At 39.8% G+C, this 44646-nt stretch carries 51 protein-coding genes; 27 read left to right on the top strand and 24 right to left on the bottom strand.

Going from position 1 to position 44646, the window contains the following annotated elements; all coding sequences use genetic code 11:
- Positions 1-1740, top strand: a 1740-nt coding sequence (locus COV52_09850) for a transposase (protein ID PIR10252.1), incomplete at its 5' end; no start/stop codon positions are given.
- Here COV52_09850 and COV52_09845 read toward each other — a convergent pair.
- Both COV52_09845 and COV52_09840 read right to left on the bottom strand, forming a co-directional pair.
- Positions 1723-2217 (bottom strand): hypothetical protein, encoded by a 495-nt coding sequence (locus COV52_09845; protein PIR10251.1) that lies wholly within the window; start codon positions 2215-2217, stop codon positions 1723-1725. The two genes, COV52_09850 and COV52_09845, sit on opposite strands and share 18 nt — an antisense overlap.
- Positions 2218-2393: 176 nt before the next feature.
- The gene (locus COV52_09840) at positions 2394-2633 is read right to left on the bottom strand and encodes a transcriptional regulator (GenBank protein ID PIR10253.1); all 240 of its coding nucleotides are present in this window, start codon (positions 2631-2633) and stop codon (positions 2394-2396) included.
- A 746-nt stretch (positions 2634-3379) separates the two neighbouring features.
- Here COV52_09840 and COV52_09835 point away from each other — a divergent pair.
- Positions 3380-3661 carry a DNA-binding protein gene (locus tag COV52_09835; GenBank protein PIR10250.1) on the top strand — a complete coding sequence of 94 codons (282 nt, stop codon included), beginning with the start codon at positions 3380-3382 and terminating at the stop codon, positions 3659-3661.
- Positions 3662-3798: 137 nt separating this feature from the next.
- Here the strand turns inward: COV52_09835 and COV52_09830 are convergent, their stop codons facing one another.
- On the bottom strand, positions 3799-5055 hold the full coding sequence (locus tag COV52_09830; protein ID PIR10249.1) for a hypothetical protein: 1257 nt from the start codon (positions 5053-5055) through the stop codon (positions 3799-3801).
- Positions 5056-5233: 178 nt separating this feature from the next.
- Between COV52_09830 and COV52_09825 the strand changes: the two genes are divergently transcribed.
- Both COV52_09825 and COV52_09820 read left to right on the top strand, forming a co-directional pair.
- Positions 5234-5938 carry a cobyrinic acid a,c-diamide synthase gene (locus COV52_09825; protein ID PIR10248.1) on the top strand — a complete coding sequence of 235 codons (705 nt, stop codon included), beginning with the start codon at positions 5234-5236 and terminating at the stop codon, positions 5936-5938.
- A complete protein-coding gene (locus COV52_09820) occupies positions 5931-6296 on the top strand; it encodes a hypothetical protein (GenBank protein PIR10247.1) in 366 nt (121 codons plus the stop codon). The genes COV52_09825 and COV52_09820 overlap by 8 nt, the downstream gene beginning before the upstream one ends.
- Before the next feature lie 32 nt (positions 6297-6328).
- Here COV52_09820 and COV52_09815 read toward each other — a convergent pair whose 3' ends face one another.
- From COV52_09815 to COV52_09800, 4 genes are read right to left on the bottom strand one after another with little or no spacing between them, the layout of a single operon-like run.
- Positions 6329-7840: a malonyl-CoA synthase gene (locus COV52_09815; GenBank protein PIR10246.1), complete on the bottom strand. Its 1512-nt coding sequence runs from the start codon at positions 7838-7840 to the stop codon at positions 6329-6331.
- A gap of 11 nt (positions 7841-7851) precedes the next feature.
- Positions 7852-8529, bottom strand: a complete 678-nt coding sequence (locus COV52_09810; protein ID PIR10245.1) for a hypothetical protein — start codon at positions 8527-8529, stop codon at positions 7852-7854.
- A 12-nt stretch (positions 8530-8541) separates the two neighbouring features.
- Positions 8542-8928, bottom strand: a complete 387-nt coding sequence (locus tag COV52_09805; protein ID PIR10244.1) for a hypothetical protein — start codon at positions 8926-8928, stop codon at positions 8542-8544.
- 21 nt (positions 8929-8949) lie between these two features.
- Positions 8950-9603, bottom strand: coding sequence for a hypothetical protein (locus tag COV52_09800; GenBank protein PIR10243.1), 654 nt, complete (start codon positions 9601-9603; stop codon positions 8950-8952).
- 408 nt (positions 9604-10011) lie between these two features.
- On the opposite strand from COV52_09800, the gene COV52_09795 reads away from it, so the two are divergent.
- From COV52_09795 to COV52_09710, 18 genes are read left to right on the top strand one after another with little or no spacing between them, the layout of a single operon-like run.
- Entirely contained in the window at positions 10012-10218 is a 207-nt protein-coding gene (locus COV52_09795) for a hypothetical protein (protein PIR10242.1), read from the top strand.
- Positions 10219-10228: 10 nt separating this feature from the next.
- Complete coding sequence (locus tag COV52_09790; GenBank protein PIR10241.1) at positions 10229-10498, top strand: hypothetical protein; 270 nt, start codon at positions 10229-10231, stop codon at positions 10496-10498.
- Positions 10495-10677 (top strand): hypothetical protein, encoded by a 183-nt coding sequence (locus COV52_09785; GenBank protein PIR10240.1) that lies wholly within the window; start codon positions 10495-10497, stop codon positions 10675-10677. The genes COV52_09790 and COV52_09785 overlap by 4 nt, the downstream gene beginning before the upstream one ends.
- Positions 10674-11069 carry a hypothetical protein gene (locus COV52_09780; protein PIR10239.1) on the top strand — a complete coding sequence of 132 codons (396 nt, stop codon included), beginning with the start codon at positions 10674-10676 and terminating at the stop codon, positions 11067-11069. Before COV52_09785 ends, COV52_09780 begins: the two co-directional genes overlap by 4 nt.
- A gap of 5 nt (positions 11070-11074) precedes the next feature.
- Positions 11075-12037, top strand: a complete 963-nt coding sequence (gene trbB, locus COV52_09775; protein PIR10238.1) for a P-type conjugative transfer ATPase TrbB — start codon at positions 11075-11077, stop codon at positions 12035-12037.
- A 17-nt stretch (positions 12038-12054) separates the two neighbouring features.
- On the top strand, positions 12055-12366 hold the full coding sequence (locus COV52_09770; GenBank protein PIR10237.1) for a conjugal transfer protein TrbC: 312 nt from the start codon (positions 12055-12057) through the stop codon (positions 12364-12366).
- A 13-nt stretch (positions 12367-12379) separates the two neighbouring features.
- Positions 12380-12721, top strand: a complete 342-nt coding sequence (locus COV52_09765) for a hypothetical protein (GenBank protein PIR10236.1) — start codon at positions 12380-12382, stop codon at positions 12719-12721.
- Between the two features lie 4 nt (positions 12722-12725).
- A complete protein-coding gene (locus tag COV52_09760; protein ID PIR10235.1) occupies positions 12726-15239 on the top strand; it encodes a hypothetical protein in 2514 nt (837 codons plus the stop codon).
- On the top strand, positions 15232-16005 hold the full coding sequence (trbJ, locus tag COV52_09755; protein PIR10234.1) for a P-type conjugative transfer protein TrbJ: 774 nt from the start codon (positions 15232-15234) through the stop codon (positions 16003-16005). The genes COV52_09760 and trbJ overlap by 8 nt, the downstream gene beginning before the upstream one ends.
- Before the next feature lies 1 nt (position 16006).
- The gene (gene trbL / locus COV52_09750) at positions 16007-17191 is read left to right on the top strand and encodes a P-type conjugative transfer protein TrbL (GenBank protein ID PIR10233.1); all 1185 of its coding nucleotides are present in this window, start codon (positions 16007-16009) and stop codon (positions 17189-17191) included.
- 12 nt (positions 17192-17203) lie between these two features.
- Positions 17204-18025 (top strand): hypothetical protein, encoded by an 822-nt coding sequence (locus COV52_09745; GenBank protein PIR10232.1) that lies wholly within the window; start codon positions 17204-17206, stop codon positions 18023-18025.
- The gene (locus tag COV52_09740) at positions 18025-18984 is read left to right on the top strand and encodes a hypothetical protein (protein ID PIR10231.1); all 960 of its coding nucleotides are present in this window, start codon (positions 18025-18027) and stop codon (positions 18982-18984) included. Before COV52_09745 ends, COV52_09740 begins: the two co-directional genes overlap by 1 nt.
- Positions 18985-18994: 10 nt before the next feature.
- Positions 18995-20269, top strand: a complete 1275-nt coding sequence (locus COV52_09735) for a hypothetical protein (protein PIR10230.1) — start codon at positions 18995-18997, stop codon at positions 20267-20269.
- Between the two features lie 10 nt (positions 20270-20279).
- A complete protein-coding gene (locus COV52_09730) occupies positions 20280-20960 on the top strand; it encodes a hypothetical protein (protein ID PIR10229.1) in 681 nt (226 codons plus the stop codon).
- Positions 20961-20981: 21 nt separating this feature from the next.
- A complete protein-coding gene (locus tag COV52_09725) occupies positions 20982-21425 on the top strand; it encodes a hypothetical protein (GenBank protein ID PIR10228.1) in 444 nt (147 codons plus the stop codon).
- Entirely contained in the window at positions 21422-21763 is a 342-nt protein-coding gene (locus COV52_09720; GenBank protein PIR10227.1) for a hypothetical protein, read from the top strand. The genes COV52_09725 and COV52_09720 overlap by 4 nt, the downstream gene beginning before the upstream one ends.
- A gap of 45 nt (positions 21764-21808) precedes the next feature.
- Positions 21809-23758, top strand: coding sequence for a hypothetical protein (locus COV52_09715; protein ID PIR10226.1), 1950 nt, complete (start codon positions 21809-21811; stop codon positions 23756-23758).
- Positions 23759-23811: 53 nt separating this feature from the next.
- On the top strand, positions 23812-24171 hold the full coding sequence (locus COV52_09710) for a hypothetical protein (protein ID PIR10225.1): 360 nt from the start codon (positions 23812-23814) through the stop codon (positions 24169-24171).
- Positions 24172-24203: 32 nt separating this feature from the next.
- Here the strand turns inward: COV52_09710 and COV52_09705 are convergent, their stop codons facing one another.
- The 9 genes from COV52_09705 to COV52_09665 form a co-directional block, all read right to left on the bottom strand.
- Positions 24204-25430 carry an integrase gene (locus COV52_09705; GenBank protein ID PIR10224.1) on the bottom strand — a complete coding sequence of 409 codons (1227 nt, stop codon included), beginning with the start codon at positions 25428-25430 and terminating at the stop codon, positions 24204-24206.
- A gap of 10 nt (positions 25431-25440) precedes the next feature.
- Positions 25441-26040: a hypothetical protein gene (locus COV52_09700; GenBank protein ID PIR10223.1), complete on the bottom strand. Its 600-nt coding sequence runs from the start codon at positions 26038-26040 to the stop codon at positions 25441-25443.
- Positions 26041-26159: 119 nt separating this feature from the next.
- On the bottom strand, positions 26160-27080 hold the full coding sequence (locus tag COV52_09695; GenBank protein PIR10222.1) for a hypothetical protein: 921 nt from the start codon (positions 27078-27080) through the stop codon (positions 26160-26162).
- On the bottom strand, positions 27073-27873 hold the full coding sequence (locus COV52_09690) for a hypothetical protein (GenBank protein ID PIR10221.1): 801 nt from the start codon (positions 27871-27873) through the stop codon (positions 27073-27075). The genes COV52_09695 and COV52_09690 overlap by 8 nt, the downstream gene beginning before the upstream one ends.
- A 65-nt stretch (positions 27874-27938) precedes the next feature.
- On the bottom strand, positions 27939-28592 hold the full coding sequence (locus tag COV52_09685; GenBank protein PIR10220.1) for a hypothetical protein: 654 nt from the start codon (positions 28590-28592) through the stop codon (positions 27939-27941).
- On the bottom strand, positions 28585-28938 hold the full coding sequence (locus COV52_09680; protein PIR10219.1) for a hypothetical protein: 354 nt from the start codon (positions 28936-28938) through the stop codon (positions 28585-28587). The genes COV52_09685 and COV52_09680 overlap by 8 nt, the downstream gene beginning before the upstream one ends.
- Positions 28916-29191, bottom strand: a complete 276-nt coding sequence (locus COV52_09675) for a hypothetical protein (GenBank protein ID PIR10218.1) — start codon at positions 29189-29191, stop codon at positions 28916-28918. The genes COV52_09680 and COV52_09675 overlap by 23 nt, the downstream gene beginning before the upstream one ends.
- Positions 29192-29196: 5 nt before the next feature.
- On the bottom strand, positions 29197-29376 hold the full coding sequence (locus COV52_09670) for a hypothetical protein (GenBank protein PIR10217.1): 180 nt from the start codon (positions 29374-29376) through the stop codon (positions 29197-29199).
- A 19-nt stretch (positions 29377-29395) separates the two neighbouring features.
- On the bottom strand, positions 29396-36565 hold the full coding sequence (locus COV52_09665; protein ID PIR10216.1) for a hypothetical protein: 7170 nt from the start codon (positions 36563-36565) through the stop codon (positions 29396-29398).
- A 360-nt stretch (positions 36566-36925) separates the two neighbouring features.
- Between COV52_09665 and COV52_09660 the strand changes: the two genes are divergently transcribed.
- Both COV52_09660 and COV52_09655 read left to right on the top strand, forming a co-directional pair.
- The gene (locus COV52_09660; protein ID PIR10215.1) at positions 36926-37177 is read left to right on the top strand and encodes a hypothetical protein; all 252 of its coding nucleotides are present in this window, start codon (positions 36926-36928) and stop codon (positions 37175-37177) included.
- A 47-nt stretch (positions 37178-37224) separates the two neighbouring features.
- Positions 37225-37608, top strand: coding sequence for a hypothetical protein (locus tag COV52_09655; GenBank protein ID PIR10214.1), 384 nt, complete (start codon positions 37225-37227; stop codon positions 37606-37608).
- On the opposite strand, the gene COV52_09650 is transcribed toward COV52_09655, so the two are convergent.
- On the bottom strand, positions 37605-37829 hold the full coding sequence (locus COV52_09650; GenBank protein ID PIR10213.1) for a hypothetical protein: 225 nt from the start codon (positions 37827-37829) through the stop codon (positions 37605-37607). The genes COV52_09655 and COV52_09650 overlap by 4 nt on opposite strands.
- A gap of 71 nt (positions 37830-37900) precedes the next feature.
- The gene (locus tag COV52_09645) at positions 37901-38326 is read right to left on the bottom strand and encodes a hypothetical protein (GenBank protein PIR10212.1); all 426 of its coding nucleotides are present in this window, start codon (positions 38324-38326) and stop codon (positions 37901-37903) included.
- Positions 38327-38483: 157 nt separating this feature from the next.
- Here COV52_09645 and COV52_09640 point away from each other — a divergent pair, with 157 nt between their 5' ends.
- A complete protein-coding gene (locus COV52_09640; GenBank protein PIR10211.1) occupies positions 38484-38708 on the top strand; it encodes a hypothetical protein in 225 nt (74 codons plus the stop codon).
- A 40-nt stretch (positions 38709-38748) separates the two neighbouring features.
- Here COV52_09640 and traF read toward each other — a convergent pair whose 3' ends face one another.
- The 6 genes from traF to COV52_09610 all read right to left on the bottom strand — a co-directional run bounded on the left by traF (position 38749) and on the right by COV52_09610 (position 42419).
- Positions 38749-39345, bottom strand: coding sequence for a conjugative transfer signal peptidase TraF (gene traF, locus COV52_09635; protein ID PIR10210.1), 597 nt, complete (start codon positions 39343-39345; stop codon positions 38749-38751).
- Between the two features lie 18 nt (positions 39346-39363).
- Positions 39364-39936: a hypothetical protein gene (locus COV52_09630; GenBank protein PIR10209.1), complete on the bottom strand. Its 573-nt coding sequence runs from the start codon at positions 39934-39936 to the stop codon at positions 39364-39366.
- 299 nt (positions 39937-40235) lie between these two features.
- Positions 40236-40649, bottom strand: coding sequence for a hypothetical protein (locus COV52_09625; GenBank protein PIR10208.1), 414 nt, complete (start codon positions 40647-40649; stop codon positions 40236-40238).
- Between the two features lie 17 nt (positions 40650-40666).
- Entirely contained in the window at positions 40667-41782 is a 1116-nt protein-coding gene (locus COV52_09620; GenBank protein PIR10207.1) for a hypothetical protein, read from the bottom strand.
- Positions 41783-41956: 174 nt separating this feature from the next.
- Entirely contained in the window at positions 41957-42202 is a 246-nt protein-coding gene (locus COV52_09615; protein ID PIR10206.1) for a hypothetical protein, read from the bottom strand.
- A complete protein-coding gene (locus COV52_09610) occupies positions 42183-42419 on the bottom strand; it encodes a hypothetical protein (protein PIR10205.1) in 237 nt (78 codons plus the stop codon). The genes COV52_09615 and COV52_09610 overlap by 20 nt, the downstream gene beginning before the upstream one ends.
- A gap of 203 nt (positions 42420-42622) precedes the next feature.
- On the opposite strand from COV52_09610, the gene COV52_09605 reads away from it, so the two are divergent.
- Together COV52_09605 and COV52_09600 are read left to right on the top strand one after the other, a co-directional pair.
- Entirely contained in the window at positions 42623-43231 is a 609-nt protein-coding gene (locus tag COV52_09605; protein ID PIR10204.1) for a resolvase, read from the top strand.
- Between the two features lie 11 nt (positions 43232-43242).
- Positions 43243-44646: transposase (locus COV52_09600; GenBank protein ID PIR10203.1), on the top strand; the 1404-nt coding region annotated here is incomplete at its 3' end.

Below are 44646 nucleotides of genomic sequence, written 5' to 3'. Positions count from 1 at the left end.
CCCGATTTATCAAAATCATTGCCTGATGCGTTAATTAAGAAGCTCCCAAAAAGTGCATCTGAATTATTAAAATCCACTGATAACTCAGAAGAAATAAACACTGCGCGATTTGAATTTTATGTTTATGACAAAATGTATCACCAACTCGATAGAGGTCGTTTATTTTGTAATGACAGCGTTTCATATTGCGATTTAGATTATGATTTAGTACCAGATGAGTTTGTTGATAATGCGGTAGAAATTTGCGAAGAATATGGGTATAAAAAAATTCCTGTGTATTGTGATGAGCGTTTAGATCAAGCATTATCTGACTTAGAAAACGCATGGATTCAAGTCAATAAAAATATTGCAGATGGAACCAATAAAAGTATCGAGCTTGAAACTGACGATAAAGGAAATATCACGTGGAAATTAACATACGATACCGATGAAACTGAAAAATCCACATTTTTTGACGGGCTGCCAAAAAGAGATATTGCCGATGTTTTTAAATTCATGGGGGATTATCTTGATGTTTGGAAATTATTTGAAAGTCAAAAAGATCGCTATGTAAAACACAAACACCCAAGTCCATTAGCATTGATTGCGTGCATATTATCCGATGCGTTTGGTTTTGGCACAGAAAAAATGTCACAGATGTCAAATATCGGATACAACCACCTTCTCACAATTGATGAAAATTTTATGTACGTTGGAAATCTAAAATTAATCAACGATGCATTTAGTAATTTTATTCATGAGTTATCAGTATCACGTGCGTGGGATCTAATAGAAAACACTGTTGTTTCAGATGTAGATGGTCAAAAATACGCAACAAGTTATCACACCATTCAATCACGCTTTTCCTCCAAATACTTCGGATCGTGTAAGGGAATATCCATCTATTCACTCACCGCAAATCACATTTCAATCAATGCAAAAGTTATTGGTCCGAACGAACACGAAAGTCACCATCTGTACGACGTGATATACAACAATAAAACAAATATCCCTATTGATATGGTAACAGGTGATGGCCACTCCATTAATCAAACAAGTTTTGTGACACTTGATTCAATTGATGTTGAATTTATTCCAGGTATTAACAATATTCGTATGGAAGCTGAAAAACTTTTTTCCGTTAATGATCCGGATCAGTATCATGGATTAATAACACCGTCCGATAAAATTAACAAGGCCCTCATAAAATCAGAAAAACGCGGCATTATTCGAATTTTATTATCACTTTTACTGCAACAAAACACGCAAGCGGTTATTGTTAGAAAATTAGCATCACACAAACGCTACAGTCGATTGCAGGCAGCGTTTTGGGAGTACAATAAAATTTTTAAAAGCACACATGTGCTGAATTTAATTGATGATGAAGGTAAACGAAAGGTGATAAAAACTGCGCGTAATCGCACAGAATCCTATCACCAATTTCATCGCATGATTCGAAAAGTATTTCACGGTGCTTTCAAGGGAAGAAAAATTATTTCAAATGCTACCAGCGTCCAGGCATCAAGATTGGTGTCAAACTGCGTCATTGCATATAATGCAATGATTCTTGATAAATTGTATCAACGGTTGTGTGCAACCTTTGGTGAGAAAGAAGCAAAAACAATATTGAGCAAGATATCGCCAGTTGCTTGGCAGCACATCATTTTTACTGGTCGTTATCACTTTAAAGATCGGAGAAAGGGGGTTGATTTTAATAAGCTCATTAAGCTTTTAGAGAAAAAACTACGTAAGGCTGCGTGATTGCACGGGGTAAATTAAAAACCGGCCGGTTTTGGAGATTCTTCCATGCAACCCCGTATTGGTAAAAGCGCTATGATAAGCATCGTCAGAATCCATCAGCGCTTTTAATTCGTTTTGTTGTGCTTGGAAATTGGGATGCAGCAACCATTGATCCCATCGGACAATTTTACTGAGTATCGCGAGCTTTCCATAGTACATTGCATTACGCTCCAGCCATTGATCCCCAGCCTCTATCGAACCTCGATAAAAGCTATCGGCATCTTTTTCAGATTCCAACGCCATTGTATGACGCTGTAAACTGTCATCAATTAACATGATGCATGAATCAAAAGAAGCATTGACCAGTTCAATCGTTGCTTCAAAATGCTCGCGTTCGTGGACTTCCTGCCCTACACTAATCGTTAAGAGGCATCTTGATTGCTTAAACTGCTCCTTCTCAACATTCATGCACCTGAAAACGGGTTTCAATCGGCGCATGGCCCGTTCCTCCAAACGGTTTAATCTTAAAGGCTATCTAGCAGCAATAAGATACCACTTTGTTAACCCAACTGCCTCTCACTTTATTAGGCTAACGTATAAAATGCTAGCACAAATTTGTTAAACACGCCAAAAGAAGCCACGCTTTTCGTGACGTTAATTATCATAGCATAATTTCATTTGATCTTTTTTAATTCAGATAAATTTGGGAATAAGCAGCCAACCTCAATATTGAGCGATTTAGCTATTTTGATAAGATTCATCGCGGATACATTATGCTCACCTCGTTCTATTCGTCCATAAAAGGCCCTTGAGATATTCACAAAAGCTGCGAAACCTTCTTGAGAATAGCCCTGCTCTTTTCTGAGGTGGCGAATGTTCTTACCAATGGCGACAAGTTCTTTACGCTTATTCATGTTACATAGCGTAATAAGCCACGCTATTTGAAACCACGCCATGCATGGCGTATTTGTTTTATTTAAAAAAAATTTTGTTGCTGAGCTTATGCGTTTGTGTGTCAACCCGAAGGGTTGTCCACAAAAAGCGTAAGCTAACTATAGGTATATCTTAATTACAGGTTAATATAGGGAGTCGCTAAAATTATTTATTAATCATATAGATATAACTACTTTGGTCGACCAAAGGTACGCAAAATGTCGACTAAAGGTACGCAGATGTTGCTAGAAAAGGTCGACCAAAAGTACGTGGATAACTGCTTGAATTAACAGGTTTATCCACATATCTATATTTATATTACGTACTTTATGTATAATTGTTAACGTAATAACTTTATTTATTTTATGTTTTATTGGTCGACCAAAGATTCGCATTTATAAGCGAAATATACGGTTCTGCCTTGCTTTGTCATAAAAATAATTAAGCGCCGCACAGCTTTTTTAATTTGGCTAGAGTATTTCATACTTTATTTAACTTAAATAAAGTATGAAATATAAGTATTATTTTTTATAAAACGCCATTCTATCGTTAGAAATCTATGAAATGTCGACTAAATATACGTAGGTCACGCTGGTAAAGGTATGAATAGTATTTAACATTAATAACGTATTGTTTATTAATTATCTGTTTTACGATATTATTTGGTGAAGGAAAAACTTAATGAATACTTTAAATACTTTACTTAACTTTTTTTGGAAGAGAGGCTATGAATAAAAAGGAATTCATTGAAAATTTAGAAAAAGCCGGTGGCTTTAAGCAAGAGGTCGCGGAGGGGGTTTATAAGGTGTTTGTAGAAACGCTAATGGTTTCATTATTAAATGGCGGTGATAAGACGCTTTTACCGGAGATGGGAAAATTTGAAGTAAAAACAAGAAAGGCTAGATCGGGAATTAATCCTAATACGGGTGAAAAGCTACAAATACCTGAAAAGAAAATACTGACGTTTAAGGCGTCAAAACAATTTTTAGCTGAGCTTAATAAAGATTAAAGTATTTAAAGTTAATAAATTATTTACTTTAATATTCTTTGTTGCAGTTAAGCTAACCAAGGATTTATTAATTGGATCGATTGATACGTAGTTTTCTCTCGTTTAGTCGACTAAAGGTACGCAAGCACTTGGCGTACCTATACTGTTTCTTTTTCGGCGTCTTTTTTTACAAAATCAGCAAAAGAATCTATAGGGTCAAGAAGATGGTGCCATCGACTATTAATGAAATCATATAGATGCTGTTTTGCTTCCCTTGTTTGAAAGCCGGATTTTACTTCAGTATATAACCACTTCAATTGGCGCCTGGTAATGTATTCATTGAAATCAGCTAATAACTTCTTTTTGTCATTTCCGTTCAATTTTTGTTCAACTATATCAACCAAGGTGTTTAATCGATAACTGTCATATTTTTTTACATCTTTTGAGCTTGGTTCCGAATTATCCTTTTGAGCTGTTGATGTAGTCGTATTTAAAGCTTTTGCTGGTTGTTTTTTGATATGGGTTTTAGATGGGTATAGTGTCAGTCCTTTTTGTTCTTTCTTGACGTTAGCATCAGGGTACAGTGCTAATATTTTCACCATTTGATCGGTGAATCTTTTCTTAAAAGCATACCTACCAGACTTATCTTTCGCATAATTTGAGCCAAATTGGTTATGTAGTGATTCCCATGGTATTGGGGTCATTTTCCTTAGATAGCTCATTCGATAGGTGAGCCAACAGTAAATGTCGAGGGCCAGGCTGGAATTTTTTAGTTTTTTTATTACATTAAGATCAATAGGCACTGGTTTACTTAATATTTCATCAAAAAAGTCTTGGTCGAGCAGTAATATTGACTCGTGCGTTTTTGGATCATCTTCTTTTTGAGGGGCCCAAGTTAGACTTGCTCTTTTTACCGTTCTTACATTTTCGACTTGCCATGTATTGCCATCATCATAAGTGCATGATATAGCACAAGAAAATAATCTTTTTGTTTGATCTTTAAATCTTTCAATATATGCTCCAGTTCTTGGTATACCAAGCTCTGACATGAATGCGCTTAGGCTATGTCCTAATATAAGTTCTCTACTTTTCTTTTTAACAACCTCAGAGGTAATCCATATCATGATTAATCTAGGTATTGAGCCGTAAGGAAGCCCAATGTCAGGATTTGAGGTCATTACTAATGAGTAATGACCGTTTTTTCTCTTAAAATAAAACTCTTCTGGTTTCTTATGCGGCATACAAGCTTGTACCAAGGCTCTTGCCATATAACTAACCGCGCCATTGTTTTCAGCTTCTTCCTGCTCTAATGCTATGGATTCAGCAATAAGTTGAGATATTTTATGGTCAATTATTGGGGATTCTAGCTCTATGAGAGCTTTAGTGTCGGATTTTCCCTGTGTTTTCTCAGTCATTGTAAAAATCCTATTCATTATCTGCCTTACCAGGCAAGGCACAAAAAGCATAACCTAAAAATTATTATACATAAAGCTTAAGATAAATAAAGTAATAATTTTACGTAAAGTATTTACTTTACAAACCGTACAAGCCTATAATACACTTCATATGGTCAATACTTTAAGGAGACTAAATATGGCAGCAAAAATTATAGCCGTTGTCAACCAAAAGGGCGGGTCAGGCAAAACAACGGTTACTATGCAAAGCGGTGGGACGCTAGCCTTGAGGAAGAAGAAAGTTTTAATTATAGATGGAGATGATCAGAATTCCGCCGTTGAGTGGGCATCAATGGCACCTGAAGGGACACCATTTCCTGCCAGAGTCTTTAACTTAGCAGCCGCTGGTAGAAAAATTCACCAAGAAATCAAGAAATATTACGATGACTATGAATACATTTTTGTTGATTGCCCTCCAGCAGCAGATTCTCCTATATCAAAAAGCGTATTACTTGTTGCTGATTTAGCATTGGTACCGTTTATTCCAGACGGTTTAAACATGTCTGCCGCCGTTAGGATTCGAGACACAATCGAAGATGCTCAGGTTATGAATCCAAACCTACGAAGCTTGCTTGTGCTGAATAGAGTAGAGGCTAAAACAAACCTTACTAATGAGGTTTTGGACTTGTTGCCAGATTTTAATATGCCCCAGTCAAAAATTCGACTACACAAAAGAACATACTATCCTGAGACTTTTTTAACTGGTTCCACAGTTCATTCGCTAAGAAGCAAAGCTAAGGATGCTATCGATGAAGTAGAGTCTTTTACAGACGAATTGCTAGCGTTTTTGGATAAGCCGCTAGTTGATTCCCAGATCAAAGAAAAGGAAGAAATTAATGGGTAAGTATGATTTGAGCAATTTCAAGAAAAAGATAGCGCCGAGAGATAAGGAAGAGGTGGAAAGAGAGGCCGCCTCTCGATTCAATCAAGCCGACGAAGCTCTTGGCGTTAATGATTCCTCTGGGAAAACTGAACCAAAGTCCTTTGCTAGGGTAGTGCGCAAAACCTTTTCTATCCCTGAAACAGAGCTTGAGTTAATTGACAAGATCAAAGACAAGGCCCTTGACAGGAAGGTGGTTTTAGCGGAAAGCGAAGTTGTTAGATTGGGGTTTCTTGTTCTTTCTGAATTATCAGGAAATGAGCTAGAAAAGCTCTCGGACAAGCTAGAAAAAATGCCAATGGGCCGACCGCCAAAACGGTAATTAAAGTTAATAACTTATTAACTTTAATTACATTACGAAAACAAATCATTGTATTGGCTTCTGAGCACGTTTTTTTGTATTTTACCCATAGCATTTCTCGGTAAATCATCAATGAAAAGTACTTTTTTAGGGACTTTATAGTTGGCTAATGATTTCTTGATGCTAGAAATAACATCGCTAGCTTGAACTGTAGAGCCAGGTTTTAATACAATCATAGCAGTAACTGCCTCACCAAAATCAGAGTGAGGTAAGCCAACCACAGCCGATTCTTTAACACCGTCCATTTTATTAATTAGGGTTTCAATTTCTTTAGGATAAACGTTAATACCGCCTGTAATAATCATATCCTTAGCTCTGCCAACAATAGAAATGTAGTCATTGTTAGCTTTAGTCCCAACATCACCCGTGCGGAAATAACCGTCTTGAGTGAATGATTCCTTTATTTTGTCCTCTTTTTTCCAATAACCGCCAAAGACATTATCGCCTTTTACTTGTATATGCCCTGCATCATTACCTTTTGTCTCGTTATCTTCATCATCCACTATTCGTAGTTGAGTAATAGGTAATGGCAAGCCTACGGAACCAGGAATGCGATCTCCGTGTAATGCGTTTGACGTATTAATTCCTGTTTCTGTCATGCCATAACGCTCAAGTATTCGTTGGCCAAATTTTTCTTCAAATTCATAAAATGTTTTTTCAAGTAGCGGTGCTGAACCAGAAATAAATAATCGCACGTTCTTCGTTAGGGTAGGGGTAAATCGCCCATCGCCCAATAACCGCGTATAGTAAGTAGGAACACCCATTAAGACCGTACTATTAGGTAAATGTTTAATTGCAAGGTCAATATCAAGTTTTGGTAAGAAGATGGTGCTAGCACCACTTAGTAAAACGCAATGGCAAGAAAAAAACAAACCATGACAATGAAAAATAGGCAGCATATGGAGCAGGGTGTCGCTTTCCGTGAATCCCCAACAGTCTTTGAGTGCTCTGCCATTAGCAAGTAAGTTTTTATGGGAAAGCATCGCGCCTTTAGGTTGTCCGGTTGTGCCTGACGTATATAAAATACAAGCGATATCATTTTCGCATTGTTCTACAGTGTCAAAATGAATGCCAAAATTACTGACCTTTTTCTGTATTGAGCCGCTGCCGTTTTCTGCAAGCGTTTCTAAGATAAGGGGGATTCCTTTTGCTCTGATAAGTTCGACAACTGTTTTTTCTTTTTCAAGAGAGCAAACGAATAAAGATGGCTCCGCGTCTTCAATAAAATAAGTAAGTTCTTCGCTTTGAAATGATGGGTTTAAAGGGATATAAATAGCCCCAAACCGTAAGCTAGCCAAATAAACACATAATGCATCTAAGCATTTCTCGGTTTGTTGCACAATCCTATCGCCTAACTGTAATTCAATGCTTGAAAAGAAATTGCAGTATTGCGCTACTTTTTGATCGACATCTTCATAGGTAAATATTTTTCCATCGTCCAGCAGAATAAGGGGATTTTGTTTTTTTGTATCAAACATAAAGTGGCTATATAAGTTTGCGTTCATAGGGAATCCTCTTATAACTTGAATGGATTAAAATTGGTGTTTGTATCGTAAACATCACATTCTTTTTTCTTGAGCCAGCGAGAGACAAAAGCGGCAACAGGCGTTGCTATAATCTCAAAGGTCATTTTCCAGAGATACATATCTAAAATAAGCTTCAGCAAAGCTAAAGAGCCGATCTCATGCCAGTGAAAAATGATGACCCAGGTAGCTGAGAAAACAGCATGTCCAACCGAGGTAGACATAATTGATCTTAGCCAAAACAATTTACCGTCCATCTTTATTTTCAGCTTTGAAATAATGTAATTGTTAATAAAAAAGCTAAAAAATGTTGCAATGGCAACGCCCATGTATAATTTAGGGTAATTATCAAATACATTAACATACCCGTAATTCACAACGGCTGTCGGTATCATCATTGATATCCAGGCGAACAGAGTGAATATCCCCAGCGTTAATATGACGCACCAAATGAGAAATCGTGAGTATTTGTAGGAGTAAACTTCTGTGATGACATCCGACAATAAAAAGGTGAACGGAAATATGAGAATGCCGCCTGGCTCATATAAGTTAAAAATATGCAATATGCGCGGTGCCATTGTAAAATAGGTAAAATTGGTTGCCAGAAACAAAGTGGTTAATAATATCTGGGCTTTAGAAAATTTGAAGTCTATGGTTTTGGCTGTGCTCATAATGACACCTAGTTATTTTTCAGATTGCTCGGAACCAGATTCTTTGTCTTCCGGTTCTGGTTGATTATTTTCATCATCCGGCGGGAGCATCTGATCTTTAATATTTTTATAGCGATTTTCTCGCTGATCTTGTGGCAGAGAAAAAAGTACATCGCCTAGCGCAATAGCGCCAAATTTTGCTGTCTGACAAGGGTGAAATCGTTCCAGCAAGGCTTTATTGTCCATGAGTTCACTGATAGGCACGTCGTATAAATCACGTTTACCTAAAATGCTATACATGATTAATGTAATGCCGTCTTTTCGTTGGCGCTGACCAACTGCTTTGTGGCTGTATACATTTCGCATTTCTGCCGTTTTGTAACTGAGCCACAGCAAAAATAATTTAAGTTTTTTAAACATAGCTACCGCCTCCTAATAAAATTAAAGCACCGACCATTTCGCCTCCACCAGACAACCCAATACTTGATCCTCCTTGAGCAAAGGGAGTTGTTTGTACCCAGTTTCGTTATAGGCATATAACATCAATTGCCCATTTTCTTTGGTTAATCGTCTGAACACAAAATCATGCATTCGTTTGATATAGGCCACAACAAAGCAGGGTGGGGTAGGGGAGATGGTTGGATCGATCACTATCACTGTTTCTGAATCGAATCGAGGAAACATGGAATTATCTTTCAGTTTTAGAGCATAGGAGCTGTCACTCAATTTTTCATGTATAGTCGTCCAGTTAGCGAGTGTAAATTTATCCAGCTTATTGCTAAGCCAGGCATTAATTTGGTTCCAATCTAAAATTGGCACTACTTTTTGTTCTGATAGAAGGCGCTGTTCAGGGGATTCTTTTAACATCATTTCACCCTTGCTCGCGACCAACCAGTCCACGCTAATGCCCAGCGCCTCAGCGATGTCGTAAGCAAATTTTGACTTGTTCGTACCGCTCGTGCAGAGGTATTGCACGGCCTGCCGCTTCACTTTGATTCTTCTGGCAAGTTCTGCCTGTGAAATACCAAGCCTATCCAGAGCATACGATAGCCTCTCTGAAAGCGTATTGAGTTTTTCTGTACTCATTAATTCCATAACTCATTGATAATAGGAGCACTTTGCTCTGGTTGACCCATAATACTATTTAATTTAGCAAAAAATGTTGACAAGGACAAAGTAAAACTGCTATATGTAAAACAGTTTTGTCCTATTGACAAAATAATTTGTCACAGTATAATTAACGATAGATTAAAAGGCTTAGCAGTTTAAAAGGGGAACGAAGGGAATTTTAGGGCTTGCCAGGAAGCGACAACCTCCTAGCAAGCGAGAATTGCAGAAAGCAGCGTCTAAACTGATTTTGCAGGTGTGATAGTAGCACATGGCTTGTTATAAATCTCTATACACCTCATAAAATCACCGCGATTCTCAATCCTAATACCCAAAAAAATTTGACCATTGGAGACAGCTTTTTTGGTCTACATGACAATCAAATAGGAGCAGAGAATGTCAAAGAAGTCGCTGATAAATAGCAACTTAGAAAGCCGAGATAGCCGTATATTTGCGCGAGTACCCAAAGCGCTTAAGAAAAAATTACAAACAAGCTCGAAAAAATCAGGCAGAAACTTAACAGCGGAATTAATTGTAAGGCTTGCTCATAGCTTGGAAGAGCATGAGTTCATTGAATGTATTCCAGAATGGATAAACGAGTAGGGTGGATGTTATGCGTCGTAGGAAAATACAAAATTTCACAAACGTGCGTCACCTGGGGCACGCCGACGCCATGTGGCTTTCTCGTAAAAATGGGAACAAGAGCGTTGAAAGTCGCCTTATTTTGCGTGCCCCATTTTTTATTCAAAGCAGGACAACATTGCCACCCTGTGATGTTGGTAGCCGCGACCAATCCTCCAAACAGCGGGGGTTCTGGGTGCGTCTTGAGTGTGCTCGCATCAAGGCGCTATACCCAGCCCATTTTATAGGAGCAGGGATATGAGTGACAGCACAGTTTTTAATGAGTTAGTGGACAAGAGTATCAAGCATTATTGGTTACTAAATAATTCCGAACAATTCAGCCGTCGTAAATTGATTCGTGCTGATAACGCTTGGCTTTTATTAAATGAAATAAATAAAGAACAACCCGTTTTAACACAACCACCAGGAGTCAAAAAATGAAGACACGTAAAGGTACTGGCGCTGGCTTAGAAGTGATTGGCCGTTTAAAAGAAATACCAGTCATCCGAAAAACGAATAACGACAAATTGGTTGCCAATATCGTATTAGCTGTCGATGAAATACAAAAAAATGACGCGGGACAATCGGAAGAATATACCGAGTGGTTATCTGTAGTGGTTTGGGGTAATGCAGCACAATTTATTCAAGACTATGCGCGGCCAGGGCTACGTTTAAGGCTAACCGCCAAAGTTAAAACTGAAAAAGAAGAAGTAACAGACGCAGATGGTAAAAAATACGTTTATTCCATCCCAAAATTTCATACAGGCGACGTTGAGGCAATGGATAGCATTGAAAAAAATGAAAGCAACGCTGAAATAGAAAAACAGCAATAGAGATTATGATGGCTAAGAACCAAGAACAGGCTGAACTTAAAATTGACTTTCTCAAAAAAATGTTAGGGAGCCGTATCTGTGCAGCACTGCAAGATGATGACATTACCGAGATCATGGCAAATCCTGATGGTTCTGTCTGGTTTGAGTCAAGATCAAAAGGGATGTTTAAGGATTCTGAAATAGGGGAGTTTGAGGCACAAAACTTTTTATTGCAGCTTGCAAGACTACAAGATTTATTTCTGAATTTTGAAAATCCTTATCTTGAAACCTTGCTGCCCTTTAATCGCGAACGTTTAGAAGGGACGATTGCACCAATCAGTGATCGCGCCTCATTTACCATCAGAAAACCCGCAAAATTTGTTTATCCACTAGAAGACTATTTGAAGAAAAAAATCATTAATAAAGCACAATTTGATTTTATTTGTGACGCATTGCTAGCGCGTAAAAATATTATCGTATCTGGTGGCCCTGGTACGGGTAAAACGACACTTTCCAATGCGATTGTTAAAAAAATGAGTGAGATTTGTGATCGATCACAGCGCGTACTGGTATTAGAGGATACGGCTGAACTTAAATGCGAAATGCCTAATGTATTGTCTATGGTGACGAGCCAGAATGTATCGATGACCACGTTACTTAAAATAGCGATGCGCTCACGACCCGATCGTATTTTGGTGGGTGAAGTACGTGATGCGGCGGCGCTAGATTTATTAAAGTCTTGGAATACAGGGTGTCCTGGTGGTATTGCGACGATCCACGCTAATTCCGCAGAAAGTTCGGTGTTACGGCTCATTTCACTTGCGCAAGAGGCGAATGTGCCACCGCCGAATGATCTCGTCGCGGAAACAGTCGATGTTTTAATTAACGTGGTACGAAATTCCAAGCATAAAGCAGGTCGGGAAGTTAAATCCATTTCAGCGATTAAGGGATTTAACGGTAAAAAATTTGAGTTTACTCAAGTCGCTTAACAAATAGGAGAGTTCTTATGAAAAGACGTTTATATAAACTATCAGGCGCGTTGATGTGTTTGCTTTTTGCCGCATCAGCACAAGCCTCAACCGTTGCGCAATACCCTTGGGCGCAAACACTGACGAAAATCATGGATTCGCTTGATGGGCCAGTTGCTTATGCTTGCGCTGGTATTGCCATTGTTATTGCGGGTCTGTCAATGGCATTTCTGGATTTACAAGGTGGCGCTAAGAAATTTGTACAAGCCGCTTTGGGTATTTCTATTGCTTTTGGCGCGGTGACGCTGTTATCCACGTTCTTTAGTTTTAGTGGTGCATTAGTTATTTAAAGGGGGAAAAGCGATGCGTGGAACAGCAAGACAAACTAATCGGGCGCTATCGGACACCATTTTAATCATGGGTGCTGAGCGCAGTTTGGTGATTGTCTCTTGCTTTTTTTGGGGCTGGGCGTTGATGGGCGTATTACCGCATTGGCCTACGTTGATAGTCATAGCAGGGTTTATTGGCACTATCTACCTGCTGCGCTTTTCTGCAAAACGTGACCCACAAGGCGTCGCCGTATTTAGAAAAAACAGCCGTTTCTTAGTGCAAAACCGTTTTTATTTAGCACAAGGCTATGCGGGAAACCTACAAAAAACACGAAAAGTGCAAACAGTTCCGCTAAGTTTATTTGCAAGGTTTTAATGATATGAAAAACAGACACCATGAAAATTTCTTGAAATTACGGCGAAACCGAGAACTGCCAGAACTGTTAAGTTTTGGGTATTTATTTAATGAGAAGACGGTTATTCATAAGGATGCGGCATTTTCAGCCCATTTTAGCTATATCGCTCAAGACGTGGATTCTTCCACCGGTGCAATTTTAGATGCCAATGCCTATGCTGTGTTTCAGGCATTAGGATTACTTGATGATGGTTGGATGTTTGAAACCAATCTTTTAAGTGAGGAAGATAAAAAATATGCGGATGCACAAACGTTTCCAGATACCGTATCCGCTTTAATTGATGACGCAAGGCGATTTAATTTCGAGCAGGATCAAACGTTTTTTAAGTCCACTTGTTATTTGTCTATTAGTTATGTTCCCACCGATCAACTCGGGAAAAAATTATCTAAGCTTATTGTAGATTCAGAGGAAAAAACCAAAAGTATCGATGATGAATATGCCTATTTTGAAAATACGGTACAGCGATTTTTAACTCAGTTTCAAAAAATCACCAACGCAAGTTCTGGTGTTGACAATGATTCTATTAAAGGACTAGAAAACGTCGAATTAAATCATTTACAGCGGTTAAGAAAGGATGCATTGGTTACTTTTCTACATCAGACCATCACGGGGAAACAGCAACAATTAAAAGCACCTAAAATAGGCTATTTTCTGGATTCCTATCTCTCATCAGAACATTTTATTGGCGGCGTGATCCCGAAAATTGGTAAAAAATGGATTAAGGTGCTTTTTATTGATGATTTACCAGAGTACACGTATCCCGCCATTTTAGATGAACTTAATTATTTAGGTTTTGAGTATCGTTGGTCATCACGCTTTATCCCGTTATCAAAGTTAACGGCTGAGAAGTATTTAAAATCACTGAAAAGCCGATGGTCGAATAAAGCCATTGGATTAATTGGTTCAATCAAAATGGCGATGGGGATTGCGCCACAAATTGATGAAGCCGCAGAAGAACGCAAATATCAAACCTCCCAAGCGATTAAAGAGAATAGTTCAGGCGAGGCCCGCTATGGGTTTATGACATCGGTTGTTATTTTAATGAATGAAGATCGCACTACACTAGAAGCTGCTGCTAATCAAATTACCAAAACGATCGAGACACTGAATTTTAAAATCCGCGATGAAGCATTCAATGCCACTGAAGCTTATTTAGGATCAATACCAGGCCACGGTTGTTATAATATTCGTAAGCCTTTGGTGGATAGTATTTATGTGTCTCATGCTATTCCTACGTCTTCTGTGTGGCAGGGGAGTCGAACCGCGCCATGTCCTTTTTATCCTAAAGGTTCGCCCGCTTTAATTTATGTGCGTACCAAAGGTTCTCGCACGTTTCGTCTGAATTTGCACGTTGGTGATGTAGGGCACTTCATGATTATTGGCCCAACGGGTACGGGTAAATCAACGCTACTGGGATTAATTGGTTGTCAATTTAGAAAATATCCACGTTCTCGTATCGTTGTGTTTGATAAAGATTATTCAAATCGTGTTTGGCTTAAAGCGCTGGGCGGCGATTATTTTGATGTCTATGGTGGTGCTCAGTTTGCGCCGCTAGCGATGTTGGCGAGTCTACAAGAAGGCACAGCAGAGTTTGAAGCAGAAATGACATTTTTAGTGGAATGGCTATGTGAAATTTGCGAGTTACAAAAAGTGGACATTACGCCGGATAAAAAAGAAAAAGTCGATCAGTCTTTGCGGGCATTAGTAAAAAGCGGTAAAGAAAATCTTCGGCTTGATTTGCTCCATATTCAAGATCAAGAAATCCGACAAGCCATTGACAGTTTTAACAGTGGCGCTATTCAAAAAATGATGAATGGGTTAAATGATCGACTAGGCAATAATTCTGTGATCGGCATGGAAATGGGCGAGTTATTAAAATTACCGGAATCCATTTACATTCCGATTGTGCGCGCTATTTTTCATCGTCTGACACGATTATTTCAAGATCGAAAACCAACGATTTTAATTCTTGAAGAAGCGTGGTCGTTCTTACGACACAAAATATTTGAAAATATGTTGGAAGATTGGTTGTTGACGTTACGTAAGTTTAATGTGGCGGTAGGCTTTATTTCACAAAATATTGAACACGTTACCTCCTCACGAATTAGCGGCACGATTAAAGAATCGTGCCCCACAAAATTCTATTTACCCAATCATAATATTTATGACGAATCAGTGGCTAAAAAATATTTGGAATTTGGTTTAAACGAACAGCAAGTGGCCATGATTGGTTTGGCCGTTCCTAAACGCGATTATTACCTCACCTCACCCATTGGAAACCGTTTAATACAGCTTGATCTTGATCCCTTATCGTTGGCGTTTCTCGGGGTATCCAAAGAAAAAGACGTACAAAAATTTAAAGAAACACACCGAGATGATGATGAGCGTTGGATACTGGATTGGTTGGATTATAAAGGCTTAACGCAGTGGCGAGAATTTGCGGAGAAATGTTATTTCCAAGGAGATAATCATGCTTAAACTTCATAAGTTACGTAAAGTATTTATGGTTGTATCGTTATTAAGTTTGACTGTTTACCAGTCTGCTTTTGCGATGCTACCTGTGATAGATGCAGTGAATGCAAAACTGAATTTAGTGACCTCCCTAAAAACAGCCACCATGGTGATACAGCAAGTACAACAAATCAAAAACCAGCTTCAAGCCATACAGTATCAGGCCACGAACTTAAAAACCTTATCCGGTCAGAATTGGGATAATGCGAGGCAATCGTTAAACCAATTAGCGAGTGCGATGCAGCAGGGCAATGCATTAGCTTATTCTGCATCAAACGTCGATCAACAATTTAAAAAACAATTTCCAGGTTATACCGGCGAACAAGGGGGAACAACCGATTATTCTGGCCAGTATCAAAAATGGGTGCAAACGAATCAAGACACCATGAACGGTGTCATAGATCAAATCAACGCGAGTTATGAGCAGCAATCACAAGAAGAAGCACTGGATCAACTATTAGCGCAAAAAGCCAAGACACCACAAGGGCGTATGCAAGCATTGCAAGTCGGTAATGAAATTGCGGCAGAACAAATTGCGCAAATGCAAAAGCTTAAAGCGACGATGATGGCACAGGCAAATGCACAGGCGGAATACTATGCCTATCAAGCACAAAAAGACGCGGCTAAACAACAATCGGTGGATGCGGTGGTAAAAACGTCGGGTTCTGCTTATCCCCAGTATCAAGGTAAATCCCAATTCGGATTGATTCCGCAATTTGGAAACGGGGAATAATATGTTACACGCGGCGGTAAGCACAGGTGTTTTAGATCAAGTTCTGCAAGAATTTTTGCAGGCCTTGCAACACGATTACACGCGTATAGAAGAGCTAGCAAAAGGGCTTTTTTATTATTTGGCTGGCCTTCAGATTGTGATTAGTGCCGTTTGGCTGATGTTTAAAGGTGATCCCATTGAAGCAACGGTTAAAACCATCCAAATATTTTTTACCATTTCAGTTTTTTACACCTTAGTATTATTTGGCGGTTCATGGATGCCACAGTTAATTAATGGATTTATTTCCATTGGCACAACGTCATCGGGGATCACTTCGTTAACTCCATCCTCTGTGATGGGGCAGGGCGTTTCTATTGGCTTTGCCATCATGGATAACTTTAGCCATTGGGGTTGGATAACGCACCCCTTTGGTAGTTTGCTAGCTTGCGCGATTCTCATTGCCATCATCATTCTTTACGCATTACTAGCGGCTGAAATTGCCATTATTTTAATTAAAAGCTACGTCTTGATTTCGTTAAGTGGATTAATGTTTGCGTTTGGCGCGAATGAAGTCGTGCGCCCCATTGCAATGAATTATTTTAAAGCGGTGATCGGTATTGGACTTCAATTGTTGGTGTTTTATCTCATCATGGGTGTTGGCGTTCAGATCGGACAGGATTGGGCAAACCTTATTGGGCAGGCCGCACAGCAACACGAATTAAAACCATTCTTGGTGGTCATGGCAGCCGTGATCGTCTTTTACATGGTCGTTAAAAATGTACCGCCTTTTATTGCAGGATTATCCGGTGTCGGTGGCTTTAGAAGTTACGGTGACGCGGCTGTTGGTGCTGCAATGACAGCGGGTGGCGTTGGCGCAAGAGCCGCAATGACCGCAGCAACGATGGGTGCCGGTGGCGCACAAGCACTCGGTCAGGTGGGTAAAGGGGTGGCTCAGTCTGTTGGGTCAGTTGCTCAAGGCGTGCAAAGTGGTATGAGAGGGCATCATGCGGCAGGTCGTGCCGCAATGAATGTCGGCGCAGCAGCGGGCGGCTCTATCAAAGACAGCGTCATGAAAGCCAATCAACACATGAGTTTTGGTCAAAAATTCAACGCTAAGATGTCGCAGCGCATGTCGCAACAGGCAGCGCAAGCGAGCAAAGCCAGTAGCCCTGGTGGAGATTTTAAATCAAATCAGGTTAAAAAGTAATGAGGAAAACGTATGGCCATTAAATTTAAAAAAGTAAACTGGGATAAACTAAAGGCTTTGCCACTGATCTCAAAATTAAAATTTAAAAGATTGGGTGAATCGGATGAGGTGGAAAAAGCAGCGTCTTCAGAGTCGCAAAAAATCAGTGCAGCAGAGCGTTTTATAAAACAGCATTCGGGTGAAATTGAAAATAATCCTTATTTGCAGAGCAGGGCGCTTTGGTTGGATATTTACGGCAATGCGGAAGAGCGCTATGAAAAATCCAGGAAACTAAATTTTAGGCTGTTGCTATTAGTCGGCCTATGTATTCTCGGCATTATTTATATTGGCATCCAATCAAAATACATTCCTTATGTTGTGCAAGTGCAAAATGGGCAAGTGATTTATACGGGCGCAGCTAGTAGCAGTAATTTTGACACCATGAAGCCCGCGCTTGCCAAATTCTTCATACAAGATTTTGTAAAAAGCGCACGCGCCGTTAGTGTCGATGGGTATATTGAAAAAAACAATCAAAAGAAAGCCTACGCATTAACAAAAGGCGCAGCTACAACAGAACTTGATAACTTTTTTAAAGAGCGCGACCCCTACACGGTTGTTAATAAGCGAACGATTTCAATTAACGTTAACTATGTTAACCAATTACCGAATCAAGCATTCCAAGTGGGCTGGACAGAAATATCGAGAGACAGTCAATCCGGTCAAACGTTGTATCAGAAGCAATTTGTTGGCGAATTTGATTTTAAATGGGATGCGCCATCACAAAACGAATTTATTCTTCAAAACAATCCATTTGGGTTTTACGTCACTAATGTTTCTTGGACAGGAGTAAAATAATGAGTAAGCGTTTATTTTTATTAGTCACAGTGGGGCTTGGTGCTGCACTACTCGGCGGTTGTACCAACCAACCGATTGTCAAATATAACCCCGATGATTTTGTTAACCCGAATCAGGTGGTGAATAAAACGGTCAAGGTGCCGGTATTACCCAGCGTGAAAGCAACTTATGGCATTGGGAATGATCCTGCTATTGTGAAGGCTTATAAACAATATGAAAAAACCGGCAAGTTGGAAACCGTAAAAGGGAATGGTTGGATCAGTTATCCTTATAGTGAAGATTCTAAGCCGATTATTTCGTGTTCAATGTACCATTTTTGTATTGTGCAACTAGAATCAGGCGAAAAGCTCAATTCCTATGGATTAGGCAATACACAGGATTGGAAAACCAATGCGTTTGTGACGGGCGAAGGGAAAGGCGCTTCAATTTCAATTGAAGTCAAACCAACTCAAAATAACATGTCTACCGACATGACGATTAGTACCAACAAGCGCACCTATCTTATTGGTCTGGTTGCAAAAGCTGGGGCAGGCACTTCGGTACTCCGTTTTTATTATCCAGAAGAAACAATGATTGATAATATTGCGCGGGCAAACCAAATTCAACAAGGCGATGCAACGTCTCAAGTCATCGATTCAACATCGCTGTCTAGCGGAACCAATGTTGATTTAGACCATGTTAACTTTAATTACAAAATTAAAGGGGATTCTCCGCCATGGAGACCATTACGTGTGTTTGATGATGGCAACAAAACCTATATCGAGATGCCAGCCATTACAGCACGCTTTAGTTTGCCGGTATTGTATTTGGCGCGCAATAAAAAAATGCAAATGGTCAATTACCGTTACGAAAAACCTTATTTTGTGATTGATGGCTTATTTAGTCGTGCTTGGTTGATTTCTGGAAAAGGCAGCGACCAAGTCCGTGTTGAAATTCTCAACCAGAATATTCAAGGGTAGGAGACGCACCATGAGCGACAAACAAGATGAGATGAACAGCGCGGTTGATCAAAAGCCACCGAAAGGCGTTGGTATTTCACCCAAACTTTTTATAACGGTGGTGATGGGGCTTGCGATCCTTTTTTTGTTCGTGTTGATTATGATTTTTAGTTATCGCGGAAAAGGCCATACAGTCGAACCTCAAAAACAAAACACGTTGGTCAACCAGCAAAATGGGGTGTCAGCGGAAGCTGCCATTAATCAATTGAATCGTGATACAAGCGATGGGGTATTAGTGCATCAGAAACAGCAGGCACAAAAACAACCTGAACAACAAAATCAAAATGTACCGCAAACCATTGTCCAATCTCCTCCAAACGATCAAAACGCCTTGCAGGCGGCGCGATCTAACATTTCAGTGGTTAATAATTATCATGGCCCAACCGGACAAGCATTAATGGGGCAAGGTGGAACCGGCGCATATTCGGGTGGCATAAACGGATTAGCTAATCAAGAAAATCAATTGAACGCAATGGCACAATCTGCATTAAGCGGATTAGGGCAGAGTGGTAATTATAAACAACAAAATATGCAAAGTGAAAAAACAGCCTTTTTGCAATCAGCGAGTCAAAAAGATAATAAGTTTTATTTAAACTCGAAACTGACAAAACCTATATCGCCTTTTGAGGTAAAAGCGGGCACCATTATTCCGGCAACCCTATTAACCGGCATCGATTCTGATTTACCAGGAGAGATTACCGCACAGGTTTCTCAAAATGTTTATGATACGGTGACGGGCAATTATCTTTTAATACCACAAGGCACAAGAATTATCGGCGCGTATGACAGTAAGGTCGCTTACGGTCAGTCCCGCATATTAATTGCGTGGTCACGATTAATTTACCCCGATGGCGATAGCTTTGATTTAGAAGGACAGCCTGGTGTTGATTTAATGGGCATGGCTGGCTTGCATGACCTAGTTGACAATCACTACACCCGTATTTTTGGTTCCGCCCTCATGTTTTCTATGTTTGGCGCGCTAGGACAATTGTCTCAACCCCAACAAGCCAACGGCATTTTGACGAACCAACAAATTATTTACGGCGCGATTGGCCAGCAAATGAGTCAAACAGGGGCACAGTTAGTTGAAAAAAATATCAACATACAGCCCACATTAAAAATTAGACCAGGTGCTAACTTTAATATTTTGTTGACGAGGGACATGGTATTACCAGGGCCGTATCGTTCACAACATCATATCGGATTACCGTATCCCAGCACAACCTCTAATGAATATGTGAAATAGGAGCATTGCAATGATATTTAAACACAAACCAACCGTACCTGTTGCGATTATCTCTGGTATGCTCTTAATGGCACAAGCGTATGCTGATGTTCCCGATCCTTATCAAAATAGCGGCAGTAATAATATTTCTTATGATCTGCCATCAAAATTTTACGCAGGATTAAATTTAGGCTATAGCGTATTTACTGATAATACCGTAACCGTATCAGGCGATAGCGCAAACATTGATAGTGATTCAATGGATTTCGGTTTATTTGGTGGTTATAAATTCAATAATTACCTCAGTGTCGAGGCTAATTTTCAACGATTAGGAAAATTAAAAGATAACGGCGGTTCATCAACCTTACCTTTATCTTATAGCGCTTCCATTTATAACCTTAGCCTTGATGGCATAGTCAGCTACCCTGTTCTTTCGGGGTATCAATATACGGCAAGCCTTTATGGTAAAGCGGGGTATGGTTTTAATTTCACGAATTATAAATATAACGCTAATAATGGTGCGGATAGCCGATCTGGCAGCCTAAACAAAGGCGCGTATAATTTTGGATTAGGCGTGAACGTTGATTTGCGTTCTAATGTCAGTGCAAGAATAGGGTACACGTATTATCAAACGCATTACCCGTTACCAGGTAATGGTAATAGTCATGGCGCTAATGTGTTTACATTGGGTCTTTATTATAACTTTTCTTAAACCCTTCAGGGAGATATTGAAATGATGAAATCAGCGAGCTTTATAGGAATCGTATCAGTTTTTGCTTTGTTATGTGGTTGCCAACAGTTAAATACTGATCTGGGTAAAATAAACAATGGGCTTTCTAACATTAGTGGACAAAAACCAACAGCACCGGTCTCGACTGCAACAGGCTCTAAAAAAAGCATCAAAAATGCTTGGAATGTGAGTGATAGTGAGGCGTTAGCTTGGTTGGGACAGAGTCAGCCCACATGGGATGATAATGGTAAGCTAAAAGGCGTTAATTGGTACGATTTTTGGAAACAACAAATTAAAGCAAAAACGACACTCGCAAAAAATGCTTATCGTGCTTGCCATAATAACCCAACCAGTGGTGAAAACTGCCAAACCTATTGGCAAGCGTATTCCATGTCAAAATCGGAAGAAAGCCGTTATTGGGGTAAAAAGATGGATAATGACGCATGAAACAAAGTTTTTATCTGCAAGCTATCGTAAACGTTGACGACAATGGATTGTTCGTCAACGTTGATCTCGAAAAAACAAATGAGGCCATGAACAATTTACTGATTCATGTTCAAGACGATGGTTTTGTGGTGGAATCCGTTACGCCGATCACCTCTGGTGTTGGTCAATTTCAGTGTGGCCCAATTGAACAGAAGGGGACACATTTAACAAAATGGTTGAAACCGTCTGTTGGTAGCTATAGTTATGGCTTTGGTTACAGTTATACAAGCGGATTTATGATTTTAGCGAGTAAAAAATCGAGAAAATCCCGTGTTAATAAAAAAGAAGATAATGAATAATTTTTATCTCTATAACCGATATTTTTGGTCATATAGCTTTATAAAATGGGATGGGGCATGAGCAACCTATCATTAAGAAGCTGGGGCTTAGACTCAAGAAAATATAAGCACAAAGAGCGATTGATTGGCTTAAAAATAGGGCTTATTTATTTTCTTTTAGCAATCGCCGCGTTCGCATTAATCGATATTATTCGAGTCACTGATTTTGTTCATCATCGGCATATGCCAACCTATAATCCACATGCACTATTAGCTGTTTTATATTTTATAGTGGTTATTCTTGGATTGTTTACCCTTAATTATTACCGAATGAAACATAACACGGGAAATTTATATATCATCAATGTCTGCATGGCCGTGTTTTTTGGAACATTATTAGGGGGAATGGTTGAATTTTTAATTCAAATGTACTTTGCTAAAATGGTCACCCAACAAATGGGCTATAGTTTCCCGATTTATTTTAAAAGTTACTTATCTGGAGCTTGGCCGATTTATTTGATTATGGCTTTCTTGTTAACGATGGTTCTCATTATTCGATGGCGATTACGTGTTTATAAGCTGAGTGTGCAGCGTGACTCACAAGACACATCAAGCAATTTAGGATCTTCGCGTATGGCAAGCCCTAAAGATATTAGCCAATATGGACTTCGATCTGAGACAGGCAGTTTAATCGGAAAAGATCGTACTGGATACATTCGCATGAATAAACTGACAGATCGTTTGATTTTAGCGTATCGCGGCGGTGGAAAAACATCGAGTTTGTTAGTGCCATTTATCCTTGATAATTTACAAATTAATAAACTCATCACTGACATAAAAGGAGAGTTATGCGCAATTACTGCAAAGAAAGCCATCGATGCTGGCCGAGAAGTTTTTATTATTGACCCTTTTCAGGTGCTAAAAACGCTTGGGTTGGATATAAAAACACATAGCATTAATCCATTAGCTTATGTCAATAATAGTGATCCTTTGTTAAAAGATCGGTATATTTCTGCTTTGTCAGCAGCACTGTATGTGGTTGATAAAGAAGTCCGTAGTGAGACAGAAGCACATTTTAGTGAGAATGCACAAATTATTTTAGAAGGTGTTTTAGATTTTTATACTGACCAGTTTTACAGTAAGCCCGATAAAATGAATTTAGTTGATTTGCATGATTGGTGGATTGATTTGGCCAATGATACAGAAGATAACGTCATTAAAAGGATGAAGCAAGGTTCAAATAAGGCACGTGCGGCAGCGGCGCAAATGTTAGTTGCAGGTGGCGATGAATCAGGCAGTATGAAAACAACCGTGTATCGTCAATTGCAATGGCTTCGCAGTGATAATGTTCGGAACATTTTTACTAAAGATGAAATTGATTTAGAGTCTTTTGTTAGCGGTCAATGTGATATTTACGTGGTTCTACCTGAAGACATGATTAAAGCCTACTCTCGCATGGTTCGTGTTGTAATGGCGCTTATCAAAGTGAAATTGATTCAATCACCAACATCACAACTCAAGCAAGATTACTGCTTTGTGTTAGATGAATTGGGGCAGTTTGGTTATAGTCCTGACGTTGAGCAAGTGATCAATACTATGCGCTCTCGCGGCGTTAAAGTGTGGGCGTCTTTTCAAACCATTGGACAAGTGGAAGTGTATCGCGATGACGCGATTTTCAAAGGAATGCCAGTGAAACATTTCCTTGGAAGTGATGATATTAAAACACTTGAATGGATTCAAAAATTGGGTGATAAAACCACCGTGCTCACTGAAAATGTTTCTCGAAATACCAGCACAGCACATAAAGGGGCACGCCCATCGGTCTCTGAAAGTTATAGCGTTTCTGAAACGGCTACTGACCTGATTCATTTTAACGATATCCGTGAAATGCCAGAAGATGAACAATATGTTTTTATTAAAGGGATGCGGCCAATACGATGTAAAAAGGCTTATTACTTCAAAGAGCCTATTTACCAAGGGCGATTTGATCCCAATCCCTTAGAAGAGCGAGGCTAAGATTCTGCTCAAATCAAAATCGGCATTACCGCAATATCAGAAGGAATAGAATCATGTCACAGCATCACTTTTACACATTACATGAAGGCAAAAAAACGCATGTTCTGATGGGATGGGATAGACCACTTCAAGGATTTTTTATGGTGATTAATAAAGAGGGCTGCGATGAGCCATTTTGGTTAAACTTGAACTACGAACCCAGTCATCCTGATACATTACAACCATTCTTCGATGTGCTTAAAAAATTAAATATTCAACCGCCAGCAGAAATGATTGAGGAAATAAATCAAGATGCTCGTGTGAACCAAGGAAATAAGCAGGTTATTCACAGACTAAAAGAGAATGATCGTATTGAAGGCATTGATCCGTACCGCGATGGGCTGACGACAGCTTTTTCAAAATACGAAAAATAATGGTATTCATTTGATGTAAGTAGTTTTTAATTTTAATCGTTTGGCTTTTTGTTTTCTAGTTTTACTGGTTTATTCTTTGCTGAAGCGTGGCGTTCATGTAGCTCTATGTCAATGTAGTGATCGGTAATCGCGCTTGAGCTATGGCCAGCATCATCTCTAACATGCTCTCTTGGGCGTGTTTTAACGTCTTCTGAAATGCCAGTATGGCGCAGCCAATGAACGGTCGCATCAAGCAGCGATTCGGCTTCCTCTTTCTTCTTATCATTATGCAATTGAATGATTGCAACATCAAAACAAGACTGTACTAATCGTCTAATATAGGTGGTGCTGGTAATGGGGCCTTTTCCCTTTGTTTTTGGTAATAAAGGCGATTGATCGGCTGGAGAGGGTAGAAGGGATAACTTTAGATACTTGCGCCATTGTTTAAGTGCTTTGAGCATAGCGTCACTGACAGCAATTTGCCGTTTTTTATTGCCCTTGCCCACGGTAACAAACCACCAGTGATTATCGTGATCACGATAAAAATCACACATTTTAGGCGTCCAACGATCACTTGCAGCTAACTCAGAAATTCTAAGATACATGGCAAATAACACATTCATGATAAATAAGGTTCTCATGTGTTGCTCTGGATTACGTTCTGCCATATCTTCGGCAGCGCGAATAACATAATTCCACTGTAATTGACTTAATCGCCTTATTTTAGTTGCTGTTTGTGTCTTTTGAATAAATCGGCTTTTCTGACGTATTTGCAAAACTGGATTAACCTCTGTGTAATCTTCAGCAATTAAAAAATTATAAAATGTACTTAAAACCGCAAATAAATCTTTAATAGCTGTTTTTGAGAATTCAAAATCTTTAATCTGTGGTTTTTCCCCTTTGCGATGTGCTGATTTAGAGACGGAGACTACAAAAGGTCGCCACGTAGGGTTTGGGACTCTAGCCCCGTCTTTTTCGATAAAACGAGGTGGTTTTTTAAGTCCAATCCATTTTTCCGGTGGTTTTTGACAAAATTGGATATACTTTTCTAAGTTTTGTCTCCGAAGTTCACGAAGGGATTTTTTAGCAACAAGCCACGACCATTGCATTAATCGTTCGACTTCTCGTCGATAGGTGTTAAACGTAGCGTAACTACCTTTATAAGCGATTAAAAATTGCTTTGCAGCAGAAAAATCCTGCGCATTAAATTCTGCTGGGCATTGCGTGTCCTCCGTAAATTCCGTCGTGTCAAACAAGGGGCGAGGTATTTTATGCGACATAATACCACTCCTATTGGTTTGTTTGATTTTCTTTATCGGCATCTACTGCGGCTTGATAGGAATCATAAGCTTTTTGTTTTTCACCGTAATGCGTGTCGTAACCAACGTGAGCATCCATTAACGTCTTTTGGTCATAATAAGGGATGCCGTACTTAGCACAAATACTATCGATTTGTTTCCAGCAAAGTCGATTATAAAATCGTCGTAATAATGTCGCCAAGCAAGCGAGTATTACAAGATAATACAAGTAATGTTCAACATGAAAACCAAATATTCTGACATCAAATTGAACATTGTAATAAAGCAACACACTGACTATGGCTAAAACAACCAGCGCTCTAAAGTAATCTTGATAGGGATTCATGCCAACGCAAATACAAATAGTAATAGCAAATCCACCCAGCATCTCTGGCCAAATAAACGGAACGTGTGATAACAACCACATTAATGGTAATGCAAATAATGCTACACAAAATGCAGCAAACACAGCATGGAAACTATAGATATTTCTTGGAACACGGCGAACATCTCCATACATGTCCCACAAAGGCAAGATGGTCTCAAACCAACGAACCTTAATTCTGTGCCCATTGATATTTAGGATAGCCATATAAAATATCTTAAAAATAAGGATAAAATGACTATAGCATAATAAGTGTAATAATGTCAATTATCACACTTATTGGGCTGGTGGCGTTAAACATAGCCATCTCCTTTCCTGTCATCGCATTACACCTCTAACACTTCCCTTAATTTATTCAGCATTACTACGTGTTTTTTCTTGCTCATTTTGCGGACGTTAATAACTTTCCATTTCAAAGCAGGTAATTTATCTAAATTTTTAAACGGTAGCAGCGAATAATCCGGCTCGCCTTGCTTTATTGAAAGCAAAAAATTCCGTTCGTTTTTAGTGAGAGTCACTAATAGCTCTTTTACTAACTTTGATCTAACATCAACCAACTCATTAAGTGGTACTGGTTCAGCCGTCATATTGTTAAATTCACGCGCATAAAGCGAAGAAATATCCAAATAATTTGGATTTAAGAGTTCGTGAATTGGTCTTGAATCACAAGCAAGGTAGACTACAAACGTTTGTCTCAGTAAATCCGTTATACCTTCATTTTCAAATAATAATTTGATGTCAAACAAATCTCTTGGGTGCTGCCTATTAAGAGCAGCGCATATTTTACCTGCAAAAACATCGTTAAAAGACGCAATAGGAATTTCATCAATAAACTCCCCAAACTCTTGGGTTACTTTTTTAGATACAGGCAACCTATTCGCATCAAAAATTGTTCCTCGAAGAACAAAATTTGGCTCAATTTTTACGATAGATTTTTTATCAGAAACCATTAGTTTTACTATGTAATCTTTGTTTTTTGATAGCTGCTTATTAAGCTTCGCATTTGGTACTCGTTTAATAATTAATGCCCCAAATTCATTGAGCAAACGATTCATATTTTCAACGGTACTTTCTCTATTCTCTATATTGGTATAAGTTAAATCTATATCGACAGATATCCTTGGGAAATCACGATAAAATAAGTTAATGGCTGTGCCACCCTTCACTACAAATCCATCTTGCCCTTTTAAACAAGGCAATATTTTAAGTAAAAGCGAGAGTTGATTTTTATATTCTTCACTATACATTAATATCTTCCTCCAAATCACCAGAGCCACTATATGACAACACCAGCTTATACTTAGGGAAGTATTTTCCACCGACGTTTATTGTTCTATCGCCCGAACCAAGAGTGATTTTATTTGTACGTAAATGCTTCAAAACAGGTAGCTGGCACAAATCAGACAAACACAAAAATAATCGTTTGATCAATATGTGGCGACAGTTTTCAAGCATGTGTTGCATTTTTTCAGGACGAATAGTTTGAAGATTTTCAACGAGATTTGCAGCGTGTTCAACACTTACTATCTCTGGCACAAGATACAACAACTCTAATATAGCTCGCTCAGGTTCAGAAACAAGAATCTCTAAGCTTTCAATAGCCTGTGTTTTTAAACCAATTTCTTTATCGAAAATATGGCATTGCTTATAATGAAAAATTTCCTTTTGATTAAAATATTTAATGAACCACCCAGGTAATTTGCTCTTGGTTGATGACGTGTTATATAAATAAATTATTTTTTCTGGCGCTAATCCTAGATAATGTGCTAACCCACTTAACTCTAGCGCAGTAAGTCCGCCTATATGAATATTCTTTTTGAGATCATGCTGGATGGCATAAAGACCACCCTGCCAACTAGCCTTATCATTTTGCCGCACGAAAGCACCGATACCTATCCGCTGTAGCCAACCAGAATGGCAATATTTTTGAATAAGTTGATCTGAGAACCCTTTGGCTTTCAACGCACTCGTGGTTAAAATAGCATTACTGGGCCATGCTTGGTGAAGAAACTGTAATTTATTTTCTATTTCTATACTCATAGTATAGATTATAGAGATTTTTTAAAGAAAAGACAAGAAAATTCATCTTTTTTATCTTGTCCATTCTACTTCATGCAATGTTTCTCCATCAGCCCGTCAAGCTGAAAATTAAGCTCTGTAGAAAGCATCAATTTTGCCTCTACCCGTTCAGGCCAAACCTTCATAATCAACGCTTCACCAGCCAGCGCACCGTCAACTTTAACCTCTCGCTCGGCACCAACGACCCAGGTGGGAACGTTAAGCTCTTTGACCTGGCTAAACATTTTCCTGGCATAATCTTCCAAACGATCTGCTGTCATCGCATCGGGCGCAATAATCAGCATGGCTGTAGGCGCGCCGCACCGCTCGCAAGGCATGACTTCACTTTTCACTAAGTGGTGTTGTTTTTGAAGCGTATACGGCTGAGTTTCACCAGTGCCCTGCCCGCAAATATTTTCCATTTTGCCAATTAACTCTCGGGTTATGGGTTCAAGAATCGTTCTCCGTTTCTGAGTCATTGGATCATCAGGATCACCGCTCACTTCACATACAAACTGAGATTGTCCATTTGGATGCGGCAATATCACTAGCCGTCCTAACTCACCTAATTGATTGTGCCGAAAAACATAGGTCCAAACATTATCAGGTAATAATGTCTTTTTTAAACTGACTTCCTTTGGCAGTAAAAATGGCGTGGCTTTTGCTCGCCGCACTTTTTCATCTAAACTATCTTTATTCATCGTGTTTTCGCTCTATCAACTCGTCTTTATTAGGTTTATCAGCGCACAACTTTTCACGAATAATCGTTTTCGCCTCTTGCCATTCTTCGGGTAATAATTTAGGTTTTAAACATTCCAAACAATGCTTGGCCTCCTTAACACCTTTTTGATCGGCGATATAATACAGCACATAAGCGCTTACTCTATCTTGTTTTACCGCATCGTTCCCTGTTTCATACATTCTCGCTAATAAAAATTGTCCGTGCTTATTGCCTATTTCAGATTGCCGCTTAGCATACCGATAATCGCTTTGATCTACATAGCGCATCATACACTTGTTAAATTTATTCCAAATTTTTTTCAACACTATTGACCTCTTGAGTGATTAATTGGTAACCGTGTTGCTTTCGTTGTTTTTGTATTGCAAAAATTTTCAACTCACCGTCACGATAATTATCACAAGGACAATGACTGAGTTGTCCTAATGCAGTGCTTTTTCGTCCCCATACGCGAGTAACACACCAGCCAAACAAATCTCTTGCCAAATAGACTTCGTAGTAACGATGATTACTCATCTTTTCCCATCGAAACTTTAAATAAGGTTCATAAGACATGGCCATCACACTTAATCACAATAATAGCGATACGTTTCGGCTAAACGCTGTAATGATCGCTCTAACAATAATTCTTCATATAACAGGCGTTCTTTTTTTATTTGATCTTTCTCACCAATAAGTCTATTTTGAATACTGTCCCAATCATGGCATAACTTCTGTGCCTGATTTAATAAAAAATGTTTTCGCATACTATACCTCGCTTATTATTTATCGAGATCGACCACCCCTGGATCGATCATCATCCTTCTTCCTGCCCTGTTTTTTTCCATAACCTTTACCTTGCGTTTGTACTGTTTCATCAAGCATCTTTGTCATGCCAAGAAACGTATCGCGATCAATCGTATCGGTTAATACACGTTTGGCGTCACTGCTTGAAAAAGAATGGCCACTGCCTGGCATTGCCTCGTTTTTTCGCCAAGCCTTAACCAGTGTTGCTTTGTCTTTCATAAATTGACCCGCTGCTTTTTCATAATCCTTACTATAATCTTGCACGGATAGTCGTTGAGCTAATTCAGAAAATTGTCGCTGCGTCTTTGTATCCATTTTAGGTGCGGCAACTTCTTTTAATAAAACCGCTGTATCAATCAATCCCAGTGATTGCCGTTTCATGACGCGCTCTCGAATCAACTTAAATTCACTGGCTGCCTGAATGCGATTGATAGGTTGAGGATGAAAATTAACCTGGCGCACTTCTTCTTTTAAGGCGTCATAAACCGCATTGGCTGTTTTTGCAACCTCTAATGCGTCCTGATAACGATCTTGTTTTGATAATTGATCAACAGCATTAAAATAAGCATTCAATTTTTCGCGCTGCGTTTTCGTGAATTCCATATAATAGCGCTGTTCTTTAACGGGTGTGGGCCGCTTAATAGAAATGGCTTTTTCTTCAAGAATTTTCTTACCTTTAATGGCTCGTGATAGCTTCTCTTTTAGCGATTGCTTTTCTTGAACAGGTGGATTAATGGCTATGCGCTGGATAATGTTTGTCCCGCGTACTTTCTCTTGATGGTGCAAGGATTCATTAATGCTAACATGCGTGTAGTCGCCTTTAAGCCTGCCTTTCACCATCACAACGTGTAGTTTTTGTTTTCGTAAAGCTTCACTTAATTCAAACAACTCTTTTTCATTTTGTTTGTCAAAATTATCGGTGACAAGCGCTATGCTGCCTGGTTTTTTAGGTAATGCATCCATTGCCCAAGTAATATCACCTAAATCCCGATAATGATCCAAACTAACAAAAATATTAGCCTCTGGGTTTCCAACAGCAATGGATTTTGCATCAATCACATTATCAGCAATAAACACAGTAGAGGTATCATTCCCGCGTTGTAAAACGGCAATACACCCTTGGGCGTCCCCTCGAACCATCGTTTGCGTGATATTACCGCTATCTTTAGAAAGAAACATGACAAGCTCTGCTCGTCTCTTCCCCTCTTTATTCAGCACAGGAAAAATCATTGCTTGTTGATACCCTTCTCCACCCGATAATGGCACACGGGGATGATAACGAACATCGGATAAATCAACGCCCATCAACCCCTTTACTTCACGCAAATAATGTTCTGCTGGGGTATAAGCAATCGATTTTGCGTGATCATAATAGAGATCGGCGACACCCATCGTTTTATCCATCAAGCACAATTGTGATTTAAGATCCTCTGCACCCTGTTTAACAAGAACATCATTCCAATCCACTTTTGCAAGCCCCGCAATCTCCAATGGATAAGCTAAACGACAGGAGATCGAGGTTGTATTGAGATTTGATTGTAAAAGCGCAAATGCCTCTTCGGTTGTTTTTCGTGTTTTTGAATGCACACCATCATTGTCCGCCGCTAAAACAACTTCAACAGGCGCAAAGGCAGAAATCACAGGGGCAAGGTTGGGTAAATTATTGATGCCCATCGAGACGAGTACGGTTGCATCAGGATCAATCATCGCCAATGACGCCCCTGTTTCTGGGCCTTCAGCAATAAAAAGGCGTCCGCCTTTTATACCCTTTTGAATAATACCCGCAGAGCCTTGAATAACACCTTTTGATAATTTCGCATTATCCATAAAGGTGGCTTTTCCAGCCGTATTTTTATCCAGATAAATACGTTGAACGCCTGTTAATTCGCCCTGTGCATCTCGAACAGCAATCACCGCCGCAGGGACTTTGTTAGGCTGAACCTTTCGTTCACCATTATCATCATAATTAACCCATTCTGCGCCAATAGGCCAATGACGTATTTCCATACGGGAAAGATGCGACACTTTGCGGTGCTCATTAAAATAGCGTTCAGCTAAAGTGCCAGAAATAGGTTGCGTGCCCTCCCAAATACTTTTTGCAGATTCAATACTCTGCAAACGCGTCGTTGCCATAATTTCATAACGATCTTTAGAACGCGCTGTTGCTTTTGCCTGTACCCTCTGTATAGCTTCAGTGGTCATGGCTTGAGCTTCTGTTAAACCGGCTAATCCCGCGCCATATTTAAGCGCCTCTTTAAAGGGTAAGCCCATCCATTCTTGAATGGCTTTAATCGGGCCACCACCTTTGCTTTCTGTAAACGAATACCACTTGCCCGCATCATTCCCTTTAAGCGTTACAATGAGACCCCCTTCATAACGCCACTCTTTTGAAGTGCGTTTTTTAGGTTCGCCAAACAAGGCCGTGTAGGTTTCTTCTGGGTTCGACATAAGCGCTTGGCTAATGAGTTCAAAGTCCCAATGTTTTTTTGGGGCGGTTTTAGTAGAAGACACCTCCGCCATTTCTTGACTATTAAGCCAAGTGTTGGCCTCATTTCTTAAATCTTTAAAATCAATTTTTTTATCGAAAATAAAATGATAACTTGCACGATTTTTTAATAACTCATTGGCGAAATATCCCCTACTTTTCTCAGTCGCGCTCAAATAGTTCATCACGTCTTGATAAGCAATGTATTGTTGACTGGCTTTATTAAGCATCTCAACATTAATTTTAATTCCTTTGATTTGTGGATCAATCATCCCCTGCTGTGCTGTAGCTTGCACAAACTCATACGCCACACGATTGCGTTGAACGGTAATATGCTTTGCCTCAACCAATAAACGTGCGGTGTCTTTTCCTAAATGCCGAGCCACCTTTACCTGTCCCCAAGCTTTCCCTGCATCAATGCGTTTTTGTTGGTAACGTTCTGCCAATCGAATCATATCGCGCACAGCTTGATCGGGCACACTATTCACTAAATGCAGATAGTCATAATGCCTGGCGCGCTCTTTAATGTCTTGATAAAGACCGGATACACTAACGGCGTGACCAAAGCCTTTCATGTTTTCATTGATATGATGCGCCATGTGCATTTTGCGCATTTCATTCGACTCTTTACGATAACGCTGAAAATAATCATAATGCCGCGCACGGGCTGAAAGCTTAGCTAAATCGACTTTTTCAAAGCCAATCGCGCCCGCATGACGCTCCATATCCTTAATTAAGATGCTCGCGATTTTATCGCGTTGATTCGATAAGCCTTGCGCGCGCAGAGTAAAAGCTTTTGTATTGGGTGACTGTGCGTTACGGCGTTTTATCGCTGCTTGCCACGCATCGCGCGCAGCATAGGCCGCATCAAAATAACGCCGAACCAGTCGATGACTGCTCTTAAATTCAAGACTCATTTTAGAAAGTTGGTGTTTGCGCTCATAACGCCAATTCTCTAAGTTAATGGATTTCCAGCCTTCTTTTAAAGTGTCATTCACATAAATGCCATGCAACTTGGGCGCTGACTTTATTTTGTGGGCTAAGATTTGTTTATGTAAATTATCCTGGCCTACAACTGAATCAGATAGCCCACTAAACTTTTCTACTCTCTCGCGCGCTTGATGATATTTCTGATGTTGAATCAAGCGTTTTTGATCAGCGCTGAAATGTTCAATAATGGGTTCAAAACGGGCATGATTTCCTGCAATTTGATGGGCAATCTCGTTGCGTTTGTTTGAAATGCTTTGCAAGCGTTCTTTGATTGCATCGGTTTTACTGTCTTGATCTGCTAATAACTCGCCCACCTCATAATCCAAATCAAGATAATGTTTAAGCGCTTTAATGTCGGATCGATATTCTATGTCAAATGTTTCAAAGGCCGTGTCATAACGACGCTGATGCATTTGATGCTTTAGTTCAGCAATAAAACGGTTTTTCGTTTTGTTGTCGCCAAAGGCCGAAACAATATGGCCATAATATAAAGACATTTCGCCAACAATCTTATCGGCAATGATGGGCTCGTAAAATTGTTTTAAGGTGTATTGCGAGCCAAGCGCTTTTATTTCCTCGTGTCTATCGCCAAAGGCTTTGGCTTTTTCAATCGCCTCACGACTAATACGATTTCGATCCATAGCCAGCTTGAATTTATTATAATTCGTCTGGATCTCGCGCGCTAACTCACTATTTTGTAATTGTTGCTTGTAAATAGCATGCAGCCGCTCTATTTTCTCTTCCACGTTGATGGGTATGAAACCCTCTTTTGAGGTGACATCAAATATGGCTGCCTTTTCTTTTTCATCTAATCGGGCGGTGCCTTCAACATCATTGAGCTTTTTATCGATGCTAGCAAAAAGTTCACTATTCATCTGGCTGGTATCAAGCATCATTCGAGTGAGTTTGCCCTGCGCATCAAGGGCAGCAAACATCAGTGTTTCTTGATCTGTATAAAGCATCATCACTTTGGGGTCGATACTTTCATTTTCTGGCACAACCTGATAATTCAACTTAAGCTCATAACCAGGCATCGCTTTAAGCGCTTCCACGCTCTTCGCAATCTCAATGCGGCGATCACAAAAATCCGCAACAATAATGGCATCTTGACGTCGCCGCTTCAGTTCGGCATGAGGATCGAGCGATTTTTTAGCTTGTTTTTCTACATAAGCCTGATAGTTCACCAACCATAACAAACTGTCTTGTACCTTAGCGCTTGTTCGACGTACAAAATTAACAGTTCGTTTTGCAACACCGCTGGGTTCAAAACCACGACGAAGTGAAAAACTAGCGGGGTAATCAAAAATATGATCTTTCAAGCCATGACGACTAACCACTTCTTTTAAATCGTCATAGTCTTTAAAGAGTTCATGATCAGCCATAATGGTGAGATTATAGCGATGGCGACTAGAGCCAACCAAAAATAAATGTCGATCATAGCCACGGCTATCAATGTATTCAAACGCATAATCACCCGTGAAACTTTGCATCTTATGAACGGTGGCGGCATAGCCATAATTAAAATCACGGTACTGCGTAGTAGAAAAGGTTATCTCACGGTCGTTATCCAATTTAACCGTTAATGTGTGACCATCGACTTTAACAACCGTGCCAAAATCTCCATTTTTTACCTGTAGACGATAATCATTACGAGAAAATAACACACGCTCGCCTTTTGCGATGGCCAGTTTCCCATTGCTTGTGTCAACCAAAGCGCCCTGCTCTAATACTCCATCAGTAACCAACTTGTCGCGAGCCAATTGATTAAGGTGAGCAACGGTTTCGTTTTTGTAAGCAATTAAAATATGCTCACGCAGCAGTTGTTCTTCATGTTGCTGGTATTGCCGATACCATTGATCAACTAAAGTGGCTTTTGCCACAAGCGCTGTTTCAGCAAAGTAAACTTGACCGTGCTCGTTATAAGCATCCAAACCGTTAGCGGTTTGCTGGGTTTCCATTGCAAGTGTCGCTTTTGCCTGCCAATCAACTTTTTGGCGAATGATGGTGTCCATCACAACGCACCCAGCTTGCTCGATCATTGCTCGCATGGGCGCGCCTCGACCAACGGGCTGAGTCTGCTCCGTGTCACCCGTACCGGCCAGCTTGCCACCAGCCGCTTGAACCACTGAGGTGATTTGATGCATGTCATCTAACGACGTCATGCCCATTTCATCCATCACCAAAATATCGTTAGAGCCAAATTGAGAATAGCCCTGGCGAATGCTCTGCATAAATCCTGCGATAGTTTGTGAGCGTATCCCCGCTTCGCTTTCTAGCCCGCTACTTGCTCGTCCAGAAAAAGCCACACCTCTAACGCGATACCCAGCCTCCTCCCAAACAGCCTTAGCCGCCTTGAGCATATACGTTTTACCTGAACCGGCAACACCAACCACTAATGCTAAATTGCCACTTTGCGTCAAATGCTTAAGCGCTATTCTTTGGCCCTCATTTAAACCAAATTCCTTCGCCACCCTTTCCACCACAACATCAGACACCAAAAAGCTATTCTTGGCTGATAGGCGTTCGGTCATTTGGCTCAATTGGGTTTCAAGGTTAAAGGCTTGCCGCGTCACATAATGGGTTCTACCATCATCACCCAACCCTAAATTAAACAATTCGTCACTCTCGCCAATTTGTTTGGCAATCACATTAAAATCACCCAGTGAATCGGTTTTCTCCATCACCAACGTTTTCAATTCACGCTCACTGAAAACGCTCGATTCCTGCTTGAGTGTCTCAATAATCTCATTGACTAATTGCTCTCTTGAAGCATCTTCACGCTGTTCAATTTGTGATAATACCTGCTCACCAACAACGTATTTTGCTAGCTCATCCTTTACTTGTGCGTGAGTGAACTCGTGGTGCTCTTGCGCCACCTTCGTAGCCAGAAGGTCAGGATTTTCTTTGACCTTCTCGAAGTTCTGAGCGCGGATCAGTTGATTTTCGGCGACACGGATTTCCTGATACTTTGTATCTGTCATATAAGTCGCTTTGCCCACCTTCACCGTTGGGGTCAATTCAAGTCCACGCGCTTTATGACTGCGATGATCAATACGGGCATCAATGCCCTGCTCCATCATTTTTCGATTGGCATAGTCTGCCCAATCCGAGCGAACCTGTGTCACGATTTTACTTAAATCGCCCTTGCCGAAACGGCGCTTTTTACTAAACCCTTCCTCAGTTAATTGGCGCAATGGCATCACCACATGGGCATGAGGATTGATCAATTCCCAATGAATCGCCGTATCACAAAAAACACCATTTACGGCAAGCTTTTCTTTCACAAAACTCTGAACTAACTCAATCGCTGCCTCTTGGTTTAACTCAACAGGAATGGCAAAATCATCATGAAAGTACAATTGAGAGTCACTGCGTTTTTCCATAATCTCGATTTGATTCCAAGCATAATTAGAGAAATTAAGCCCTGTTTTATCAAACAAATATTGGCCATTTTCGTCTTTTACGTGGGAATTTCTAATCTTCAGCGCCCATTCTGGTGCGTCATCAGGTAGCAGGCATTCAGAATAAATAACATCATGCTTATAGGTAAAATCCTTTGTCTCTTGGGTTTTATGGCAGGTACGCTTTTCCCCACGGATATACGCCACCGCAAAGACAGCGTTTTTACCGTCTCCTCGCTTTCCTATCTCACGGTGATAGTGATAGATGGCCATAGGTGTTCCAAATCTTGCTTGGTACTAATTTAGCAGATCGCACCAGCATTCGCAAGAATGCATAAGTGCGCATAGCGATTATCCGGCTATCGCCGGCACTATGCTGATTGGTGTTCGCTTCGCTCACTTTTATTGACTTTTTTGGATTTCTATATCATCATCACTATGCGGTACAGGCGGGGACGCCGATGACCGCGACGGGATTTAAAGGGTGGTGGTAAAACACTACCCTTCCCATAACAAAAAATCGATGATTTAAATAAGGGGGACTCATTGCCGTCCCCCTTTAACCCCCTGCTAGGATATTTCCAGACGGGATTTATCACGGGGAACATTTTTTAGGCTAGGAGTAATTGAATAATGGCAAAACAGAAAAAAAGCCCTGTAGATCAAAAGGCAAAATTGGTTGATCAGCTCAAAGAGATCGAAAAGAAAATTGCTGATTTTGATAAACAGCGGGCTTCTAAGGTTGGTAGCTTGGCTAAACGCTATCGGCTTATTGACTTGTCGGATGATATTTTAGAGAAAGAATTTAAAGGGCTGCGCGATAAATATAAGAACGACCAAGACGCCACCCTATCCAATATGGATGATACTAAAAAAAAATCCTAGCTAAAAAATACCGGCTTAGGCAACGCCTCTCTACCGCCAAGAAACGATTGCGCCACAAAGACGGGCACCGTAAATTTCTACTGGGGCTATCGTTTGAAAAGACAGGGTTAGCCTTGGCGGATAAAAACTATCTTGATAGCGAACAAGCCTTGCAAATTTGCCAAACAATTATTCAGAAAATAGAGCAAGACAATGGCATTGAGCACACCTTTTATCGAGCAGGCGAAAAAGCATTTAATAGCAAAACATTCATGGAAGAAGACGAGCCTATCAAGGAAATACAAGCACTTTTTTGTGAAGCCTGGAAGCGCACACGCTACCATAATCTAGTGCGCCTGGGCGGTGATATTCTGCGCTCCGGTCTTGCTGAATATCCTAAAGCCACTATCTTAGGCGCACTATTCTGGCACGTGAATCAGGTTAGCCATTAATCTGTCGTAACCCCTTCCCCGCTGATCAATTTATCAACCATCGCTCGCCTTCTCCTTTGTAGCCTTCTAAGCTTTCTTTCACTGACCGGCGTTGCCATTGGACTTTTAGACTCACACAACCCTAAATAGGCGCTCATCATTTTGGACTCATTTTGCTTCTGAAGCATGTCATGGTTGCGCTGTTCAATGATTAATTCGTTTTGTAAAATGATACTTGTCATTGCTTTTTCCTCTGTGGTTTAAAGTGATGATGGGGTGGCCCTGTGCATCCACACGGGACCACCTACCCTTTTTATTTTGATTTTGTCGCTTCACGCTTCAAGTGATGGTTTTGGCGTAAACAATTACCCAGCCAAGTATTAAGAAAGCTATTAAGGCTTTTCTTTAATTTTGGCCTAACGTGCTGCTCATCAGGATAAACACGCTGATAACCGAAACTATCTTGATAAGTCAAAGCTTCTGCGCCGCGCCCATCATGAAATATCCGAATTTCCATATCAGGATCAGCAATTAAATCGCCGCTGGGGTGTTTGTAGTAATGGGATAAAGCAATCACCGTATGATCATCACTGACATAAAGCACATCCAAGTTCAAATCCATCATCCCACCACCGCCTAAACTTTTCATGGCCTCGCCCAGTTCAAGCGCCTTAAGGTCGGGGATCAACTTTGCCAATTTATTGTAGAGTCGAGTATGAATAGTATTTACAGTATTCATTAATATTCTCCTATGTGGTTAAATTACATATTAGTATGTTTTAATACTAATATGTAATAATTATAACTGTTCTTGTGTCGGTGTCAACACTTGATTGACATTTTTATTACTTATTAGTAAGATTAATTACATTACAGTTATTCAAGAGGAGCTGTCGATGAGTGAGAAAACCGACTGGGAAACACAGGCCGCTAACTTTTTAAAAGCAGAGCTTACACGTCGTGGTATTAATTATGACGAACTAAGGCAGGCGTTAGAGAAATTAGGCATACAAAAAACAACCAATAATATTACCGTCACAATCAACAGGGGTAAATTTTCGTTTGCTTTTCTACTACAGTGCGCTAAAGCGATTGGCATCAACAAGCTGCAATTGGATTAGGCTTTTAAGAAATACGTGAGATCAATCTAAACAGGACATTTTAAAATATCCATAATGGCAGTAATCGATGTTTAATATTGGCTTTAGGTATTCCGCCATAGTAACGAGAATCCCAAGAATAGCGAGGATCACCAAACCCATACACCCAATACCCTTTTGCCTGATAGGTGCCCTCTTTAATAAAACGATAAACAGGTAAGTGGTCTTTATCAATAATCCGAGTCGGCGCAAAATAACCACTGCCTAAAAACAGGCCATTGACAGAAATTTCATTATTAGCAAGCTTAACGGTATCACCTGGCACCGCAATCACTTGCTTAATCAGTTCTTCACTACCATTAGCACATGAACCACGATGAATATAGCCACGCTCAAGCCCCATCTTAGCAATCGTATCTGGTAAGCAGAATGACACATAATCACCGCGCTTAATCTGTGTTGTATCCGAGATAATGCGATAGAACCCAACCGGTATAGAGCCGGTGTAAGTAAAAATGATACCGAAGACATAAAAAAGCAATGCGAATAACGGGATCATCAGCACGGACAGCATAATACCGAGCACAGTTCTTTTGCTCGGCTTCTTAAGCAACCTTTTCGCGCGGTTGATGTTTTCGTCTGGGTCTTTTTTACTCATTACTCAGATTCCAAAAAATCACTTAGCTTTCGCCGCTAATTGTTTTTCGAGAGATTCACAGCGCGCCTTTGCTACCGCCGCATTAATTTCCGCTTGATGCTGGCTAGCCTGAAGTGTTTCCACTTTTTGCACTAATTTCGTCTCGCGTGATTCTTCATCCTTAAGGCGGGCTTCCAATCCTGCAATCTGTTTCTCTAAAATTAACACCCTCTTTTGATGCTGTGCTTCAAGTGTTGTGATTTTCTCCGTTTGCTCAGCACAGGTTTTCTCCATCTCCGCTAACAAATCCAGCGCTTCCTGGGCACTGTTTTTTTCATCAGCCAATTGTTTCTCAAGGCGCTCGCGTGTTTTTTGAACCACGCGACCAAACTCAGCCAACAAAGCTTGACGAAAACCATCAGAGATATCTTCATCAGTTTCGGTTGCCAACTGTTTTTCGGACTTCCATTGACGCAAGAACTCCATCAGCTTGCTATTAGAGCCGCCGACCTTGGTGCGCACGGCACGCACGCTGACGCGCTGATTCTCACTGTCTAGCTGGTTGGCGGCCTCGGCAAAGACCTCGTAGGTTACTTGGGTAGGTTTACTCATAACAACTCCTCTTTTTAAGATAACAATTAAATAACGTTATTATTTAAAGTAACGTTTCTTTTTGTTATTTTAATTAGATTTCAAGGAGAGTCAAGTGGCACATCTACCTTGATTTGCGCACATGCCATCAAGCACGTGGTTGGGATGGTCGGCGAATAAGGTATTGTTGTTTGATTGGGCAACTAATAATGGCATTACTGACTACTTAGCCAGATGGATTCGCATACATTTTAATCAGCCAATTGCATAGTGCGCGTTGTGCTCTGTATGCTGGTCATCAATTAGTTTGGTTTTACTATTTACTTGAATCGTTTAATGTTGCTGATATTCTCAGGTTGAACATATTGATCAAGCACTGCCTCTGCTTTGTCCGTTGTTAATGGTTTGGATAAAAAATCATCCATACCAGCTCGCTTGGCGTTTTCTCGAAATTCCTCCTCAACGTGTGCCGTTAAGGCCACAATAGGTGTGTGCTGGTGCAGCTTTTCCTCTAACCCACGGATAGTTTCAGTGACAGTGTATCCATCCATATCAGGCAGCCCTAGATCCATAAAAATGAAATCATAACGGTGCTGCTTAAATTGTGTGATTGCTTCAGCACCCGTGTCCGCAGTATCAACCATACAACCAAGCTGTTCTATTGCCATCACCGCCATTTTCTGAGCCAGCTTATGATCTTCTACCACTAAAACACGTAATTTTGAACGATCCATGTTCTGTTCCTTGAGGATCAGTCCTCGTCAATAATTTCATTAGACAACGGAACCTTAAACGGCAAAAATACAACAAATGTTGAGCCTTTTTCTATTTCTGTTGTTAAGTGAATATCACCATCTAACTCATCAATAAATTGTTTAACGATCCTAAGCCCTAACCCAAGCCCTTTATATAACCCCTTATTGCTTGGAATAACTTTCGCAAAGCGTTCGTAAATCAACGCTTTTTTATCATCAGGAATACCCATACCGCTGTCTTCTATCTCGAATTTGACCACAACTTTGCGATCATCTTGATTATCTTGACTTAACGATACTGATAGTTTCGCAAATCCCTGCTTGGTAAACTTAATAGCATTGCTCACCAGATTAATTAAAATACGTTTTAAGCGATAAGGATCGCCGATGACTGCAATGGGAAGTTGGCTATCATATTGTAACGATAAATCAAGTTCTTTGTTCTTTGCCGCAATAGTTTCAATGGTGATGACGCTATCAACCAACTTGCGTAGCGTGAAACTCTTAGAAACAATCGGAAAGGACTCTGACTCTATCCGTGAAAAATCTAAAATCCCGTCACAATAATCCATTAGCTCTTTGGCGCAAATCGCCACATCGTGCAAGATGTTTTTTTTCTCTGGATCTTCTTCTTGATTGGCAAGAATATCAATCATGCCATAAATACCAACAAAAGGCGTGCGAATATCGTGTTCCATATTGCTGATAAAATCCGATTTTATTTTATTCGATTTCTCAGCTTCTTTTTTGGCCTTCTTCAGTTCTTCTTCTCTTTTTTTGCTGTTGGTGATATCAATGGAAATACCAAGCATACCAACAACTTGATTTGCTTTATTTTTCATTGGTACTTTGCTCGATAAGAATATTGCTTTAGTCCCATCTTGCAATTCGGCTGGTTCTTCAACGACCTTGGTTTTTCCGCTTTCCATCACTTCTTGATTGATTTTATCTATTATTTCAGGAATAGCTTTTGTGTTGTAATGCCATGGTAAATCTTTATTTCGCTTACCTACAATTTCCTTTCTGTTATTCAAACCAGACGATTTTGCTTGTGCATCGTTGCAGCCCTGGTAAACACCCGCTCTATCAACCCAATAGACATGTCCAGGCATTAGGGCTATGATGTTCTCAAGAAAGTCTAATCTATCAGTAGCTGCTTGTTTTGCCGCCGTAATATCTAATGATACGCCTGCGCTACCAATGATTTCTCCTCGCTTGTTTTTTAACGGTACTTTAGGGGTTCTCTGGAAGAATCTCCAAAACCGGCCGGTTTTTAATTAATCCTGTTAATCATGCCCTTTCATAATCGTACCAACAGCAATATCTTCATCAATTTCTGGCCAATGCACGCCAATACCATTACCTATTAGACGCCAATTATTTCTATCTTTTTCAGTTGCATCTCGTAATAGTGGAAACCATTCTAGTGGGGCTGAAATTTCTCTTCCATCCGCTAACACAAAATGCAGCGCATTTTTTGTAAAACTGACATCAACTGCATGATCATCAAATTTAACTGCTAAAGTGCTCATACCATTTCTCCAAAAATATTTCGCTATGCTCCATAACAAGTGCTCTAATTTTAGTTAATTCGTGGCTTCTAAAACCTGAGGAGCTTGCCAGGTTTATGGGTTTCAACCACAATTTTGCCACCTTATCACCATGTTCGACATGAATGTGTGGTGGTTCATTCCCTTCCAGGCTGAAAAAGAAAAAACGATAGCCTTTAATTCTTAATACAGTTGGCATGTTTGCCATCCTTGTCTATCTATAATAACCAAATTCGACGGTTCGATAAAACCCTCGTTTTATTGGACCACCATGATTTGATTTTAGTGGTACACTAACGCCCTATTTACGGTACAAGATACTGGTTTTCGTAATCTAAGTCTACCGAATGATGAATTTTTTAAGTATCGTGAACTATCAATTATTTTAAGAAGGATTTTTCCATGAAAATTGGGTACGCCAGGGTCAGCACACGCGAACAAAATTTAGATATGCAAGTCATCGCGCTTGAAAATGCTGGCTGCGAAAAAATTTATGAGGAGAAAGTCAGTGGCGTCAAAGTCGACCGCCCCATCTTAAATAACTTAATCAGTCAGCTGCGCCCCAATGATGTGCTCGTGATTTGGAAACTAGATCGATTGGGTCGCTCGCTTAAAAATTTAATTGAACTCGTTCAACAATTACTGGAAAAGAATATTGGGTTGTGCAGTTTGAATGATCCAATCGATACTACCAATCCGCAAGGACGATTAATTTTTAATATTTTTGCATCGCTTGCTGAATTTGAGCGCGATGTTATTCGTGAGCGCACACAAGCAGGATTAAGTGCGGCGCGTGCACGCGGACGTTGTGGCGGCAGACCCAAAGGATTAGCAAAAGCATCAGAGGCTACCGCTTGCGCTGCAGAAACATTGTATAAAGAGAAAAAGTTATCAGTGAATGATATTTGCAAAAAATTATCCATTTCAAAAAGTACGCTTTATAAATATTTACGTCATAGAAATGTTCCGATTACATATTACGAGATGGCCGCACAAAAAACTAACAATTAAATCTGTCAGGCATGAGCAAAAAACAAATTAATTTATTAACCGATTCCGAGATTTCAGATCTTTATTCAATACCTATATTTAATGATGATAATGAACGAGATCACTTTTTTACACTGGGCGATGCAGAGCATAAACTATTAAAAAAATACACCAGCGTTAAATCAAAAGTCTATTTGATAATGCAAATCGGCTACTTCAAAGCAATACAACAATTCTATAAATTTTCACTCGACGACGTTAAGGATGATGTTAATTTTATTATAAAAAAGCATTACTCATCGGAAGAAAATAAGAAAGAATTAACTGGCACTTTATGGAAAGATAATTATCGCACGCAAAAAGAAGATATTTTAACATTGTACGGGTATCGTGAGTGGTCATACCCACTTAAAAAAATCACTGTAAATCAACTAGAAAAATTAATCCGAATTCACCCAAAAGGAAGTGATACGTTACGTGAATTATATATTTTTCTTGAAAATGAAAAAATAATATTTCCATCGTACCGCACAATACAAGATTTGTTCACACGTGTATTTAAAACAGAACGTGATCGACTTGAAAAAATAGTTCTTGAAATACCTAGTGATCTAAAGAAGCAATTGGAAGAAATTATTAAGAATGATGGCGGACTTACGCAATTAAATGTTATTCGAATGGATCAAAGAGATTTTACATATACTGCATTAAAACTTGAAGTGCAAAAAGTTCTGAAAATAAAAGAGCTGTATCAGCTATGCAAAACGCTGATTCCATCATTACAGTTATCGAATAATGCCGTTCGTTATTATGGATCACTTGCAGAACAATATACCGCATCAAGATTGCGAAGATTAAAAAAGCCACAGCAATCATTGTACATGTTGTGCTTTATTTTTCATCGTTATCAAGAATTCATGGACAACCTAATCACGAGCTTCATGTTCCATCTGCGTGCATTTGTTAATGAGGCAAATAACCATGCGGACGCAAAAGAAGAGGAGTTTGTGAGGGGATTAATGCTGGAATTACCGAACCTGGGAGAATTTCTGGTTTGGAATTCAACCCAAGAAATAAAACAAAACATAACAACTGAAGAATACAGGCAGCTCGGATTTGATATTTTACCCAAAGAAAAACAAGTGGCAATTGCTGATTTAATTTCTGGTACTGGCTTTGATAAAAAGTCTGAAAAATGGAAGTATTATGAATCTCAAGCTAGACGAATCGCTATGTATTTTCGCCCCATTTTATTGGCTGTCGATTTAGAATTTTATAAAGATGACGCTTTAATCGTAAAATTAATTAAAACATTGCGCGATCATTTTATATCTGAAGAACCAAACCCCGATTTATCAAAATCATTGCCTGATGCGTTAATTAAGAAGCTCCCAAAAAGTGCATCTGAATTATTAAAATCCACTGATAACTCAGAA

Source organism: Gammaproteobacteria bacterium CG11_big_fil_rev_8_21_14_0_20_46_22 (assembly GCA_002796245.1).
GTDB lineage: Bacteria > Pseudomonadota > Gammaproteobacteria > UBA12402 > UBA12402 > 1-14-0-20-46-22.
This window is presented reverse-complemented; position numbering and strand designations above follow the sequence as displayed.

Coding starts and splice junctions, on each gene's coding strand:
- COV52_09845 (PIR10251.1), bottom strand. CDS start 2,217: ATGCGCCGATTGAAACCCGTTTTCAGGTGCATGAATGTTGAGAAGGAG.
- COV52_09840 (PIR10253.1), bottom strand. CDS start 2,633: ATGAATAAGCGTAAAGAACTTGTCGCCATTGGTAAGAACATTCGCCAC.
- COV52_09835 (PIR10250.1), top strand. CDS start 3,380: ATGAATAAAAAGGAATTCATTGAAAATTTAGAAAAAGCCGGTGGCTTT.
- COV52_09830 (PIR10249.1), bottom strand. CDS start 5,055: ATGACTGAGAAAACACAGGGAAAATCCGACACTAAAGCTCTCATAGAG.
- COV52_09825 (PIR10248.1), top strand. CDS start 5,234: ATGGCAGCAAAAATTATAGCCGTTGTCAACCAAAAGGGCGGGTCAGGC.
- COV52_09820 (PIR10247.1), top strand. CDS start 5,931: ATGGGTAAGTATGATTTGAGCAATTTCAAGAAAAAGATAGCGCCGAGA.
- COV52_09815 (PIR10246.1), bottom strand. CDS start 7,840: ATGAACGCAAACTTATATAGCCACTTTATGTTTGATACAAAAAAACAA.
- COV52_09810 (PIR10245.1), bottom strand. CDS start 8,529: ATGAGCACAGCCAAAACCATAGACTTCAAATTTTCTAAAGCCCAGATA.
- COV52_09805 (PIR10244.1), bottom strand. CDS start 8,928: ATGTTTAAAAAACTTAAATTATTTTTGCTGTGGCTCAGTTACAAAACG.
- COV52_09800 (PIR10243.1), bottom strand. CDS start 9,603: ATGGAATTAATGAGTACAGAAAAACTCAATACGCTTTCAGAGAGGCTA.
- COV52_09795 (PIR10242.1), top strand. CDS start 10,012: ATGTCAAAGAAGTCGCTGATAAATAGCAACTTAGAAAGCCGAGATAGC.
- COV52_09790 (PIR10241.1), top strand. CDS start 10,229: ATGCGTCGTAGGAAAATACAAAATTTCACAAACGTGCGTCACCTGGGG.
- COV52_09785 (PIR10240.1), top strand. CDS start 10,495: ATGAGTGACAGCACAGTTTTTAATGAGTTAGTGGACAAGAGTATCAAG.
- COV52_09780 (PIR10239.1), top strand. CDS start 10,674: ATGAAGACACGTAAAGGTACTGGCGCTGGCTTAGAAGTGATTGGCCGT.
- trbB (PIR10238.1), top strand. CDS start 11,075: ATGATGGCTAAGAACCAAGAACAGGCTGAACTTAAAATTGACTTTCTC.
- COV52_09770 (PIR10237.1), top strand. CDS start 12,055: ATGAAAAGACGTTTATATAAACTATCAGGCGCGTTGATGTGTTTGCTT.
- COV52_09765 (PIR10236.1), top strand. CDS start 12,380: ATGCGTGGAACAGCAAGACAAACTAATCGGGCGCTATCGGACACCATT.
- COV52_09760 (PIR10235.1), top strand. CDS start 12,726: ATGAAAAACAGACACCATGAAAATTTCTTGAAATTACGGCGAAACCGA.
- trbJ (PIR10234.1), top strand. CDS start 15,232: ATGCTTAAACTTCATAAGTTACGTAAAGTATTTATGGTTGTATCGTTA.
- trbL (PIR10233.1), top strand. CDS start 16,007: ATGTTACACGCGGCGGTAAGCACAGGTGTTTTAGATCAAGTTCTGCAA.
- COV52_09745 (PIR10232.1), top strand. CDS start 17,204: ATGGCCATTAAATTTAAAAAAGTAAACTGGGATAAACTAAAGGCTTTG.
- COV52_09740 (PIR10231.1), top strand. CDS start 18,025: ATGAGTAAGCGTTTATTTTTATTAGTCACAGTGGGGCTTGGTGCTGCA.
- COV52_09735 (PIR10230.1), top strand. CDS start 18,995: ATGAGCGACAAACAAGATGAGATGAACAGCGCGGTTGATCAAAAGCCA.
- COV52_09730 (PIR10229.1), top strand. CDS start 20,280: ATGATATTTAAACACAAACCAACCGTACCTGTTGCGATTATCTCTGGT.
- COV52_09725 (PIR10228.1), top strand. CDS start 20,982: ATGATGAAATCAGCGAGCTTTATAGGAATCGTATCAGTTTTTGCTTTG.
- COV52_09720 (PIR10227.1), top strand. CDS start 21,422: ATGAAACAAAGTTTTTATCTGCAAGCTATCGTAAACGTTGACGACAAT.
- COV52_09715 (PIR10226.1), top strand. CDS start 21,809: ATGGGATGGGGCATGAGCAACCTATCATTAAGAAGCTGGGGCTTAGAC.
- COV52_09710 (PIR10225.1), top strand. CDS start 23,812: ATGTCACAGCATCACTTTTACACATTACATGAAGGCAAAAAAACGCAT.
- COV52_09705 (PIR10224.1), bottom strand. CDS start 25,430: ATGTCGCATAAAATACCTCGCCCCTTGTTTGACACGACGGAATTTACG.
- COV52_09700 (PIR10223.1), bottom strand. CDS start 26,040: ATGGCTATCCTAAATATCAATGGGCACAGAATTAAGGTTCGTTGGTTT.
- COV52_09695 (PIR10222.1), bottom strand. CDS start 27,080: ATGTATAGTGAAGAATATAAAAATCAACTCTCGCTTTTACTTAAAATA.
- COV52_09690 (PIR10221.1), bottom strand. CDS start 27,873: ATGAGTATAGAAATAGAAAATAAATTACAGTTTCTTCACCAAGCATGG.
- COV52_09685 (PIR10220.1), bottom strand. CDS start 28,592: ATGAATAAAGATAGTTTAGATGAAAAAGTGCGGCGAGCAAAAGCCACG.
- COV52_09675 (PIR10218.1), bottom strand. CDS start 29,191: ATGGCCATGTCTTATGAACCTTATTTAAAGTTTCGATGGGAAAAGATG.
- COV52_09670 (PIR10217.1), bottom strand. CDS start 29,376: ATGCGAAAACATTTTTTATTAAATCAGGCACAGAAGTTATGCCATGAT.
- COV52_09665 (PIR10216.1), bottom strand. CDS start 36,565: ATGGCCATCTATCACTATCACCGTGAGATAGGAAAGCGAGGAGACGGT.
- COV52_09660 (PIR10215.1), top strand. CDS start 36,926: ATGGCAAAACAGAAAAAAAGCCCTGTAGATCAAAAGGCAAAATTGGTT.
- COV52_09650 (PIR10213.1), bottom strand. CDS start 37,829: ATGACAAGTATCATTTTACAAAACGAATTAATCATTGAACAGCGCAAC.
- COV52_09645 (PIR10212.1), bottom strand. CDS start 38,326: ATGAATACTGTAAATACTATTCATACTCGACTCTACAATAAATTGGCA.
- COV52_09640 (PIR10211.1), top strand. CDS start 38,484: ATGAGTGAGAAAACCGACTGGGAAACACAGGCCGCTAACTTTTTAAAA.
- traF (PIR10210.1), bottom strand. CDS start 39,345: ATGAGTAAAAAAGACCCAGACGAAAACATCAACCGCGCGAAAAGGTTG.
- COV52_09630 (PIR10209.1), bottom strand. CDS start 39,936: ATGAGTAAACCTACCCAAGTAACCTACGAGGTCTTTGCCGAGGCCGCC.
- COV52_09625 (PIR10208.1), bottom strand. CDS start 40,649: ATGGATCGTTCAAAATTACGTGTTTTAGTGGTAGAAGATCATAAGCTG.
- COV52_09620 (PIR10207.1), bottom strand. CDS start 41,782: ATGCCTGGACATGTCTATTGGGTTGATAGAGCGGGTGTTTACCAGGGC.
- COV52_09615 (PIR10206.1), bottom strand. CDS start 42,202: ATGAGCACTTTAGCAGTTAAATTTGATGATCATGCAGTTGATGTCAGT.
- COV52_09610 (PIR10205.1), bottom strand. CDS start 42,419: ATGCCAACTGTATTAAGAATTAAAGGCTATCGTTTTTTCTTTTTCAGC.
- COV52_09605 (PIR10204.1), top strand. CDS start 42,623: ATGAAAATTGGGTACGCCAGGGTCAGCACACGCGAACAAAATTTAGAT.